Source organism: Pseudoxanthomonas suwonensis (genome assembly GCF_000972865.1).
GTDB classification, from domain to species: Bacteria; Pseudomonadota; Gammaproteobacteria; order Xanthomonadales; family Xanthomonadaceae; genus Pseudoxanthomonas; species Pseudoxanthomonas suwonensis_B.
The window spans coordinates 3,369,336-3,426,509 of sequence record NZ_CP011144.1 but is presented as its reverse complement, the minus strand read 5'-3'; the positions used below and the strand labels follow the sequence as shown (position 1 = coordinate 3,426,509).

Annotated in this window: 44 protein-coding genes, 2 tRNA genes and 2 pseudogenes (2 of these 48 running past the window's edge); 12 read left to right on the top strand and 36 right to left on the bottom strand. The window is 70.0% G+C overall.

Annotation, left to right across the window (positions count from 1 at the left end; translation table 11 throughout):
* The 27 genes and pseudogenes from truB to accD all read right to left on the bottom strand — a co-directional run.
* On the bottom strand, positions 1-911 hold the 5' portion of the coding sequence (truB, locus tag WQ53_RS14135; RefSeq protein ID WP_052633350.1) for a tRNA pseudouridine(55) synthase TruB. The gene continues 7 nt to the left of window position 1, outside the view; only the first 911 of its 918 coding nucleotides appear in the window; the start codon lies at positions 909-911; the stop codon falls past the left edge of the window.
* A 121-nt stretch (positions 912-1,032) separates the two neighbouring features.
* Positions 1,033-1,395 (bottom strand): 30S ribosome-binding factor RbfA, encoded by a 363-nt coding sequence (gene rbfA / locus WQ53_RS14130; protein WP_052633349.1) that lies wholly within the window; start codon positions 1,393-1,395, stop codon positions 1,033-1,035.
* A 210-nt stretch (positions 1,396-1,605) separates the two neighbouring features.
* Positions 1,606-3,660 (bottom strand): annotated as a pseudogene (infB, locus tag WQ53_RS14125) (translation initiation factor IF-2); the annotation flags it as partial.
* An 86-nt stretch (positions 3,661-3,746) separates the two neighbouring features.
* Positions 3,747-4,245: pseudogene (locus tag WQ53_RS17465) on the bottom strand (IF-2-associated domain-containing protein); the annotation flags it as partial.
* A gap of 130 nt (positions 4,246-4,375) precedes the next feature.
* A complete protein-coding gene (gene nusA / locus WQ53_RS14120) occupies positions 4,376-5,887 on the bottom strand; it encodes a transcription termination factor NusA (RefSeq protein ID WP_052633347.1) in 1,512 nt (503 codons plus the stop codon).
* A gap of 4 nt (positions 5,888-5,891) precedes the next feature.
* Entirely contained in the window at positions 5,892-6,488 is a 597-nt protein-coding gene (gene rimP, locus WQ53_RS14115; RefSeq protein WP_052633346.1) for a ribosome maturation factor RimP, read from the bottom strand.
* 233 nt (positions 6,489-6,721) lie between these two features.
* A tRNA-Met gene (locus tag WQ53_RS14110) sits at positions 6,722-6,798 on the bottom strand.
* 998 nt (positions 6,799-7,796) lie between these two features.
* Positions 7,797-9,245, bottom strand: coding sequence for an NADH-quinone oxidoreductase subunit NuoN (gene nuoN / locus WQ53_RS14105; RefSeq protein ID WP_052633345.1), 1,449 nt, complete (start codon positions 9,243-9,245; stop codon positions 7,797-7,799).
* A gap of 13 nt (positions 9,246-9,258) precedes the next feature.
* On the bottom strand, positions 9,259-10,770 hold the full coding sequence (locus tag WQ53_RS14100; protein ID WP_052633344.1) for an NADH-quinone oxidoreductase subunit M: 1,512 nt from the start codon (positions 10,768-10,770) through the stop codon (positions 9,259-9,261).
* Between the two features lie 19 nt (positions 10,771-10,789).
* A complete protein-coding gene (gene nuoL / locus WQ53_RS14095; protein WP_052633343.1) occupies positions 10,790-12,958 on the bottom strand; it encodes an NADH-quinone oxidoreductase subunit L in 2,169 nt (722 codons plus the stop codon).
* A gap of 253 nt (positions 12,959-13,211) precedes the next feature.
* Positions 13,212-13,523 carry an NADH-quinone oxidoreductase subunit NuoK gene (gene nuoK, locus WQ53_RS14090; RefSeq protein WP_052633342.1) on the bottom strand — a complete coding sequence of 104 codons (312 nt, stop codon included), beginning with the start codon at positions 13,521-13,523 and terminating at the stop codon, positions 13,212-13,214.
* A complete protein-coding gene (locus tag WQ53_RS14085) occupies positions 13,520-14,164 on the bottom strand; it encodes an NADH-quinone oxidoreductase subunit J (RefSeq protein ID WP_052633341.1) in 645 nt (214 codons plus the stop codon). Before WQ53_RS14085 ends, nuoK begins: the two co-directional genes overlap by 4 nt.
* 7 nt (positions 14,165-14,171) lie before the next feature.
* Positions 14,172-14,660 carry an NADH-quinone oxidoreductase subunit NuoI gene (gene nuoI / locus WQ53_RS14080; RefSeq protein ID WP_052633340.1) on the bottom strand — a complete coding sequence of 163 codons (489 nt, stop codon included), beginning with the start codon at positions 14,658-14,660 and terminating at the stop codon, positions 14,172-14,174.
* A gap of 3 nt (positions 14,661-14,663) precedes the next feature.
* The gene (gene nuoH / locus WQ53_RS14075; protein WP_052633339.1) at positions 14,664-15,755 is read right to left on the bottom strand and encodes an NADH-quinone oxidoreductase subunit NuoH; all 1,092 of its coding nucleotides are present in this window, start codon (positions 15,753-15,755) and stop codon (positions 14,664-14,666) included.
* On the bottom strand, positions 15,752-18,001 hold the full coding sequence (gene nuoG / locus WQ53_RS14070) for an NADH-quinone oxidoreductase subunit NuoG (RefSeq protein ID WP_052633338.1): 2,250 nt from the start codon (positions 17,999-18,001) through the stop codon (positions 15,752-15,754). The genes nuoH and nuoG overlap by 4 nt, the downstream gene beginning before the upstream one ends.
* Positions 17,998-19,371 carry an NADH-quinone oxidoreductase subunit NuoF gene (gene nuoF, locus WQ53_RS14065; protein ID WP_052633337.1) on the bottom strand — a complete coding sequence of 458 codons (1,374 nt, stop codon included), beginning with the start codon at positions 19,369-19,371 and terminating at the stop codon, positions 17,998-18,000. The genes nuoG and nuoF overlap by 4 nt, the downstream gene beginning before the upstream one ends.
* 11 nt (positions 19,372-19,382) lie before the next feature.
* The gene (gene nuoE, locus WQ53_RS14060; protein WP_052633336.1) at positions 19,383-19,910 is read right to left on the bottom strand and encodes an NADH-quinone oxidoreductase subunit NuoE; all 528 of its coding nucleotides are present in this window, start codon (positions 19,908-19,910) and stop codon (positions 19,383-19,385) included.
* Entirely contained in the window at positions 19,907-21,211 is a 1,305-nt protein-coding gene (locus tag WQ53_RS14055; RefSeq protein ID WP_052633335.1) for an NADH-quinone oxidoreductase subunit D, read from the bottom strand. Before WQ53_RS14055 ends, nuoE begins: the two co-directional genes overlap by 4 nt.
* An 8-nt stretch (positions 21,212-21,219) precedes the next feature.
* The gene (locus WQ53_RS14050; protein ID WP_052633334.1) at positions 21,220-21,972 is read right to left on the bottom strand and encodes an NADH-quinone oxidoreductase subunit C; all 753 of its coding nucleotides are present in this window, start codon (positions 21,970-21,972) and stop codon (positions 21,220-21,222) included.
* Between the two features lie 35 nt (positions 21,973-22,007).
* Positions 22,008-22,580 carry a NuoB/complex I 20 kDa subunit family protein gene (locus WQ53_RS14045; protein ID WP_052633333.1) on the bottom strand — a complete coding sequence of 191 codons (573 nt, stop codon included), beginning with the start codon at positions 22,578-22,580 and terminating at the stop codon, positions 22,008-22,010.
* Positions 22,571-22,927: an NADH-quinone oxidoreductase subunit A gene (locus tag WQ53_RS14040; RefSeq protein WP_052633332.1), complete on the bottom strand. Its 357-nt coding sequence runs from the start codon at positions 22,925-22,927 to the stop codon at positions 22,571-22,573. The genes WQ53_RS14045 and WQ53_RS14040 overlap by 10 nt, the downstream gene beginning before the upstream one ends.
* A 291-nt stretch (positions 22,928-23,218) precedes the next feature.
* Positions 23,219-23,303: transfer RNA gene (locus tag WQ53_RS14035), tRNA-Leu, on the bottom strand.
* Positions 23,304-23,347: 44 nt separating this feature from the next.
* A complete protein-coding gene (gene secG / locus WQ53_RS14030) occupies positions 23,348-23,791 on the bottom strand; it encodes a preprotein translocase subunit SecG (RefSeq protein ID WP_052633331.1) in 444 nt (147 codons plus the stop codon).
* A gap of 50 nt (positions 23,792-23,841) precedes the next feature.
* Positions 23,842-24,600, bottom strand: a complete 759-nt coding sequence (gene tpiA / locus WQ53_RS14025; RefSeq protein WP_052633330.1) for a triose-phosphate isomerase — start codon at positions 24,598-24,600, stop codon at positions 23,842-23,844.
* Between the two features lie 97 nt (positions 24,601-24,697).
* Positions 24,698-25,636 (bottom strand): isopenicillin N synthase family dioxygenase, encoded by a 939-nt coding sequence (locus WQ53_RS14020; RefSeq protein ID WP_052633329.1) that lies wholly within the window; start codon positions 25,634-25,636, stop codon positions 24,698-24,700.
* Between the two features lie 68 nt (positions 25,637-25,704).
* Entirely contained in the window at positions 25,705-27,063 is a 1,359-nt protein-coding gene (gene glmM, locus WQ53_RS14015; protein ID WP_052633328.1) for a phosphoglucosamine mutase, read from the bottom strand.
* Complete coding sequence (accD, locus tag WQ53_RS14010) at positions 27,060-27,953, bottom strand: acetyl-CoA carboxylase, carboxyltransferase subunit beta (RefSeq protein WP_052633327.1); 894 nt, start codon at positions 27,951-27,953, stop codon at positions 27,060-27,062. Before accD ends, glmM begins: the two co-directional genes overlap by 4 nt.
* 285 nt (positions 27,954-28,238) lie before the next feature.
* Here accD and WQ53_RS14005 point away from each other — a divergent pair, with 285 nt between their 5' ends.
* The gene (locus WQ53_RS14005; RefSeq protein ID WP_052633326.1) at positions 28,239-28,718 is read left to right on the top strand and encodes a DUF4442 domain-containing protein; all 480 of its coding nucleotides are present in this window, start codon (positions 28,239-28,241) and stop codon (positions 28,716-28,718) included.
* On the opposite strand, the gene WQ53_RS14000 is transcribed toward WQ53_RS14005, so the two are convergent.
* Positions 28,694-30,070: a hypothetical protein gene (locus tag WQ53_RS14000; RefSeq protein WP_052633325.1), complete on the bottom strand. Its 1,377-nt coding sequence runs from the start codon at positions 30,068-30,070 to the stop codon at positions 28,694-28,696. The two genes, WQ53_RS14005 and WQ53_RS14000, sit on opposite strands and share 25 nt — an antisense overlap.
* A 68-nt stretch (positions 30,071-30,138) precedes the next feature.
* On the opposite strand from WQ53_RS14000, the gene WQ53_RS13995 reads away from it, so the two are divergent.
* The 6 genes from WQ53_RS13995 (at position 30,139) to WQ53_RS13970 (ending at position 39,525) form a co-directional block, all read left to right on the top strand.
* Complete coding sequence (locus WQ53_RS13995; protein ID WP_052634105.1) at positions 30,139-30,825, top strand: DUF502 domain-containing protein; 687 nt, start codon at positions 30,139-30,141, stop codon at positions 30,823-30,825.
* Positions 30,822-31,601, top strand: coding sequence for a queuosine precursor transporter (locus tag WQ53_RS13990; protein WP_052633324.1), 780 nt, complete (start codon positions 30,822-30,824; stop codon positions 31,599-31,601). Before WQ53_RS13995 ends, WQ53_RS13990 begins: the two co-directional genes overlap by 4 nt.
* A 352-nt stretch (positions 31,602-31,953) precedes the next feature.
* Positions 31,954-33,804 carry a DUF885 domain-containing protein gene (locus WQ53_RS13985; protein WP_052633323.1) on the top strand — a complete coding sequence of 617 codons (1,851 nt, stop codon included), beginning with the start codon at positions 31,954-31,956 and terminating at the stop codon, positions 33,802-33,804.
* 29 nt (positions 33,805-33,833) lie between these two features.
* Positions 33,834-34,901: a serine hydrolase domain-containing protein gene (locus WQ53_RS13980; protein WP_052633322.1), complete on the top strand. Its 1,068-nt coding sequence runs from the start codon at positions 33,834-33,836 to the stop codon at positions 34,899-34,901.
* A 121-nt stretch (positions 34,902-35,022) separates the two neighbouring features.
* Positions 35,023-35,919, top strand: coding sequence for an ABC transporter ATP-binding protein (locus tag WQ53_RS13975; protein ID WP_052633321.1), 897 nt, complete (start codon positions 35,023-35,025; stop codon positions 35,917-35,919).
* 3 nt (positions 35,920-35,922) lie between these two features.
* Entirely contained in the window at positions 35,923-39,525 is a 3,603-nt protein-coding gene (locus WQ53_RS13970; RefSeq protein ID WP_052633320.1) for an ABC transporter permease/M1 family aminopeptidase, read from the top strand.
* Between the two features lie 822 nt (positions 39,526-40,347).
* Here WQ53_RS13970 and WQ53_RS13965 read toward each other — a convergent pair.
* Complete coding sequence (locus WQ53_RS13965; protein WP_052633319.1) at positions 40,348-41,961, bottom strand: phytoene desaturase family protein; 1,614 nt, start codon at positions 41,959-41,961, stop codon at positions 40,348-40,350.
* 147 nt (positions 41,962-42,108) lie between these two features.
* Here WQ53_RS13965 and WQ53_RS13960 point away from each other — a divergent pair, with 147 nt between their 5' ends.
* Entirely contained in the window at positions 42,109-43,596 is a 1,488-nt protein-coding gene (locus WQ53_RS13960) for a CHASE2 domain-containing protein (RefSeq protein ID WP_052633318.1), read from the top strand.
* A 21-nt stretch (positions 43,597-43,617) separates the two neighbouring features.
* On the opposite strand, the gene WQ53_RS13955 is transcribed toward WQ53_RS13960, so the two are convergent.
* On the bottom strand, positions 43,618-44,991 hold the full coding sequence (locus WQ53_RS13955) for an MBL fold metallo-hydrolase RNA specificity domain-containing protein (RefSeq protein ID WP_052633317.1): 1,374 nt from the start codon (positions 44,989-44,991) through the stop codon (positions 43,618-43,620).
* A gap of 227 nt (positions 44,992-45,218) precedes the next feature.
* On the opposite strand from WQ53_RS13955, the gene WQ53_RS13950 reads away from it, so the two are divergent.
* Complete coding sequence (locus WQ53_RS13950; protein ID WP_052634104.1) at positions 45,219-47,216, top strand: M13-type metalloendopeptidase; 1,998 nt, start codon at positions 45,219-45,221, stop codon at positions 47,214-47,216.
* Between the two features lie 961 nt (positions 47,217-48,177).
* Here WQ53_RS13950 and WQ53_RS13945 read toward each other — a convergent pair.
* Complete coding sequence (locus WQ53_RS13945; protein WP_052633316.1) at positions 48,178-48,852, bottom strand: rhomboid family intramembrane serine protease; 675 nt, start codon at positions 48,850-48,852, stop codon at positions 48,178-48,180.
* 275 nt (positions 48,853-49,127) lie between these two features.
* Entirely contained in the window at positions 49,128-49,478 is a 351-nt protein-coding gene (locus WQ53_RS13940; protein ID WP_052633315.1) for an MGMT family protein, read from the bottom strand.
* 39 nt (positions 49,479-49,517) lie between these two features.
* On the opposite strand from WQ53_RS13940, the gene WQ53_RS13935 reads away from it, so the two are divergent.
* Positions 49,518-49,928: a hypothetical protein gene (locus WQ53_RS13935; RefSeq protein ID WP_052633314.1), complete on the top strand. Its 411-nt coding sequence runs from the start codon at positions 49,518-49,520 to the stop codon at positions 49,926-49,928.
* Positions 49,929-50,113: 185 nt separating this feature from the next.
* On the opposite strand, the gene WQ53_RS13930 is transcribed toward WQ53_RS13935, so the two are convergent.
* Positions 50,114-51,235, bottom strand: a complete 1,122-nt coding sequence (locus WQ53_RS13930; protein ID WP_052633313.1) for an inorganic phosphate transporter — start codon at positions 51,233-51,235, stop codon at positions 50,114-50,116.
* Positions 51,236-51,422: 187 nt separating this feature from the next.
* Complete coding sequence (locus WQ53_RS13925) at positions 51,423-52,049, bottom strand: DUF47 domain-containing protein (protein ID WP_052633312.1); 627 nt, start codon at positions 52,047-52,049, stop codon at positions 51,423-51,425.
* A gap of 356 nt (positions 52,050-52,405) precedes the next feature.
* On the opposite strand from WQ53_RS13925, the gene WQ53_RS13920 reads away from it, so the two are divergent.
* Both WQ53_RS13920 and WQ53_RS13915 read left to right on the top strand, forming a co-directional pair.
* Positions 52,406-53,698, top strand: coding sequence for a hemolysin family protein (locus WQ53_RS13920; RefSeq protein WP_236685964.1), 1,293 nt, complete (start codon positions 52,406-52,408; stop codon positions 53,696-53,698).
* On the top strand, positions 53,682-54,332 hold the full coding sequence (locus WQ53_RS13915) for an exopolysaccharide biosynthesis protein (RefSeq protein WP_052633310.1): 651 nt from the start codon (positions 53,682-53,684) through the stop codon (positions 54,330-54,332). Before WQ53_RS13920 ends, WQ53_RS13915 begins: the two co-directional genes overlap by 17 nt.
* A gap of 289 nt (positions 54,333-54,621) precedes the next feature.
* On the opposite strand, the gene WQ53_RS13910 is transcribed toward WQ53_RS13915, so the two are convergent.
* Together WQ53_RS13910 and WQ53_RS13905 are read right to left on the bottom strand one after the other, a co-directional pair.
* Complete coding sequence (locus tag WQ53_RS13910; protein ID WP_052633309.1) at positions 54,622-56,751, bottom strand: putative bifunctional diguanylate cyclase/phosphodiesterase; 2,130 nt, start codon at positions 56,749-56,751, stop codon at positions 54,622-54,624.
* A protein-coding gene (locus tag WQ53_RS13905; RefSeq protein WP_052633308.1) for a phosphate/phosphite/phosphonate ABC transporter substrate-binding protein crosses the window boundary here: on the bottom strand, positions 56,748-57,174 show its final stretch. It continues 449 nt past the right edge of the window; 427 of the gene's 876 nt are visible here — the last part of the coding sequence; the start codon falls outside the window, past its right edge; it ends in the stop codon at positions 56,748-56,750. Before WQ53_RS13905 ends, WQ53_RS13910 begins: the two co-directional genes overlap by 4 nt.

Here is a 57,174-nt window from a genome sequence, read left to right as displayed (position 1 = left end):
ACGGCCCGGAACAGGCGCTGTGGCGACAGCCGCCCGTCGGCGTCGACCCGGGCCAGTCCCAGCGGCGCCCCGTCCAGGCCGAACACGCCGGCCGGATCGGCGGGCGGCCAGGGCCCCCGCAGGCGCTGCCCCTGGCCGAAGCGGACCGCCTCGGCCGGCGCCAGCTCGACCCGGGGAAAGTCGGCCAGTCCCGCCGCCAGCGGCAGCAGGCAGGCATCCAGCGCCGCTTCGCCACCGGTATGGGCCAGCGCCGCCAGCTCTTCCAGGGTACGCATCCGCGGCTGCCTGAACGGATCGACCCAGAGCCGGCGCAGGCTGGCGATGTGCGCCCCGCAGCCCAGCACCTCGCCCAGGTCGCGGGCCAGGCTGCGGATGTAGGTGCCGCTGCCGCAGGTCACCCGCAGGCGCAGGCGGTCCGGGCCGAAGTCGAGCAGTTCGATGGCCTGGACCACGACCTCGCGCACCGGCGCCTCGATCGCTTCCCCGCGCCGGGCACGGGCGTACAGCGGCTCGCCGCCCTGCTTGAGCGCCGAATAGACCGGGGCACGTTGCTGCAGGACGCCGGTGAACGGGGCCAGCGCGGCCTCAAGCACGGCGCGGTCAAGCGCCGGCATCGGCCGCTGGCGCAGGACCTGGCCGTCGGCGTCGTCGGTATCGGTGGTCGCGCCGAGCACGATCCCGGCCTCGTAGGCCTTGTCCGAGCCCAGCAGCAGGCCGGCCAGCTTGGTCGCCTCGCCGAAGCACAGCGGCAGCAGGCCGGTGGCCAGCGGATCCAGGCTGCCGGTATGGCCGCCCTTCTCGGCGCGGAACAGGCGCCGCGCCGCCTGCAGGGCGGCGTTGGAGCTCATCCCGGCCGGCTTGTCGAGCAGGAGGATGCCGTCGAGGGGGCGGAAGCGTCGTGGGGAATTCATGCCGGACCGGAGGGAGGCGCGGTTTTTTCTGTAGGAGCCGGGTTCAGCCGGCGACATGCCACGCCGGCACAAGCGACTCCCTCATGATTCCGACGCCCGTGTCGCCGGCTGAACCCGGCTCCTACGAATCGGAACCGGAGGGCGGGTTCTCCTTCAGCAGCGCTTCGATGCGCTCGCCGCGGTCGACCGAATCGTCGTAGTGGAAGTGCAGCTCGGGGACGTGGCGCAGCTTGACCCGGCGGGCCAGCTCGGTCCGCAGCACCTTGGCCAGCTCCTTCAGCGCCTTCACCGCCTCGGCCGAGCGTTCCGGCAGCAGCGCGGTGACGAACACCTTGGCGTGGGCCAGGTCGCGGCTGACCTCGACGTCGGAGACGCTGACCGACGGCAGTCCGTGTTCGCGCACGGCCTCGTGCACCAGCGTGCCCAGCTCTCGGCGCAGCTGCGCCGAGACCCGATCGGTGCGGTGGAAGGACTTGGTCGGCATGTCGGACTCCTCGCCGGGCGCGGCGGCCCGATCTCCTTGCCGGGCCGCCGCTGCGGCCCGTGGTGTTGCCCGCGGGCCGGCTGGCCGGTCCGACGGAGGGTGGCGCGCCCCGCTGCCGTGCAGGCACGTGGCGCTCCCCGGAAACGGCGGGACGGCCGCAGGGGCCGTCCCGTCATCGCGCAGGCGCCGGCGGCGCCGGCGGATGCACGGTTACAGCGTGCGCTGGACCTCGATGCGCTCGAAGCACTCGATCTGGTCGCCCGGCTTGACGTCGTTGTACTCCTTGACGCCGATGCCGCACTCGGTGCCGTTGCGGACCTCCTCCACGTTCTCCTTGAAGCGGCGCAGCGACTCCAGCTCGCCCTCGAAGACGACCGTGTTGTCGCGCAGCACGCGGATCGGCTTGTTGCGCTTGACCACGCCCTCGATGACCATGCAGCCGGCCACCGCGCCGAACTTGGAGCTGCGGAACACGTCGCGCACCTGGGCGATGCCGATGATCTCCTCGCGGATCTCCACGCCCAGCAGGCCCGATGCGACCTGCTTCACCTGGTCGATCACGTCGTAGATGATCGAGAAGTAGCGCAGGTCCACGCCGTTGGACTCGATGATCTTGCGCGCCGAGGCGTCGGCGCGCACGTTGAAGCCGATCACCGTGGCCTTGGTCGTGGCGGCGACGTTGGCGTCGGACTCGGTGATGCCGCCCACGCCCGAACTGATCACGTTGATCCGGATCTGGTCGTTGGACAGCGCGGTCAGCGACTGCTTGAGCGCCTCCACCGAACCCTGCACGTCGGCCTTGACCAGCAGGTTGAGGACCTGCTGGCCCTCGCCCTTGCCCATCTGCGCGAGGACGTCTTCCATGCGGTTGCCCGCGGCCTGGACCAGGCGCGACTCGCGGCGCTTGGCGTCGCGCTGCTGGGCCACGTCCTTGGCCAGGCGCTCGTCCTTGACCACGACGAAGTCGTCGCCGGCGTCCGGCACGCCCGACAGGCCGAGCACCTGGACCGGGATCGACGGGCCGGCCGAGGCCGGCTGGCCGCCGGTCTCGTCGAACAGCGCGCGGACGCGCCCGTACTGGATGCCGCAGACCAGGTAGTCGCCCTTCTTCAGCTGGCCCTGCTGGACCAGCACGGTGGCGACCGGGCCGCGACCCTTGTCCAGCGCCGACTCGATGACCACGCCGCTGGCGCGTCCGTCCGACACCGCCCTGAGCTCGAGCACTTCGGCCTGCAGCGAGATCGCGTCGAGCAGGTCGTCCACGCCGTCGCCGGTCTTGGCCGACAGCTCCACCATCTGGGTGTCGCCGCCGAAGTCCTCGGCCACGACCTGCTCGGCGAGCAGCTCGTTCTTGACCCGCATCGGGTCGGCGTCGGACTTGTCGATCTTGTTGATCGCCACGATCAGCGGCACGCCGGCCGCCTTGGCGTGCTGGATCGCTTCCTTGGTCTGCGGCATGACGCCGTCGTCGGCGGCCACCACCAGCACCACGATGTCGGTCAGCTTGGCGCCGCGCGCGCGCATCGAGGTGAAGGCCGCGTGGCCCGGGGTATCCAGGAAGCTGATGACGCCCTTGGGCGTTTCGACGTGGTAGGCGCCGATGTGCTGGGTGATGCCGCCGGCCTCGCCATGGGCGACCTTGGTGCGGCGGATGTAGTCCAGCAGCGAGGTCTTGCCGTGGTCGACGTGGCCCATGATGGTGACCACCGGCGGACGCGCGGCCAGATCGCCTTCGGCCTGCTCCACGTGCGCGAGCAGTTCGCTCTCGGCGTCGTCGCTGCCGGCACGGATCACCTTGTGGCCCAGCTCCTCGGTAACCAGTGCGGCGGTGTCGTGGTCGATGGTCTGGGTGATGGTGGCCATCACGCCCATCTTGAACATCGCCTTGACCACGTCGCCGCCCTTCAGCGCCAGTTTCTGCGCCAGGTCGGCCACGGTGATCGCGTCGCCGATCGCCACTTCGCGCACCACCGGCGCGGTCGGACGCTCGAAGCCGCCGGCGCCGCCGGCGGAGGACCCTCCACGCGTCTCCTGGCGACGCGGCTTGGGCTTGCTGCCCGGGCGCGTGCTGGTACGACGCGCGCGATCGGCGGCCGACAGGTGCAGCTGGCCGGCGAAACGGCTGGCCGCCGAATCGTCCTCGATGCCGGCGACCATGGCGTGCGAGCCACGGGTCTTGTGCTTGTGGCCGCGGCCGTCGTCGGCGCCACGGTCGGGCGCCGGACGGTGGGCGGCTGCCGGCGCGCGTGCCGGACGCGGGGCCGCGGCCTCGCCGTCGGCCGGGGGTCGCCCGGCGGGACCCTTCTGGCGCTCTTCCTCGGCCTGGCGCTGGGTGGCTTCGGCCTGGCGCTGCGCTTCCTCTTCCTGGCGCTTGCGCTCCAGTTCCTCGGCGCGGACACGGTCGACCTCGGCCAGGTGCTGCTGCTCGGCCAGGTTGCGCTGGCGCGACTCTTCCAGCTTGCGCAGGACCTCGGCGTGCTCGTCGCTGACCGGACCGGCAGGCCGGGCGGTAGCGGTGTCGGCGGCGTTCTCGCCGCCCTTCACGTAGGTGCGCTTCTGCCGCACCTCGACGTTGACCGTGGTCTTGCTGCGGCCGCCGCCGACGGTCAGCTCCTGGACCTTGCGCCGGGCCAGGGTGATCTTCTTCGGCGCGGCGATCTCCTCGGCCTGGCTGTCGCCCTTGCCGTGCGCGCGCTTGAGGAAACCGAGCAGCTTGAGCTTCTCGGCGCTGGTCACGACCTGGTCGGGGTCGCTGAAGGGCATGCCGGCTTCGGCCAGCTGCTCCAGCAGCTTCTCGACGGGGGTATTGACCAGCTCGGCGAGCTTGCGGATGGTGGTTTGCTGCGACATTCGGATCCTATGCTCTTGGTGGCGCCCCCTCGCCGAGAGCAAGGGAAGCGCGGATTCTAAGCCCTGGACGGTGCAGGGCGGTGTTCATCGCCGGATCATTCGCCGCGCTCCAGGCGGGCCCCTGTGGCGCTCATGCGCCACGCTCCAGACGGGCAATTTCCTCGGCGCGGGCGGCCAGGATCAACGCCGCTGCGCGGGCCTCGTCCAGGCCCTCGATGCCGAACTCGGCGACCTCGTCGGCGGCCAGGTCGGACAGGTCCTCGCTGGTGCGCACGCCGTGGCTGGCCAGGGCGAAGGCGGTCTCCTCGTCCATCCCCTCCAGGGCCAGCAGGTCCTCGGCCGGCTGGTGCTCGTCCAGCTCCTCCTCCACCGCCAGCGCCTCGTTGAGCAGGGCGTCGCGGGCGCGCGAGCGCAGTTCCTCGACGATGTCCTCGTCGAAGCCCTCCACCGCCAGCAGCTCGCCGACCGGCACGTAGGCGATCTCCTCGACCGTGCTGAAGCCCTCGGCCACCAGGATCCCGGCGATCTCCTCGTCGACCTCCAGCTTGTCCATGAACAGCTGGCGGGCCACGGCCTGCTCGGCTTCGGACTTGGCCGCGACCTGGTCCTGGGTCATGACGTTGAGCTGCCAGCCGGTCAGGCGGCTGGCCAGGCGCACGTTCTGGCCGCCCTTGCCGATCGCCTGGGCCAGGCGGTCCTCGGCCACGGCCAGGTCCATCGAATGCTTGTCCTCGTCGACGATGATCGACTGGACCTCGGCCGGGGCCATCGCGTTGATGACGAAGTTGGCCGGGTTGTCGTTCCACAGCACGATGTCCACGCGCTCGCCGTTGAGCTCGTTGGACACCGCCTGCACGCGCGAGCCGCGCATGCCGATGCAGGCGCCGATCGGATCGGTGCGGGTGTCGTGGGCGATCACCGCGATCTTGGCGCGGTCGCCCGGGTCGCGGGCGCAGGCCTTGATCTCGACCAGGCCCTGGCCGACTTCAGGCACCTCGAGCTTGAACAGCTCGATCATGAACTCCGGCGCGCCGCGGCTGATGAACAGCTGCGGGCCGCGGGGCTCGCTGCGGACCTCGTACAGGTAGCCGCGCACGCGGTCGCCGGTGCGTAGCACGTCGCGCGGGATGCCCTTGTCCTTGGGGATGAAGGCCTCGGCATTGCCGCCCAGGTCGACATAGATGTTGCCGCGCTCGGCGCGCTTGACCACGCCGGTGACCAGCTCGCCGACGCGGTCGGTCCACGCGTCCACGACCTGCTGGCGCTCGGCCTCGCGCACGCGCTGGACGATCACCTGCTTGGCAGCCTGGGCGGCGATGCGGCCGAACTCCGGGTTCTCGATCTGCTCCTCGATCCAGTCGCCGACCTCGACGCCGTCGGCCTCGTCGACCGCGTCCATCAGGCGGATCTGGCGATCGGGCGACTCCATAACCACGTCGTCGGCGACCACTTCCCAGCGGCGGAAGGTCTCGTAGCTGCCGTCCTTGCGGTCGATCGCCACGCGGGTGACCACGTCCTGGTCGACGTAGCGCTTCTTGGCCGCCGAGGCCAGCGCGGCCTCCAGCGCGTCGAAGATCACGTCGCGCGGCACGCCCTTCTCGTTGGCGACCGCATCCACTACCAGAAGAAGTTCCTTGCTCATCTATTTACTCCGCGTGCGGCTTGCCGGCCGCCGGCTTGTTGGAGGGTTGCTTGCCAATGCTCTTGCCCGTGCCGTGGCCGGGCTTGCCTTTCGAAGGCGAATGCTTGGTGGGCGCCAGGCCCAGCGCGGCCCAGTCGGGGACCAGCCGCGCCTTGTCGATGTTGTCGGCGGCCACCACGAACTCGGCGCTGTCCAGGCCGAACACGACCATGCCGTCCTCGACCCGCAGGATCGTGCCCTGCAGCCGGCGGCGGCCGTCCTGCGGCAGCTTCAGCCCGACCTTGGCCTGCTCGCCGAGGAAGCGGGCGAAATGCGCCGGGGTGAACAGCGGCCGGTCCAGGCCCGGCGAGGACACCTCGAGGGTGTAGTTGCCGGAGATCGGGTCGGCCACGTCCAGCTGCGCCGAAACCTCGCGGCTGACCGCCTCGCAGTCCTCGATGGTGACGGTGCGCGCATCGCCCTCGGCGGACGGCACGTCGATGTACAGGCGCAGGGTCGCGCCGCCGGGCGCCGGCAGGTACTCGATGCCGAGCAGTTCCAGGCCCAGCGACTCGACGGTCGGGCCCAGCAGCTGGGTGATTTCGCTGTGCTTGTCGCTCATTGCGGCGGCTACTCGAACGCAGGAACGGAACGGCGGGACATGCTTCGGGAAAAAACCGGACCCCGGAAACGACAAAGGGCCCGCTTGGGCCCCGTGTCCGACAGGAGGCCCGCCTGGGCTTCCCATCCGATGATGCTGGAATCGGCGCAACGGCGGGAACATGCGCCGTTGCAAGCCCAGGCTTTGCGGTTGCCGCCTGCCCACCAACACCGGGAAGACGGAACCGCGAAACGTGGTAGCGGGGGCAGGATTTGAACCTGCGACCTTCGGGTTATGAGCCCGACGAGCTGCCAGACTGCTCCACCCCGCAGCAGAGGCGGAATTATGGCGATCGGCGTGGCCTATTGCAAGCCTTAGGGGGCTCTTGGCCTGAATCGTACCGATCCGGCTGGGAACCCCTTGGCCCCTTTATACGGGGCGCCGTCCCGTTGGGGCTCGAAGCAAGCTAAAGCGGTGGCTTCGGACGGGGTAGTCGCGGCTTGCGGCTTGGAGCAAGGGCGCTGGCTTCGGAGGGGGTAGTCGCGGCTCACGGCTTGAAGCAAGGGCGCTGGCTTCGGAGGGGGTAGTCGCGGCTCACGGCTTGAAGCAAGGGCGCTGGCTTCAGAGGGGGTAGTCGCGGCTCACGGCTTGGAGCAAGGGCGCTGGCTTCGGAGGGGGCCATCGTGCCCAGAGGGGATGGCGCATCGCTCCGCTCCGGCGTCCTGCCTCCGAGTCGCGACCGCAGCACATCCATGTGCTGCTTGCGCCATCCCCTCTGGGCACGACGGCCTCGGGAGCTTTGAGGACGTGGCTTCGATTGGTGGAGCAACAGCAACCGCAAAAGCACCCCTCCCCGGCCCTCCCCTTCGCCTGCGGCGAAAGGGAGGGGGTAAACCCATGAAGGCGCCGCCTTCTGTAGGAGCGGGCATGACCGCGACACGGGCGTCGGAATCATGAGGGCGTCGCCTGGGCCGACGGCGTCGGGTCGCGGTCATGCCCGCTCCTACAGAAAGCCGTGCGCTGCTAATCGTCTGTGAACGGAGCCACGACCTGGAAGCTCCCGAAGACGTGGCGGGCCGGGAGTATTGCGGCAGCGGCCAGGGATGGCCGCGTCGGCGAGTCGGCACAGGGATGTGCCGTCGAGACGACCGCAATACTCCCGGCCTGCCACGGCTCAGCACGAAGCTGACCACACCCGGCGCTTTTGACCCTGCCGTTGCGGTTGCCGTAATGACGGTCGTGCAAAAGAAGAACCCCCGATGCTCTGGCACCGGGGGCTTCCCTGGATCGCCTGGATGTCTCGTGCCGACCCTGAGGCCGACACTGGAATCACATGAATGCGCGCTGGCACCACGCCAGGATCGGATTCAGGCCCAGCGGCAGCACCAGCAGCGCCAGCGAGTTCACGCCCAGGACGATGCCCAGCACGCGGTCGTTGTGCGCCGGCAGCGGCGCGCCGACCGGCTCGTCGAAGTACATCACCTTGATCACGCGCAGGTAGTAGAACGCGCCGACCACCGCGCAGGCCACGCCCAGCAGCGCCAGCCACAGCATCCCGCCCTGCACCGCCGCGCCGAGCACCGCCAGCTTGGTCCAGAAGCCCAGGAACGGCGGCACGCCGGCCAGCGAGGCCATGATGCAGAGGACCAGGCCCGCCATCCACGGGTTGCGCGCGTTCAGGCCCTTGAAGTCGTCGATGTTCTCGGCCTCGAAGCCCTGCCGCGACAGCGCGATGATCGCGCCGAAGGCCGCGGTCGACATCAGCGCGTAGGCGATCGCGTAGAACAGCGCCGCCGCGTAGCCGCGCTCGTCGCCGCCGGCCAGGCCCATCAGCAGGAAGCCGATGTGCGAAACGGTCGAGTACGCCAGCATGCGCTTGAGATTGGACTGGGCGATGGCCATCAGGTTGCCGACCACCAGCGAGATCGCGGCCAGGCCGGCCAGCAGCCACTTCCATTCGTCAGCCAGCGGGCCCACGCCCGTTTCCAGCAGGCGCCAGGCCATGCCGAAGGCGGCCAGCTTGGGCGCCGAACTGACGAACAGCGCGACCGGCGCGGTGGCGCCCTGGTACACGTCCGGCAGCCACATGTGGAACGGCGCGGCGCCGAGCTTGAACGCCACGCCGGCGACCATGAACACCGTGCCGGTCAGCAGCAAGGTGCGCTCGTCTGAGGTGGCGATGGCGGCGTTGATCGCGTCCAGGTGCAGGGTGCCGGTGGCGCCGTAGAGCAGCGACATGCCGTACAGCAGCAGGCCCGAAGCCAGCGAGCCGAGCACGATGTACTTCATCGCCGCCTCGGTGGCCTTGCCGTTGTCGCGGTCGGCGGCGACCAGCGCGTAGGAGCACAGCGCCAGCAGTTCCAGGCCCAGGTAGACCATGACCAGGCTGCCGGCCGAGACCAGCATCATCATGCCGGCGGTGGCGAACAGCACCAGCACCGGGATCTCGCCCTGGTACAGCTTGCGCTCGCGCAGGTAGCTCCAGCCATAGACCAGGGTTAGGCCGCTCATCAGCACGATCGCCAGCTTCATCACGTCGGCGGCGGTATCGCGCACGAACATGCCGTTGAACACCGTGCCCTGCCCGCCCGTGCCGGTGGCCAGCATCGCCAGCACCACCACCAGGATCAGCACCGACAGGAAGTGGGTCCAGACCTTGTGCCGGGCCTCGATGAACAGGTCGGCGATCAGCAGGGTGAAGGCGCCGCCGATCAGCACCAGCTCCGGCAGCAGCGGCAGCAGGTCGGCGGCGGTCGGCATGGCAGAGGGGATGGTCATCTTCGGGAAATCCTTACAGCTTGCTGGTGGCGATCTGGATCGCCAGTTGCGCGATCGACGGCTCCATCAGGTCGGTCAGCGGCTTGGGCCACACGCCCAGCAGCAGCACGCCGGCGGCGAACACGCCCAGGACCAGCGTCTCGCGGGTGTCGAGGTCCTTCATCTCGGCCACGTGCGCATTGCCGACCTCGCCGAAGAACACCCGCTTGTAGAGCCACAGGGTGTAGGCGGCGGTGATCACCAGGGTGGTAGCGGCCAGGAACGCGATGACCGGGTGCTTCTGGAAGCTGGCCAGGATCACCATGAACTCGCCGACGAAGCCGCTGGTACCCGGCAGGCCCGCGTTGGCCATGAAGAACAGCATGGCGAAGGCGGCGAACCACGGCATCACGTTGGCCACGCCGCCGTAGTCGGAGATGCGGCGGCTGTGCATGCGGTCATAGAGGACGCCGATGCAGGTGAACATCGCGCCGGAGACGAAGCCGTGCGAGACCATCTGCACCATCGCGCCCTGCAGGCCCAGCCGCGCCGCGTCGAGCGAGCCGAAGTCGCGGACCAGGGTGAAGACGATGAAGGTGCCCAGGGTGACGAAGCCCATGTGTGCGACCGATGAGTACGCGACCAGCTTCTTCATGTCGTCCTGGACCAGCGCGACCAGGCCGACGTAGACCACCGCGATCAGCGACAGCGCGATCACCAGCCAGGCCCACTCGTGGCCGGCGTCCGGGGTGATCGGCAGGTTGAAGCGCAGGAAGCCGTAGCCGCCGATCTTCAGCGCGATCGCCGCCAGGATCACCGAACCGGCGGTCGGCGCCTCCACGTGCGCGTCAGGCAACCAGGTGTGGACCGGGAACATCGGCACCTTGACCGCGAAGGCGATCATGAAGGCGAAGAAGATCCAGGTCTGTTCCCTGGCCGTGAGCGGCAGCGCGTACAGGTCGGCGAGCTGGAAGCTGCCGCCCTTGATGTACAGGTAGACCAGCGCCACCAGCATCAGCACCGAGCCGAGGAAGGTGTACAGGAAGAACTTCATCGCCGCGTAGATGCGGCGCGGCCCGCCCCAGACGCCGATGATCAGGAACATCGGGATCAGCATCGCCTCGAAGAACACGTAGAACAGGATCGCGTCGGTGGCGGCGAAGATGCCGACGGTCACGCCCTGCAGGATCAGGAACGAGGCCACGTACTGGTGCACGCGCTTGTTGACCACGCCCCAGGCGCCGATCAGCGCGAGCAGGCCGACCAGGGTGGTCAGCAGGATCAGCGCGATCGCAATGCCGTCCACGCCCAGGTTGTAGTGGATGCCCCAGGCCGGGATCCAGGCGTGCCGTTCGACGAACTGCATGCCCGGGTCGGCGTAGTCGAAGCCGGTCAGCAGCCGCAGGCTGGCCAGGAAGGTGACCAGGGCCACCGTCACGGAGGCCCAGCGGGCGGCCGACGCGCGCGCCTCGCCCAGGGCGAGGATCAGCGCGCCACCGATGACCGGCAGCCAGATCAGGACACTCAGCAGATGCGTGTTCGCCACGTCTCGTTCTTCCGTGCGGTCATTGCCAGAAACGCATGAGCACGGCCAGAAGTGCGATCAGGCCGATGATCATGGCGAAGGCGTAGTGGTAGAGGTAACCGGATTGGGTGCGGCGCAGCAGGGTCGCCGCCAGGTCGACCACGCGCGCGCTGCCGTTGACGAAGAAGCCGTCGATCACGGTGCTGTCGATCCAGCGCGAGATCCGGCCCAGCTTGACGCCACCGGCGGCGAAGCCGTCGATCCACAGCTTGTCGAAGCCGTACTTCTCCTCGAGGACCCGCACCACCGGCGCGAACGCGCGGCGCGCGCGGCCGGCCAGGTCCGGCTTCCACAGGTACAGCAGCGCCGCCAGCAGGAAGCCGGCCACGGTCAGCCAGAACGCCGGCATCAGCATGCCGTGCAGGGCGTAGGCGACCGGACCGTGCCAGTACTCCTCGCCGACCGCGGCGACGGTGTCGCGCGCAGGATCGATGAAGTCGATGGCACCGGTGAAGTAGGTCACCAGCTGACCCGGGATCGCCGCTTCATGGCGGGCACCCAGCCAGTCGGTGCCGAACAGCATCGGACCGGCGGTGAAGAAGCCGATCAGCACCGACGGAATCGCCAGCAGGATCAGCGGCACGGTCACCACCCAGGGCGATTCATGCGGTTCGTGCGAGCCATGGTGGCCATGGTCGTCGTGGCTGCCATGGCCGTGGTCACCGTCGTCGTGCGCGTGGACCTGCGCCTCGGCGTCGGTATGCGCCGAGGCGCCGTGCGACTGGACGTGCTCGACCTGCGGGTCGCGGAAGCGCTCCCGGCCGTGGAAGGTCAGGAACAGCAGGCGGAAGCTGTAGAAGCTGGTCACGATCACGCCGCCCAGCACCGCCCAGTAGGCATAGTTGGGGATGAACCATGCCCAGCCCGTCGCGCCGTCGACGGCGTGCGCGTGGTGCGCAGCGGCCTCGATGATCGTGTCCTTGGAGTAGAAGCCGGAGAAGAACGGCGTGCCGATCAAGGCCAGGGTGCCGAGCACGCTGGTCCAGTAGGTGATCGGCATGTACTTGCGCAGGCCACCCATCTTGCGCATGTCCTGCTCGTGGTGCATGCCGATGATCACCGAGCCGGCCGCCAGGAACAGCAGTGCCTTGAAGAAGGCGTGGGTCATCAGGTGGTACACCGCGCCGGAATACGCCGACACGCCCAGCGCCACGGTCATGTAGCCCAGCTGCGACAGGGTCGAATAGGCGACCACGCGCTTGATGTCGTTCTGGACGATGCCGATCAGACCCATGAAGAACGCGGTGGTCGCGCCGACGAACAGCACGAAGGCCAGCGCGGCGTCCGAAAGCTCGAACAGCGGCGACATGCGCGCGACCATGAAGATGCCCGCGGTCACCATCGTCGCGGCATGGATCAGCGCCGAGATCGGGGTCGGGCCTTCCATCGAGTCCGGCAGCCAGACGTGCAGCGGCACCTGCGCCGACTTGCCCATCGCGCCGATGAACAGGCATACGCAGATGATCGTGGCCACGCTCCAGGCGTGTCCCTCGAAGATCTGCACGTAGGCACCCCGCAGCTCCGGCGCCTTGGCGAACACGGTGGCGTAGTCCAGGGTGCCGAACCACAGCAGCACGCCGGCGATGCCCAGCAGGAAGCCGAAGTCGCCCACGCGGTTGACCAGGAACGCCTTCATGTTGGCGAACACCGCGCTCGGCCGCTTGAACCAGAAGCCGATCAGCAGGTACGAGACCAGGCCCACCGCTTCCCAGCCGAAGAACAGCTGCAGGAAGTTGTTGCTCATCACCAGCATCAGCATGCTGAAGGTGAACAGCGAGATGTAGCTGAAGAAGCGCTGGTAACCCGGGTCGTCGGCCATGTAGCCGATGGTGTAGATGTGGACCAGCAGCGAGACGAAGGTGACCACCACCATCATCATGGCGCTCAGGCGGTCGACCATGAAGCCGACATGGGCCGAGTAATTGCCCACCTCGAAGAAGGTGTAGACGTTCTGGTTGAACGGCGAGGCGCCGCCGGCCACCAGCTGGTACAGCACCCAGGACGACAGCGCACAGCTGACCGCCACGCCGAGGATCGTCGCGAACTGCGCGCCCTTGCGGCCGACCTGGCGTCCGAACAGACCCGCGATGATGCTGCCCAGCAACGGGGCCAGCACGATCAGCAGCAGGTGGGTTTTGGAGATGATCATGGTGTGCCGTCTGTTCCAGTACGTGCCTGTCGATGCTTCCGGCCGCGCGGACCGGGGTCCGCCGCGGGCGCATGCCGCAACTTCCAAACTTCTGCCGGCGCGCTGCCTTGCCGGGTGGCTGCTTCAAAGCCGAAGCGCCGTGCAATCGTTGGTTCCCCGCCATCCATGGCGGTACCGCGTGGGCTCCGGAGAACCCTGCCCGGCCATCCATGGCCGGGCGTTGAGCCCGATCGAACCAGTGGTTCGATCGGGCTCAGCCCTTGAGCGTATCCACCTCGCCGACGTTGATCGTGCCGCGGGTACGGAACAGCGCGACCAGGATCGCCAGGCCGATGGCCGCCTCCGCGGCGGCCACCGTCAGGATGAAGAACACGAAGATCTGCCCGGCCGCATCGCCCAGCTCGCGCGAGAACGCGATGAAGTTGATGTTGACCGCCAACAGCATCAGCTCGATCGACATCAGCAGGACGATGACGTTCTTCCGGTTGAGGAAGATGCCGGCCATGCTGATGCAGAACAGGACCGCGCCGAGCGCGAGCAGGTGTCCGAGAGTAATGCCGATCATGCCTGGCCCTCCCCTTCCGCCGGCGCGGCGGCCGGCGCCGGCTTCTCCGCCGGCATCGACACCATCCGCAGGCGGTCGCCGGCCTTGACCCGCGACTGCTCGGACGGGTTCTGGGTCTTGATCCCGGTGCGCTTGCGCAGGGTGATCATCACCGCCGCGATCACCGCCACGGTCAGGATCACCGCGGCGAACTCGAACGGCAGGATGAAGTCGGTGAACAGGTAACCGGCCAGCCACTTGGTGTTGGACAGGTCGGCGGCGGCCGAGGCGGCGTTGTCCGGGAACGGCGCGGCGGCGCGGGCCTTCACCCCGATCAGGGCCAGCATCTGCACCAGCATCACCACCGCGACCAGCAGCCCGACCGGCAGGAACTTCACCCAACCCTCGCGCAGGGCGGCCACGTCGATGTCCAGCATCATCACCACGAACAGGAACAGCACCATCACCGCGCCGACGTAGACCAGGATCAGGGCCACGCCGAGGAACTCGGCGCCGACCAGCAGCCACACGCAGGCCACCGAGAAGAAGGTGAGGATCAGGCACAGCACCGCGTTGACCGGGTTGCGCACGCTGATCACGGCGCCGGCGGATACGACCGCGGTGGCGGCGAAGGCGTAGAAGGCGATCTTGATCCAGTCCATCGTGGCCTCAGCGGTAGGCGGCGTCGGCGGCGCGGCGCTCGGCGATCTCCGCCTCCAGGCGGTCGCCGATCGCCAGCAGCTGCGGCTTGGTGACGATGTTCTCGCCGCGCTTCTCGAAGTGGTACTCCAGCACGTGCGTCTCCACGATCGAATCCACCGGGCAGCTTTCCTCGCAGAAGCCGCAGTAGATGCACTTGAACAGGTCGATGTCGTAGCGCGTGGTGCGGCGGGTGCCGTCCTCGCGCCGGGTCGAATCGATGGTGATGGCCAGCGCCGGGCACACCGCCTCGCACAGCTTGCAGGCGATGCAGCGCTCCTCGCCGTTCGGGTAGCGGCGCAGCGCGTGCAGGCCGCGGAAGCGCGGCGACTGCGGGAACTTCTCCATCGGGTACATCAGCGTGTACTTGGGACGGAACAGGTACCGGAAGGTCAGCCCCAGGCCCTGGAGCAGCTCCAGCAGCATCAGGCTCTTGAAGTAGTGGACGACTTTGTTCATCGGTCAGGCGCCCTTCTCGAACACGCCATAGAACACCAGCAGCGCGGTGACCGCGATCCAGGCGATCGTGATCGGTATGAAGACCTTCCAGCCCAGGCGCATGATCTGGTCGTAGCGGTAGCGCGGGAAGCTGGCGCGGAACCAGATGTAGGCGCTGGCGAAGAAGAACACCTTCAGCAGCGTCCACGGCCAGCCGCCCTTCCAGATCCAGTCGATCCACGGCGACACGTCGCCGGTGACCCAGCCCTGGATCGGGCTCAGCCAGCCGCCCATGAAGAAGATCGTGATCAGGAAGCTGACCAGGATCATGTTGGCGTACTCGGCCAGGAAGAACAGCGCGAACGCGGAGCCCGAATACTCGACCATGTGCCCGGCCACGATCTCCGACTCGCCCTCGACCACGTCGAACGGCGCGCGATTGGTCTCGGCCACGCCCGACACCCAGTAGACGACGAACAGCGGCAGCAGCGGCAGCCAGAACCACTCGAAGAAGCCGGCGTTGCCCGACTGCGCCAGCACGATCTCGCTCAGGTTCAGGCTGCCGGCGGCGATCATCACGCCGACCAGGGCGAAGCCCATCGCGATCTCGTAGCTGACCACCTGCGCGGCCGAGCGCATCGCGCCCAGGAACGCGTACTTCGAGTTCGAGGCCCAGCCGGCGATGATCACGCCGTACACGCCCAGCGAGGTCATCGCCAGCAGATACAGCAGGCCAGCATTGGCGTTGGACAGGACCAGCTGGTAGTCGAGCGGAACCACCGCCCAGGCCGCGAACGCCGGCGCCAGCACGATCAGCGGCGCCAGCAGGTACATGGTCTTGTGCGCGCTGGAAGGCTGGATGACTTCCTTGAACAGCAGCTTGAACACGTCGGCGAAGGCCTGGAAGATGCCCATGCCCACGTACATCGGCCCGTGGCGCACGTGCATCCAGCCGATCAGCTTGCGTTCCCAGACCACGTAGAACGCCACCGAGATGATCACCGGCATGGCGATCGCCAGGATCTTGAGCACGATCCAGATCGCCGGGCCGAGCTCGCCCAGCCCGAAGAACCATTCGCGCAGCGGGGCGACCGCGTTGATCAGCAGCTCGTTCATGCCTTCACCACCTCGACCCGGCCCGCGCCCAGCGGCGCGGTGGCGCCGTGGCCGCCCTCGATCCATGCCACGCCCGCCGCGACGCGGTCGTCCACTTCCACCGGCAGCGTCGCCGTGCCGCTGGCGCCCCTGACCTTGGCCACCGTGCCGCCGGCCAGGCCGGCGACGCCGGCATCGGCCGGGTTCAGCACGATGCGCGCCTCGACGTTGAGCGGATGCGCCTGCAAGGCAGGCGCGCGGCGGACCACCGCATCGGTGCGGTAGATCGCCGGGACCAGGGCCAGCTCGAGCCCGCCCGTGCCGGCGTTGCCGGCGCGGCCGGCGCTGACATCGACCCGGTGCCCGCCCTCCAGCAGCGCGCGCGCGCCGGCCAGGTCGGTGAACTCGAAGCCCGGCAGGCCCAGTTCGCCGCCCAGCGCGCGCAGCACGCGCCAGCCCTCGCGGGCCTGGCCCGGCAGCTTGCCGCCGGCGTGCGCGGCCTGCTCGATGCCGTCCAGGTTGGTCAGCGTCGCCTCGATTTCCGGCAGCGCGCCGACCGGCAGGATCACGTCGGCCACCGCGCGGGTGGACTCGCAGGCAAAGTGGCTGAAGGCCACCACCTGCGCCGCGTTCAGCGCCTTCAGCGCAGCAGCGGTGTCGGCGAAGTCCAGGCCAGGTTCGATGCCGTACAGCAGGTAGGCGGCGCGTGGCTCGGCGAACATCCCGACCACGTCGCGCGCGGCCGGCAGCACGCCCGCACGGGCCAGGCCCACGGCATTGGCGCCCTGCGGGATCCGGCACAGCGAGGCGCCGGTGGCGGTCACGAACTCGCGCGCGGCGGCGCGGATCGCGGCCGCCTGCGGATGGTTCTCGGCGATCGCGCCGACGATCACCACCGCGCGGGTCGCGTCCTTGGCCGCTTCGCGCAGCGCGGCGTCGCCCAGCGCTTCGGCGAAGCGCGACGGCGGCACGATGGCCTTGCCGGCCAGGTCGAAGGTGAAATCGAAGTCCACCGGGTTGACCGCGTGGATGCGCGCATTTCGCTTGACCTGGGCCTGGCGCAGGCGCGCGTGCAGCAGCGGCAGTTCATGGCGCAGGTTCGTGCCGACCAGCACGATCACGTCGGCCTGGCCGACCTCGGCCAGCGGCAATGCGAACGGCTCGGCCACAGCGGCGTCGGAGAAGTCGCGCGCGGCGATGCGGTGGTCGACATTGCCACTGCCCAGTTCCCGGGCCAGCAACGCCAGCAGGCCGCCCTCCTCGTTCGAGGTCGACGGATGGGCGAGCACGCCCAGCGCGTCGCCCGGGTTCGCGCGCAGGATCTCGGTCGCCGCGGCCAGGCCCTCGGCCCAGGAGACCTCGCGCCACTGCCCGTCCACCTTGCGCAGCGGCGCGGTGGCGCGGTCGGCGGCGGACAGGCCCTGGTGTGAGTAGCGGTCGCGGTCGGACAGCCAGCACTCGTTGACCGCCTCGTTGTCGCGCGGCACGGTGCGCAGCACTTCGCCGCGGCGCACGTGCAGGTGCAGGTTGGAACCCATCGCGTCGTGGTAGCCGAGCGATTCCTTCGCGGTCAGCTCCCAAGGGCGGGCGCGGAACTGGAACACCTTGTTGGTCAGCGCGCCCACCGGGCACACGTCGATGACGTTGCCGGACAGCTCGGTGGTCAGCGGCTTGCCGTCGTAGGTGCCGATCTGCAGGTTCTCGCCGCGGTACATGCCGCCCAGCTCGTAGGTGCCCGCGATCTCGCCGGTGAAGCGGATGCAACGGGTGCACTGGATGCAGCGGGTCATCTCGGTGGCGACCAGCGGGCCGATGTCCTCGTCCGGCACCACGCGCTTGCGCTCGACGTAGCGGCTGACCGAACGGCCGTAGCCGAGCGAGACGTCCTGCAGCTCGCACTCGCCGCCCTGGTCGCAGATCGGGCAGTCGAGCGGGTGATTGATCAGCAGGAACTCCATCACGTTCCGCTGCGCCTTCAGCGCCTTCTCGTTGCGGGTGAAGACCTTCAGGCCGTCCATCACCGGGGTGGCGCAGGCCGGCGACGGCTTCGGTGCCGAGCGCCCGCCGACCTCGGTGTCGACCAGGCACATGCGGCAATTGGCCGCCACGGCGAGCTTGTCGTGGTAGCAGAAGCGCGGGATCGGGATGCCGGCCTTGTCGGCGGCATGGATGATCATCGAGCCCTTGGGCGCGGCCAGCTCAACCCCGTCGATGAAGACGGTGACGTGGTCGGGCGGCAGGTTCGGATTGACGGGCTGCGCGCTCACGCGGCCACCTCCAGGCTGGAGCGCACCACGGTCCCGTCGCGCTCGTCGTCGACCAGGAAGCGGCCGTTGACGATCGCGTACTCGAACTCGTGCCAGTAGTGGCGCAGGAAGCCCTGCACCGGCCACGCCGCGGCCTCGCCGAAGGCGCAGATGGTGTGGCCCTCGATCTGGCCGGCGGCCGCGCGCAAGGTGTGCAGGTCTTCCAGGGTGGCCTTGTGCTCGGCTACCCGGGTCAGCATGCGGTACATCCAGCCGGTGCCCTCGCGGCACGGCGTGCACTGGCCGCAGCTTTCCTTGAAGTAGAAGCGGGCGATGCGCTGGCAGGCGCGGACCATGCAGGTGGTGTCGTCCATGACCACGACCGCGCCCGAACCCAGGCCGGAACCGGCCTTCTGGATCGCGTCGTAGTCCATGGTCAGGCCCATCATGGTCTCGCCCGGCAGCACCGGCATCGACGAGCCGCCCGGGATCACGCCCTTGATCTTCCTGCCCTCGCGCATGCCGCCACACAGCTCCAGCAACTCGGCGAACGGCGTGCCCAGGCGGATCTCGTGGTTGCCCGGGCGGGCGACGTGGCCGGAGACCGAGAAGATCTTGCAGCCGCCGTTGTTGGGCTTGCCCAGGTTCATGAACCACTCCGGGCCGTTGCGCACGATCGCCGGCACCGAGGCGTAGGTCTCGGTGTTGTTGATCGTGGTCGGCCGGCCGTACAGGCCGAAGTTGGCCGGGAACGGCGGCTTGAACCGAGGCTGGCCCTTCTTGCCTTCCAGCGACTCCATCAGCGCGGTCTCTTCGCCGCAGATGTAGGCGCCCGCACCCAGCGCGTTGTACAGGTCGATGTCCACGCCCGAGCCGAGGATGTCCTTGCCCAGCCAGCCGTTGGCGTAGGCCTCGGCGGTGGCCTCCTCCAGGTGCTCGAACGGCTCGTGGTGGAACTCGCCGCGCAGGTAGTTGTAGCCCACGGTCGAACCGGTGGCGTAGCAGGCGATGGCCATGCCCTCGATCACCGAGTGCGGGTTGTAGCGCAGGATGTCGCGGTCCTTGGCGGTGCCCGGCTCGGACTCGTCCGAATTGCAGAGGATGTACTTCTGCATGTCGCCCTTGGGCATGAAGCTCCACTTCAGGCCGGTCGGGAAGCCAGCGCCGCCGCGGCCGCGCAGGCCCGACGCCTTGACCATCTCGACCACGTCGGCCGGCGGGATCTTCTCGGTCAGGATCCTGCGCAGCGCCTGGTAGCCGCCGGTCTTGAGGTAGTTCTCGTACGACCACGGCTTGTCGAAGTGCAGCGTCGTGTAGACCGCCTGGTGCTCCTTCGGGGCCGGGCCGACCGGGCCGTAGCCCTCGGACACCTTGGGGGTGTGGTGCGCCATCTGGGGTGGCCTCACTTCAGTCCGTCGAGCAGCTCGTCCACCTTCTCGGCGGTGAGCTTCTCGTGGTAATGGCCGTTGATCACGACCACCGGGGCACCGCAGCAGGCGGCCACGCACTCTTCCTCGCGCTTGAGGTAGACGCGGCCGTCGGCGGTCGATTCGCCCAGCTTGCAGCCGAGCTTCTTCTCCGCGTGCGCGACCAGCTGCTCGGCGCCGTTGAGCCAGCAGCTGATGTTGGTGCAGAAGGCGACATTGTTGCGGCCGACCTGCTGGGTCTCGAACATCGAATAGAAGGTGGCGACCTCGTAGGCCCACACCGGCGGCAGCTCCAGGTACTTGGCCACGCCGGCGATCAACTCGTCGGTCAGCCAGCCGCCGTTCTGTTCCTGGGCCGCGTGCAGCCCTTGCAGCACCGCCGACCGCTTGCGGTCGGGCGGGAACTTGGTCAGCCAGTGGTCGATGTGCGCGCGGGTGTCGGCGCTCAGGACGACCATCGGGTCGACGTGGCGCGCGTTCTCGAAATTACCGGTGGCCTTCATCGATCCACCTCACCAAACACAAGGTCATAAGTACCGATCATTGCCACCACGTCGGCCAGCATGTGGCCGCGCACGATCTCGTCCATCGAGGACAGGTGCGCGAAGCCCGGGGCGCGCAGGTGCACGCGGAACGGCTTGTTGGCGCCGTCGGAGACCAGGTAGCAGCCGAACTCGCCCTTGGGCGCCTCGACCGCGGCGTAGGTCTCGCCGGCCGGCACGCAATAGCCTTCGGAGAACAGCTTGAAGTGGTGGATCAGCGCTTCCATGTCGTCCTTCATCTCCTCGCGCTTGGGAGGGGCGACCTTGAAGTTCTGGACCATGACCGGGCCGGGATTGGCCTTCAGCCACTGCACGCACTGGGCGATGATCCGGTTGGACTGGCGCATCTCGGCGATGCGGACCAGGTAGCGGTCGTAGCAGTCGCCTTCCTTGCCCACCGGGATGTCGAAGTCCACCGCGTCGTACTTGGCATAGGGCTGCTTCTTGCGCAGGTCCCACTCGATGCCCGAGCCGCGCAGCATCGCGCCGGTCATGCCCCAGGCGCGGGCCTGCTCCGGGGTGACCACGCCGATGCCGACGGTGCGCTGCTTCCAGATGCGGTTGTCGGTGAGCAGGGTCTCGTACTCGTCGACGCGCTTGGGGAAGTCGCGGGTGAAGTGCTCCAGGTAGTCGAGCAGCGAGCCCTCGCGCGCCTCGTTGAAGCGCTTGAGCTTGGCGCCCTTGTGCCAGGGCGACTCCTTGTACTTGGGCATCTGCCCGGGCAGGTCGCGGTAGACGCCGCCGGGGCGGTAGTAGGTCGCGTGCATGCGCGCGCCGCTGACCGCCTCGTAGCAGTCCATCAGCTCCTCGCGCTCGCGGAACGCGTACAGGAATACCGCCATCGCGCCCAGGTCCAGCGCGTTGGAGCCGAGCCACATCAGGTGGTTCAGGATCCGGGTGATCTCGTCGAACATGGTGCGGATGTACTGCGCCCGCTCCGGCGCCTCGATCCCGAGCAGGGTCTCGATCGCGCGCACGTAGGCGTGCTCGTTGCACATCATCGACACGTAGTCGAGCCGGTCCATGTAGCCGATCGACTGGTTGAAGGGCTTGGACTCGGCCAGCTTCTCGGTGCCCCGGTGCAGCAGGCCCACGTGCGGGTCGGCGCGGACGATGGTCTCGCCGTCCATCTCCAGGATCAGGCGCAACACGCCGTGCGCGGCCGGGTGCTGCGGGCCGAAGTTCATCGTGTAGTTGCGGATCTCCTGCCGGGGAACCTCGGCGGGAGCGGCGGCGGCGGGCCGCGGGGCGTCGTCGTGCATCTGGGCGCTCACTTGGCGGCCTCCCGCTGCGCGGTCTCGCCGGCCGCGGTCTGGTAGCGCGAGTCGTCGCGGATCACCCGCGGCACACCCACGCGCGGCTCGACCGAGGTGACCGGCTCGTACACCACGCGCTTGCGTTCCTCGTCGTAGCGCACTTCGACGTTTCCGATCAGCGGGAAGTCCTTGCGGAACGGGTGGCCGACGAAGCCGTAGTCGGTCAGGATCCGGCGCAGGTCCGGATGGCCCTCGAAGACGATGCCGTACAGGTCGAACGCTTCGCGCTCGAACCAGTTGGCGCCCGGCCACAGGCCGGTCACCGACGGCACCACCGGCAGCGCGTCGTCGGGCGCGAAGCAGCGCACGCGCAGGCGCTGGTTGTTGGCGTAGGACAGCAGGTGCAGGACTGCGGCGAAGCGGTGCTGCGGCGCGACCACCGGAGTGATCCGGCCGTCCTCCTCCTGGCTGGGCCGCTCGCCCCAGCCGAAGCGGCCGGTGCCCTTGCCTTCCACGCCGCGGCTGAAGCCGCCGGAGGACACGCCCTCGGTGTCCCACTCGTCGCTGCCGTAGCCCATGTAGTCGACGCCGCTGACCGCGACCAGCTGCTCGAAGCCGAACTCGTCGCGCAGCGCGCGGCAGGTGTCCAGCCAGTCCTGGGCGGCGGCCTCGAGGGTGGTCTCGCCACGGGGTTCGGCCACGGTCACCACCGCGGCCGGGAAACGGTCGCGCAGGCGTTGGGCGAAGGAGGCAGCTGGCTCGGCCATGGGGCTTGGCGTATCCGGAGGGTGCTTGGAGGGGGTCAGCGGTCGATCGTGTTCTTTTTCGCGACGGTCTGCGTGCGCCAGATCTTCTTCTGCAGCTGCAGGATGCCGTAGACCAGCGCCTCGGCCGTGGGCGGGCAGCCCGGCACGTAGATGTCCACCGGCACGATCCGGTCGCAGCCGCGCACCACCGAGTAGGAGTAGTGGTAGTAGCCGCCGCCGTTGGCGCAGCTGCCCATCGATATCACCCACTTCGGGTCGGGCATCTGGTCGTAGACCTTGCGCAGCGCCGGGGCCATCTTGTTGACCAGGGTGCCGGCCACGATCATCACGTCGGACTGGCGCGGCGACGGCCGGAACACGACACCGTAGCGGTCCAGGTCCAGGCGCGCGGCGCCGGCGTGCATCATCTCCACCGCGCAGCAGGCCAGGCCGAAGGTCATCGGCCACATCGAACCGGTACGGGCCCAGTTCATCAGCGCGTCGACGCTGGTGGTGACGTAGCCCTTCTCCAGCAGCGGATTGTCGCCCTCGGGGCGCAGGATGTCGTCAACCCGCCCTTCCGGGATCGGATTGGTCATCAGGCGATCGATGGTTTGGATCACTCCCATTCGAGCGCTCCCTTCTTCCAGACGTAGACGAAGCCGAGGAACAGCATCCCGACGAACAGGCCCATGGTGACCAGCGCGCGCGGCCCCAGTTCCTGGAACACGAGGGTCCACGGCACGATGAAGATGATTTCCAGGTCGAAGACGATGAACTGGATGGCGATCAGGTAGTAGCGCACGTCGAACTTCATGCGCGCGTCCTCGAAGGCCTCGAAGCCGCACTCGTAGGGTGACAGCTTCTCCAGGGTCGGACGGCGCGGGCCGAGCACGCGACCAACGATGATCAGCGCGATGCCGATCCCGGTGGCCACGATCAGGAACAACAGGGTCGGCAGGTATTGGGCCAGCACGTGCGGTTCTCTCTTGCCTCTGCCCGGCGCGCCGGGCTTGGGTCCGTTTCCGCGAAGGCCGCGGAGCGCCTGTTGCGTCCTCGCCGCCGGGGGTCCGGCGATGCCGCGGACGGGCGCATGTGCCGGTGTCCGCTGCGATTGTGCACAGCAGCGGAATTGTAGCGGGTGCCCCGTTCGGGAGTAAACGCTTGCAACCCTGCCGCAGCGCCGCAGAAAGCAAGAAAAAAGCCCGCTTCGCGCGGGCCTTGGCCTTGCCGCCTCCGGCACGCATGGCGCGCCGGCTTTCACATGTGGTGCCCAAGAGGGGACTCGAACCCCTACGACTCTCGTCGCTACCACCTCAAGGTAGTGCGTCTACCAATTCCGCCACCTGGGCAATGAAACCGTGCGCCGGCCGCGCGGCGCGGCGCATTGTACGCCTTACTGCGCGGGCGGCGCAGCCTCGGTCGGCTGCGGCGCCGGAACCGAGCTGTCGGCCGGCGCGGGCGCCGGAGCCGCCGGGGTGGCGGCCGGCACCTCGGCCGGAGCGGCCGGCAGCGCCGGCATCTCGCCCGGCGCCGGGGCGCCGCCCTGGACCGGCGCGGGCTGCTCGTTCATCAGGCTCGGCGCGGCCTGGACGGTCGGACGCGCGCTGTGGGTCGCGTACCAGGCCATGAACAGGCTGATGCCGAAGAACACCACGGCCAGCCACTTGGTGCTCTTGGACAGGAAGTTGGACGCGCCACGGGCGCCGAACACCGTGCCCGAGGCGCCCGCCCCGAAGCCGGACCCGGCCGCGGCGCCGGCGCCGCGCTGGAGCAGGATCAGCGCGATCATCGCGATCGCCACCAGCACGTACACCACATTGAGGATCGTCATCAGCATCGTCTGTTGCTCTTGTCTTCTCGGCCCGTACTATTGCCCTGAAGCGAAGCCTAGGGGGCCGGCGAGGCCGCCCGGGCGATGGCCAGGAAATCCGCGGCCACCAGCGAGGCGCCGCCAATCAGCCCGCCGTCCACGTCCGGCTGCGCACAGAGCGCGGCGGCGTTGTCGGGCTTCACGCTGCCGCCGTACAGGATCGGCAGGGAATCGGCGATTCTAGCATCGTGCGCGGCGATCTGGCGACGGATGAAGGCGTGCACGGCCTGGGCCTGGTCCGGGCTGGCGGTGCGGCCGGTGCCGATCGCCCAGACCGGCTCGTAGGCCACCACCGCGTCGGCGAAGGCCGCCACCCCCACCCGTTCCAGCACCGGCCGCAGCTGCCCGGCGACCACATCCTCGGTCAGCCCGGCCTCGCGCTGGGCCAGGCCCTCGCCCACGCACAGGATCGGCCGCAGCCCGGCCCGGACCGCGGCCTGGAACTTCAGCGCCACCAGTTCGCTGCTCTCGCCGTGGTACTGGCGCCGCTCCGAGTGGCCGACCAGGCCGTATTGGGCGCCGACGTCGACCAGCATCCGGGCCGAGACCTCGCCGGTGTAGGCGCCCTCCTCGTTGCTGCTCACGTCCTGGGCACCGAAGGCCAGCGGCGTGTCCTCGAAGTCCTCGATCAGGTCGCCCAGGTAGGGCAGCGGCGGCAGGACCACCAGTTCCACTCCCGGCACCGGCGCCCCGTCGGCGATCCCGCCGACCAGCGAGGTGGCGAAGGCCCGGGTGCCGTGCAGCTTCCAGTTGCCCGCGACGATCCTGCGACGCATGTCCGACTCCGATTGGCTGGTGGTGCGCGGAAGGATAGCGTGCCCGGCCGCCCGTCCCGCGCGCGTGGCGCGGGGCACGCGGCCGGACCACGGCGGATCACTTCAGCTTGATCTCGCGCAGCCGCTCCTCCAGGTAGCCCTGGGCGGTGATCGGCTCGGGATAGCGGCTGGGGTTGTCGGCGGTGACCGTGGACGGCAGCACGTCGATCAGGAAATCCGGGTTCGGGTGCAGGAAGAACGGCACCGAATAACGCGGCTTGCGCGCCTCCGCGGCCGGCGGATTGACCACGCGGTGGGTGGTCGACGGGTACACGTGGTTGGTCAGGCGCTGCAGCATGTCGCCGATGTTGACCACGATGGTGTCGGCGTCGGCGGTGAACGGCACCCACTCCCCCTTGCGCGACAGCACTTCCAGGCCCGAGGCACTGGCACCGACCAGCAGCGTGATCAGGTTGATGTCCTCGTGCGCGCCGGCGCGCACGTTGGGGATGTCGTCGGCGGTGATCGGCGGATAGTGGATCGGGCGCAGGATCGAGTTGCCGAAGTCGGTCTTGTCGGCGAACCAGTCCTCCGCCAGGCCGATGTGCAGTGCCAGCGCCGACAGCACCCGCGAGCCGAGCCGGTCCAGCGCCTGGTACAGGCCGTAGCCGTGCTCGCGGAAGCCGGGGACCTCCTCCGGCCACAGGTTCGGCGGCATCACCTCGCGGTACTTCGAGTCGTCCGGGATCTCGCGGCCGATGTGCCAGAACTCCTTGAGGTCGAAGTGCTGGGCGCCCTTGGCGGTCTCCACGCCGAACGGGGTGTAGCCGCGCGCGCCGCCGCCGCCGGGCACGTGGTACTTCTTCTTGGTCTCTTCCGGCAGGGCGAAGAAGCGCTTGAACACGTCGTAGGCCGCGTCGATCTCGGCCTGCGGGATGCCATGGTTGCGGATGCCGGCGAAGCCCCACTCGCGGTAGGCCGCGCCCAGCTCGGCGACGAACGCGTCGCGGTCGCTCTCAAAGCGGTTGATGTCGAGGGTGGGAATGCGTGCAGCCATCTTGCGTGCTCCGGGGAATCGTGGGCGGCGATTCGACCACGCCGCGCCTCAAGGGTTCTTGATCGTGATCAGGCCGCGGCGGCCTGGCGCACGGCGGCGGCCAGCCGGTCCAGGGTGTCCTGCATCAGCGCGGCGTCGTCGGCTTCGACCGTGACCCGCACCACCGGCTCGGTGCCGGACGGGCGCAGGAAAGCACGGCCCCTGCCCTGCACCGCGGCCTGGGCGTCATGCAGCGCCCCGCGCACGCCGTCGGCCTCCACGGTTGTCTTGGCCGAGGCGCCGTCCAGGCGCACGTTGATCGTCTTCTGCGGCACCATCGCCAGCCCGTCCAGCGCCTGGCGCAGGCTGCGGCCGGACCGGCGCAGCACGTCCAGCACCTGCAGCGCGCTGACGATGGCGTCGCCGGTGGTGGCGCGGTCCAGGCACAACAGGTGGCCGGAGGCCTCGCCGCCAAGCACGCCATCGCCCTCGACCAGCGCCTGGTGCACGTAGCGGTCACCCACTTTCGCCCGCTGGAACGGGATCCCGGCCTCGGCCAGCGCCTGCTCCAGCCCGTAGTTGGTCATCAGCGTGCCGACCACCGGCCCGCGCAGGCGGCCACTGGCCTGCCAGGCCCGGGCCAGCACGTACAGCAGGCCGTCGCCGTCGACCGGGTTGCCCTGGTCGTCGGCCATAAGCACCCGGTCGCCGTCGCCGTCGAAGGCGATTCCCAGGTCGGCGCCGGCCTCGCGGACCTTGGCGGCGAGGTTGTCGATGTGCATCGAGCCGACCCCGGCGTTGATGTTCAGGCCGTCGGGCGCGGCACCTATCGCCACCACGTCCGCGCCCAGTTCGCGGAACAGCAGCGGGGCGATGTGGTAGGTCGCGCCATGGGCGCAGTCCAGCACCACCTTGAGCCCGCGCAGGTCGAAGCCGCGTGGGACCGAGGACTTGCAGAACTCGATGTAGCGGCCGACCGCGTCACGCGCGCGCACCGCCTTGCCCAGCCTTTCGGAATCGACCGTGGCGAAATCGCCGTCCAGCGCCGCCTCGATCGCCAGCTCGGTGGCGTCGTCCAGCTTCTCGCCCTGCGCCGAGAAGAACTTGATGCCGTTGTCGTAGTGCGGGTTGTGCGAGGCGCTGATGACGATGCCTGCGTCCGCCCCCAGGGTGCGGGTGAGGAACGCCACCGCCGGGGTCGGCATCGGCCCGAGCAACTGCACGTCCACGCCGGCGGCGACCAGCCCGGCCTCCAGCGCCGACTCGAACATGTAGCCGGAGATGCGGGTGTCCTTGCCGATCACCACGGTGCGCCGGCCCGGCCGCCCGGCAGCCAGCACCCGGCCCAGGGCGTTGCCCAGGCGCAGCACGAAGTCGGCCGAGATGGCGCCCTCGCCGACCCGGCCGCGGATGCCGTCGGTACCGAAATAACGCCGGGCGCCGCTCATGCCGCGTCCAGGGTGTCGCTGTCTTCCGGCCGCGGCTGGCGGGTCATCATCGCCAGCAGCTCGGCCAGGCGGTCGCGCAGCTCGCGGCGGTCGCAGATCTGGTCGATCGCGCCGTGCTCGAGCAGGAACTCCGAGCGCTGGAAGCCCTCCGGCAGCTTCTCGCGCACGGTCTGCTCGATCACCCGCGGGCCGGCGAAGCCGATCAGCGCCTCGGGCTCGGCGATGTTCAGGTCGCCGAGCATGGCGAAGCTGGCCGACACGCCGCCGGTGGTCGGGTGGGTCAGCACCGAGACGTAGGGCAGCCCTGCCGCGCGCAGGCGGCCCAGCGCGGCGGAGGTCTTGGCCATCTGCATCAGCGAGAACAGGCTTTCCTGCATGCGCGCGCCGCCGCTGGCGGAGAAGTTGACGAACGGGGCGCCGATCTCCAGCGCCTTCTCGGCGGCCAGGGTGAACTTCTCGCCCACCACCGAGCCCATCGAGCCGCCCATGTAGGCGAAGTCGAACGAGCTGGCCACCAGCGGCCGGCCCTTGAGCAGACCGTGCATCGCGACCAGCGCGTCATACTCGCCGGTGGACTTCTGGGTGGCCTTGATCCGCTCGGCGTACTTCTTCTGGTCCTTGAACTTCAGGACGTCGGTCGGGGCCAGGGTGGCGGCGATCTCGCTGGTGCTGCCCGGGTCGAAGAGCGAGGCCAGCCGGGCGCGGGCGCGGATCGGCATGTGGAAATCGCACTTCGGGCAGACCTCCAGGTTCTCTTCGAGCTCGGGCCGGTACAGCACCGCGCCGCAGCGGTCGCACTTCTCCCACAGGCCCTCGGGGACGCTGCGCTTGCGGTTGGCGGCGTTGTCGGTGCGGATGCCGGAGGGCATCAGTTTGCTGAGCCAGCTCATGCGGAAAGGTCGGTTCCGTTCAGGGGCCGTCGCCGGCCGGAAAAGGGCGACAGTCTAGCTCAGGGACCCGTGGGCGGTGCTGGGGGGCGAAGACGCCTCGTCACGTCTGGCGAGGATCGTGTAGGAGCCGGGTTCAGCCGGCGACACGGGCGTCGGGAATATTAGGAGTCGCCTGTGCCGACGTGGCGTGTCGCCGGCTGAACCCGGCTCCTACACAAGAACCGCGCCCTGTCCGTACCGGGGCGTACGCTAGACTTCGATCCCTTCCCCCGCATCGTCCCGCCCATGAAAGCCTCCACACTGCGCCACGGCATGAACCTGTGGCCGCCGTTCCTGTTCACCGGCATCCACGTGGCGTACATCGCCCCGGACTGGCGCCACGCCCGGGTCGAACTGCGGATGCGGCCGTGGAACCGCAACTACGTAAGGACCCACTTCGGCGGCAGCCTGTTCGCGATGGCCGACCCGTTCTGGATGCTGCTGCTGATGCACCGGCTGGGCCGCGACTACTACGTCTGGGACCAGTCCGGCGCCATCGACTTCATCAAACCCGGGCGCGGCACCGTAGTCACCTCGTTCACGGTCGACGACGCCATCCTGGAGGAGATCCGCGCCGCCACCGCCGACGGCGGCAAGTACCTGCACTGGTTCGAGAACGAAGTGCTCGACGCGGACGGCGAAGTGGTCGCCCGGGTGCGCAAGCAGGTCTACGTGCGGCGCAAGCCGGACCGGCGTCCGGCTCAGGGCGGGGCACCGGCGGCCTGAAGACGGCTGGCCGGCAGTGGCACCGACCAGTTGCCGGCGTGCCCGCCCGGGCCCTCGCGCGGCCGCTCGTGGAGTGCGGTGACGAGCGTACCGGCGACGGCGTCCAGCCGCAGCGGCCGTGCCGGGCTGCGCATCGGCGCCGGCAGCTGCGCCAGCGCCGCTTCGTCGATCTCGCCGTCGCGGCCGCGCAGCCACAGCAGCGCGGCCATCGTGCGCAGGCGGGCATCGGCGTCCTGCAGGCGCAGGCCATAGTCGGCATAGGCCGGCGCGGCGATGTCGGCGAGGATGCAGCCGGCCGCGTTGGAGGCGCAGGCCAGCGACCAGCGCGACGGCGGCGGCGTCGGATCGCGCAACGGGCGGTCCCGTGCGATCAGTTCGCGGGCCTGTGCGCCGCAGTACCAGGCGAACTTCGGCGCGCCGCGCGCGACCGTGCGTTCGGGATCGAACAGCAGCCGCGCCCCCCACTTGGGCCAATCCCGGTCGGCCACCTCGGCCGCGACGGCCGTGGTGACGTGGCTCCGCAGCCCACCGGTGGCGAAGCGGCCTTCCGCCAGCATGGTCCGGCAGACACCGTCCTCCAGCGCGAGCGGCAGCGCGAAGGCAGCGTCGCACCGCGCCGGCAGTGCATGCCCGCGAGGCAGTTCGGCCAGCATCTCGGCCAGAAGGGTCGCGTTGCCCTGGACCAGGGTCGCGCCGATCATGCTGCCGATCAGGCTGTCGCCGGCCTCGACCATCCGGCGCCCCTGCAGCACCCCCGAACAGACGCCGGCCAACGCGGCATCGACGTCCCCGGCGGCGAAGCGCCAGGCGTCGCGCGTGGCCAGCCGGGTCATCGGCTGGTAGGCCGGCAGCGGCGTGTCGAACCGCACCGCGAACGGGTTGCGGAAATGGCCCCAGGCCGCCAGCGCCACCGCGCGGTCCAGCAGCGTGGCATTGCGCTCCAGCAGGGCGGCATAGGCCTGCGGCGCGGCGCGCACGCGCTCCAGGCAGCCTGGCTCGCGCAGCGTGCACCAGGCCGGGTCGTCCTCGCGCGTCGCCACCAGGTCGGGCCAGTCCTCCAGCGCGCTGCGCCATGGCGGCGGCGACCCATCCGGCGCCGGCGGCGTAGCGGCGAAGCGGCGGACGTCCTCGGCCAGCACCCCGGCCTGCTCCGCTTCCGGCACTTGGCGGGCGACGGTGTACAGCGCGGCGAAACCGTCCCGGCCTTCGTTCTCGGGCGGCGCGTCGATCAGCGCCAGCGCCTCGCGCTCGGCGGCGGAAGGCCCCATCGCCCGCGATACCAGCCAGACCGCGACCACGAACAACACCACCGCCAGCAGCGCCAGCGCCAGCCACTTCAGCAACCGCAGCATGTTCCCCCCGCCGTCCCTGCCCCCGGATGCGCCGCCAGCATAACCGCGGCCGGCGCTACAATCGCGCCATGTCCCCCGCCCCCCATGCCTCCCACGCGCCGCCGCGCGCTTCGCTGCAGCGCCTGTTCCTCACCGGCCTGCTGACCCTGCTGCCGATCTGGCTGACCTGGGTCGTGATCAAGTTCGTGTTCGTGCTGCTGTCGAGCATCAGCGCACCGTGGGTGGTGCCGCTGTCCGAAAGCATCGCGGACTCGTTCCCGAACTACATGGGCTGGGGCAAGGCGCTGTGGGTGCAGAACACCATCGCCATGGTCGCCACGCTGCTGGTGATCCTCGGCGTGGGCGTGCTGGCGCGGCGGGTGATCGGCCAGCGCCTGCTCGGCTGGTTCGAGGCGTTCATGGCCCGGGTGCCGCTGGCCAACCTGGTCTACACCAGCGTGCGCAAGCTGCTGGACATCCTGCAGACCAAGCCCGGCAGCACCCAGCGCGTGGTCCTGATCGACTTCCCGCACCGCGACATGAAGGCCATCGGCCTGGTCACCCGGGTGCTGAAGGAGGAAGGCAGCGGCCGCGAACTGGCCGCGGTGTACGTGCCGACCACGCCCAACCCGACCTCCGGCTACCTCGAGGTGGTCCCGGTCGAACTGCTCACGCCGACCGACTGGACCGTCGACCAGGCGATGGGCTTCATCATCTCCGGCGGCGCGGTGGCGCCGGAGACCATGCCGTTCACCCGGGCGGGCGAACGCAAGTGAGCCCGCCGGCCGCGCGCCTGCTCGACGACCGCGCGGTCCGCCTGTTCATCGCCCTGGCGGCGTTCTTCTGCGTCAACGCGACCCTGGCCGAGTTCATCGGGGTCAAGATCTTCGCCCTGGAGGACACCCTGGGCCTGGATCCGTTCGAGTGGAACCTGTTCGGCCAGACCGGCTCGCTGAACTTCACCGCCGGCACGTTGCTGTGGCCGCTGGTGTTCATCATGACCGACACCATCAACGAGTTCTTCGGCCGCCGCGGGGTGCGCTTCATCTCGTGGCTGGCGGCGGGGCTGATCGTGTACGGCTTCCTGTTCGCCTTCGCCGCGATCGAACTGGCGCCGGCGCCCTGGTGGCGCGGCGCCGCCCAGGCGCAGGGCGTGCCGGACTACCAGGCCGCGTTCGCGGTGGTGTTCGGCCAGGGCCTGTGGACGATCGCCGGCTCGCTGGTGGCGTTCCTGGTCGGGCAGATGATCGACGTGGTGGTGTTCCACCGCATCCGCCGCGCCACCGGCGAGCGCTGGGTGTGGCTGCGCGCCACCGGCTCGACCGCGGTGTCGCAGCTGGTGGACAGCTTCGTGGTGATCTGGATCGCGTTCGTGCTCGGCCCGCAGAAGTGGCCGACCTCGCTGTTCCTGGCGGTGAGCACGCTCAACTACGCCTGGAAGATGCTCGCGGCGATCGCGCTGATCCCGCTGTTGTACCTGATGCGGCGCTGGATCACCGGCTACCTCGGCGCCGACCGCGCCCGCCAGCTGCGCGAGCACGCCGCGTTGTAGGAGCCGGGCTACGGCCGGCGACACGGGCGTCGGATCGCGCCATGGTGCGGCATGAATCTCCGGGAGCGAGAAACGCATCGCCGCGTGCGGGAGATGAAAATCCGGATTTTCCGGAGCCGCCTGCGCCAGCGTGGCGTGTCGCCGGCTGAAGCCAGCTCCTACAAGAATCAACGGCGACGCCACCTTTTGCAGGAGCTGACTTCAGTCGGCGACACGGGCGTCGGAACCACGAGAAAGTCGCCTGTGCCGACTTGGCATGCAATGGCAAACCATGAATGTCATCGCGATGCGCGCTGGCCTGGACCGGCCGGATGCGGCACTCTCCGGGTCTTCGTTTTTTCCGGAGTCGCCCATGTCCCTGACCCGCCTGCGCTGGCTGGCCCTGCCCGTCGCCCTGCTGCTGGTTTCGCCGTCGCCCGTCGAGGCCGCGCGCAAGAAAGCACAGCAGCCGGCTGCCGCGGCGGCCAAGCCAAAGCCGGCGAAGAAGGCCCAGACCCCGGCCGAGCAACTGCAGCACCTGTACGCCGACTACTGGGAAGCGTCGCTGAAGCTCAACCCGTTGCAGGCCACGTTCCAGGGCGATCCGCGCTGGAACGACCAGCTGCCCAACTACCTATCGCCCGAGTTCCGCAGGCAGGCCCACGACTTCACCACCGAATGGCTGGCCAAGGTGGAAGCGGTCGGCGAGGACGGCCTGGAAGGCCAGGACCTGCTCAGCTACCGCATCTTCGTGCGCAACGCCCGCGACGCGCTGGAGGGCGAGCGCTTCCCCGGCTGGATGCAGCCGGTCAACCAGTTCAACAACCCCGCCACGCTGATGGCCATGCTCGGCTCCGGCGCCAGCGCGCAGCCGTTCCGCACGGTCAAGGACTACGAGAACTGGCTCAAGCGCGCCGCGCAGGTGCCGGCGCTGTTCGAGCAGGCCATCGCCAACATGGAGCAGGGCATGGCCGCCGGCGTGGTCCAGCCGCGGCCGCTGATGGAGAAGGTACTGCCGCAGCTGGACGCGCTGATCAAGCCGACCGCCGAGCAGACCCTGTTCTGGAACCCGATCCGGAACATGCCGGCCGACTTCTCCGAGGCCGACCGTGAACGGCTGACCGCCGACTACCGCTGGCTGATCGAGTACCGGCTGATGCCCTCCTACCGCCGGCTGCGCGGTTTCATCGCCACCCGCTACCTGCCGGCCACGCGCGCCAGCGCCGGCCTGGGCGCCCTGCCCGACGGCGCGGACTGGTACGCGTACAACGCGCGGCAGAGCACCACCACCGAGCTGACGCCCGAGCAGATCCACCGGATCGGCCTGGACGAGGTGGCGCGGATCCACGAGGAGATCCGCAAGGTGATGAAGGAGGTGAAGTTCCGCGGCAACATGCAGCGGTTCTTCCGCTTCATGCAGGAGGACAAGCGCTTCGAGTTCGCCGACGAGGCCGCGCTGCTGGCCTACTACCGCGGCCTGGAGTCGAAGGTGGCCAACAAGGTGCCGGAGCAGTTCTCGCTGCTGCCCAAGGCCGGCTTCGAGATCCGCCCGGTGGAGGCGTACCGCGCGCAGTCGGCCGCGGGCGGGTCCTACATGCGGCCCAGCGAGGACGGCAGCCGCCCGGGCGTGTTCTACGTCAACACCTACAACCTGCCCTCGCGCAAGACCTGGGACGCGGAGGACCTGTTCCTGCACGAGGCCATTCCCGGCCACCACTTCCAGCTGGCCCTGCAGCAGGAACTGACCGGCCTGCCGGCGTTCCGCCGCTTCGGCGGCGAGACCGCCTTCACCGAGGGCTGGGGCCTGTACGCCGAGTCGCTGGGCCGCGACCTGGGCCTGTACGAAGACCCGTACTCCTATTTCGGCTACCTGCAGAACGAGCTGTGGCGCGCGATCCGGCTGGTGGTGGATACCGGCCTGCACGCCAAGGGCTGGACCCGCGAGCAGGTGATCGACTACATGCTGAAGAACTCGGCGACGAGCCAGGTGGAGGCGGTCGCCGAGGCCGAACGCTACATGGCCATCCCCGGCCAGGCGCTGGCCTACAAGATCGGCGAGCTGAAGATCATGGAACTGCGGCGCAAGGCGCAGGCGGCGCTCGGGCCGCGCTTCGACATGCGCGAATTCCACGCCGAAGTACTCAAGGATGGCTCGGTGCCACTGGACGTGCTGGAAGCCAAGGTCGACGCCTGGATCGCGACACGCCAGGGCCAGCCGGGTTAACCTCGCTCCCGACGGCTGCAATCCCGGGGATGCGCGTGACCGGCCTGTTTCCACTGCTCGCACTGGCTGCGCTGTCCGCGGCAGCCACGGCGCCGCCCACCGATCCGTCGACGGCGGTCGACGCGCTGATGCGCGACTACGACGGCCACGTGCCCGGCGCGGCGGTGCTGGTGCTGCGCGACGGCCGGCCGCTGTTGCGGCGCGGCTACGGGCTGGCCGACCTGGAGGCCGGCACCGCCGCCGGGCCGGAGACCAACTACCGGCTCGCCTCCATCACCAAGCAGTTCACCGCCGCGGCGATCCTGCTGCTGGCCGAGGACGGCCGGCTGTCGCTGGACGACCCGGTGAAGCGCTGGCTGCCGTCGCTGCCAGCCGCCGCCGACGCGGTCACCCTGCGCCAGCTGCTCGCCCACACCTCCGGCCTGGTCGACTACGAGGACTACGTCGCGGACGACTTCCCGGGCCAACTGCGCGATGCCGACGTGCTGCGCATCCTCGAAGACCAGGACCGCACCTACTTCCCGCCGGGCAGCGCCTACCGCTACAGCAACAGCGGCTACGCGCTGCTGGCGCTGGTGGTGGGCGAGGCCTCCGGCCGCGACTTCGCCAGCTTCCTGCACGAGCGCATCTTCCGGCCGCTGGGCATGGACAACACCGTCGCCCACCAGGACGGCGTGGACACCGTGGCGCACCGCGCCTGGGGCTACAGCCTGGCCGACGGCCGCTGGACCCGCACCGACCAGAGCCGGACCAGCGCGGTGCTGGGCGATGGCGGCATCTATTCCTCGATCGACGACCTGGCCCGGTGGGACGCGGCGCTGTACGACGACCGCCTGCTGCAGCCGGAGTCGCTGGCGCGGATGTTCTCGCCGGCCACGCCGACGGACGAACCGGACGTACCGCACTACGGCTTCGGCTGGCGCCTGAACGGCGACAGCGCCTGGCACAGCGGCGAGAGCATCGGCTTCCGCAACGCGATCGTACGCTGGCCCGGCGAGCGGCTGACCGTGGTGGTGCTGAGCAACCGCAACGGACCCCGGCCCTACCCGCTGGCGCTGGAGATCGCGCGGCTGTTCCGCGACCCCGCCCCGCCCTGACCCGCCCGGGCCCATGCCCGACAGGCGCCGGGCCCGCCGCCCCCGTCCATGACTTCCAGCCGATAGCGCCACCGCGCCCGAGACCCCAGGATCGGGCCTTCATCAACGGAGGATGTGCCGCATGCTCGAGATCCGCTCGCTGTCCAAGACCTACGCCAACGGCGTGCAGGCACTCAAGGACGTCACCCTCGACATCCCGCGCGGCATGTTCGGCCTGCTCGGCCCCAACGGCGCCGGCAAGTCCACGCTGATGCGCACCATCGCCACCCTGCAGGACGCCGACAACGGCAGCGTCCACCTCGACGGGCTGGACGTGCTCAAGGACAAGACCGAGGCGCGGCGCCGGCTGGGCTACCTGCCGCAGGAGTTCGGCGTGTACCCGAAGGTCTCGGCCGAGGCCATGCTCGACCACTTCGCCGTACTCAAGGGCGTGACCGCGCGCGGCGAGCGCAAGGCGCTGGTCGAGGCGCTGCTGCGCCAGGTCAACCTGTGGAACGTGCGCAAGCGCAAGCTCGGCACCTTCTCCGGCGGCATGCGCCAGCGCTTCGGCATCGCCCAGGCGCTGATCGGCCAGCCCTCACTGATCATCGTCGACGAGCCCACCGCCGGCCTGGACCCGGAGGAGCGCAACCGCTTCCTCAACCTGCTGGCGGAGATCGGCGAGAACACGGTGGTGATCCTGTCCACCCACATCGTCGAGGACGTGACCGACCTGTGCCCGCGCATGGCCATCATCGCCGCCGGCCAGGTGCGCCTGGCCGGCGAACCGCGCGAGGCGATCCGCTCGCTTGAGGGCCGGATCTGGCGCAAGCGGGTGGACAAGGCCGAACTGGGCGAGGTGATCCAGCGGCACGCTGTGCTGTCCTCGCGCCTGGTCGCCGGGCAGCCGGTGGTGCACGTGCTGGCCGACGCCGACCCGGGCGAGGGTTTCGCCGCGGTGCCGGCCAACCTGGAGGACGTGTACTTCGGCGAGCTGCGCAAGGTCGCGCTGGCCGCCAACACTGCGCAGGCGGCCTGACCGATGCTGCGCCATCTCCTCTCCTTCGAGCGCCGCCTGCTCCTGCGCAACGGCGTGTTCTGGATCGTCATGCTGGTGTTCGCCCTTCTGGGCTTCGGCAGCATGGCCTCGGACAACGTCAGCTTCGGCGGCGGCGTCGGCAACATCATGCGCAACGCGCCGGCGGTAGTGATCGTCCTGCTCGGCAGCTTCAGCGTGCTGGCGGTGCTGCTGACCACGATCTTCGTCGCCGGCATCGCGCTGCGCGACTTCGAGCAGCGCACCGCCGAGCTGTTCTTCGCAACTCCACTGCGCAAGCGCGACTACCTGCTCGGGCGCTTCGGCGGCGGCTTTTTCGCCAGCCTGGCGATCATGCTGGCCACCGCGCTGGGCCTGTGGATCGGCAGCCTGATGCCATGGCTGGACCAGGCGCGGCTGGGACCGACGCCCTGGTCGGCCTACGCCTGGGCGTTCGCCGTGCTGGTGATCCCCAACCTGCTGTTCCTGTCGGCGCTGCTGTTCCTGCTGGCCACGCTGACCCGTTCGATGCTCTACAGCTACATCGGCGTGATCGCGTTCTTCGTGCTGTGGACGGTCTCCGGCTTCCTGACCCAGGACCTGGACTCGCGCTGGATCGGCGCGCTGCTCGACCCGTCCGGCACCACCGCCGTGGGCGAGCACATCCGCTACTGGTCCAGCGCGCAGTACAACCAGCAGCTGCCGGCGCTGACCGGGCTGCTGCTGGTCAACCGCGCGCTGTGGCTGGGCGTGGCGATCGTGCTGCTGCTGGCGGCCTTCCGCCTGTTCCGCGCCGACCGCGAGGGCATCGTCCTGCGCCGCCGGCGCAAAGCTGACGACGCACCGGCCGAGGCCGCGCCCCTGCCCGGCGTGGCCGCCGGCACCGCCACGCTGGCCCTGCCGGCGACCACCCTGCGCCAGGGCGCGGCGGCGCGCTGGACCCAGTACCGCCAGCTGGCCGCGTTCGACCTGCGCGGGGCGCTGACCAGCGCCCCGTTCCTGGTGATGCTGGTGCTGGGCCTGCTGATGATCTTCACCGTGCTCAAGTTCGGCGCGAGCATGTACGGCACCGAGCTGTACCCGGTCACCCGGCGCATGCTCTCGGCGATCGACGGCGGCATGGCCCTGTTCCTGGTCATCATCGTCACCTTCTACGCCGGCGAACTGGTCTGGCGCGAGCGCAGCCTGCGCGTGGCCGAGGCGACCGACGCCTATGCCCTGCCCGACTGGATCCCGCTGGCGTCCAAGATGACCGCGCTGGCCGGGCTGGCGGTCGTCCTGCTGCTGGCCGGGGCGCTGTTCACCACCGGCTGGCAGCTGGCCCACGGCTATACCGACCTCGAGCCGCTGCTCTACCTCAAGGGCATCGCCCTGTCGGTGGTGCCGTTCGTGCTGATGGCGGCGCTGGCGGTGTTCCTGCAGGCGGTCAGCGGCAACAAGTTCATCGGCTACCTGCTGATGATCGTGTACCTGGTCGCGCGCGCGACCATGGGCATGCTCGACCTGGACCACCTGCTGTACCGCTACGGCTCGGCCACGCCCACCCCGTATTCGGACATGAACCACTACGGCCACTTCGTCGGCCCGCACCTGCTGCTGCGCGCCTACTGGGCCGCGTTCGCGGCGGCGTTGCTGGTGGTGGCGCTGCTGTTCTGGCCGCGCGGCACCTCGCTGGCCCTGCGCGACCGCCTGCGCCAGGCGCGCGCGCGGCTGCGCGGCCCGGCGCTGGCCACGCTGGCGGCGTCGCTGCTGGTGTTCGCCGGGCTCGGCGGCTGGATCTTCTACAACACCAACGTGCTCAACGAGTACGTGCCCGGCGACCTGGCCAAGGAGCGGTCGGCGCAGTACGAGAAGGACTACCGCCAGTACAAGGACCTGCCGCAGCCGCGCATCGCCTCGATCCGCGCCGACGTGGACATCTTCCCGGAGCGCCGCAGCGTCGACATCCGCGGCCACTACCGCCTGGAGAACCGCACCGACGCCCCGATCTCCGAACTGCACGTCGTCATCAATCCCGATGCGGACGTGCGGCGCCTGGAGTTCGGCCCGCACACCGTGGTCAAGACCGACGAGGTCCACGGCTACACCATCTACCGGCTGGCCACGCCGCTGGCCCCGGGCGCGGCGATGGACTTCGAGTTCGAACTGTCCGGCCAGCCGCACGGCTTCCCGATGGGCGGCGGCAGCACCGCGGTGGTCTACAACGGCACGTTCTTCAACAACTACGCCGCCCTGCCCCAGTTCGGCTACGACGAGCGCCGCCAGCTGCAGGACCGCAACGACCGGCGCAAGCACGACCTGCCGCAGCTGCCGCGGATGAACCCGATCGGCGACGTGGCCGCGCGTGGTTCCAACTACCTGACCAGCACCGGCGACTGGGTCGATTTCGAGACCACCGTCTCCACCAGCGGCGGGCAGATCGCGCTGGCGCCGGGCTACCTGCAGCGCGAATGGGAGCAGGACGGCCGCCGCTACTACCACTACAAGTCCGAGGCCAGGCTGCTGCCGTTCTTCTCGTGGCTGTCGGCCGACTGGCAGGTGGCGCGCGACCGCTGGAACGACGTGGCGATCGAGGTCTACCACCATCCCACGCACGCCTGGAACGTGCCGCGGATGATCGACTCGACCAAGAAGTCGCTGGACTACTTCAGCCGCAACTTCTCGCCCTACCAGTTCCGCCAGTTCCGGATCCTGGAGTTCCCGGGCTACCAGCAGTTCGCCCAGGCCTTCGCCGGCACCATCCCGTACTCGGAGGCGATCGGCTTCATCGCCGACCTGCGCGACGAGGAGGACATCGACTACGTGTTCTACGTCACCGCGCACGAGGCCGCGCACCAGTGGTGGGCGCACCAGCTCATCGGCGCGAACGTGCAGGGCGCGACCATGCTTTCGGAGTCGCTGGCACAATACTCGGCGCTGATGGTGATGGAGGAGGAGTACGGGCCGCGGCAGATGCGCCGGTTCCTCAAGTACGAGCTGGACCGCTACCTGATGAGCCGTGCCACCGAGCGGGTCGAGGAGCAGCCGCTGGCGCTCAACGAGAACCAGCAGTACATCCACTACAACAAGGGTTCGGTGGTGTTCTACGCGCTGCGCGACGCCATCGGCGAGGACCGGCTGAACGCGGTCCTGTCCGAATTCGTGCAGGAATGGGGCTTCAAGGGCCCGCCCTACCCGACCACCCGTGATTTCCTCGACCTGCTCTACGCGCGCACCGATGCCGAGCACCATCCGTTCATCCGCGACCTGTTCGAGCGGATCGTGTTCTGGAACCACCGGGTCACCACGGCCGAGGTGCGCAAGCGCGACGACGGCAAGTACGCGGTGACGCTCAAGGTGCACGCCGAGAAGGTCTCCACCGACGGCAAGGGCAAGGAGACCGAGGAACCGATCGACGTCAGCGTGGACATCGGGGTGTTCGCACGTCCGCCGGGCGGCAAGGAGGCCGACGAGAAGGTGCTGTACCTGCGTAAGCACCGCATCACCGAGGCCGACACCACCCTGGAGCTGGTGGTCGACGAACTGCCCTACGAGGCCGGCATCGACCCCTACAACAAGCTGATCGACCGCGACTCCGGCGACAACCGCAAGAAGACCGTGCTCCTGTAGGAGCCGGTCTCGCCGGCGGCGCGCTCGGCGTTGATCGGTGACGTAGCAGCAACAGGGTTCAGTGGTGGCAAGGGAAAGCCGCGGGAACAACGGCCAGGGCAAAGGCAACAGCACCGGGCGTGGTCGGCTTCGGGCTGAGCCGCGGCGGGCCGGGAGTATTGCGGTCGTCTCGGCGGCACATCCCTGTGCCGACTCGCCGACGCGGCCATCCCTGGCCGCTGCCGCAATACTCCCGGCCCGCCACGTCTTCGGGAGCTTCCAGGTCGTGGCTCCGTTCACAAGCGAGAAGCAGTGCACAGCTCTTGTAGGAGCGGGCATGACCGCGACCCGACGCCGTCGGCCCAGGCGACGCCCTCGTGATTCCGACGCCCGTGTCGCGGTCATGCCCGCTCCTACAGAAGGCAGTGCCGTCGTGGGTTTACCCCCCCTCCCTTTCACCGCACGCGAAGGGGAGGGCCGGAGAGGGGTGCTTTTTGCGGTTGCCGTTGCTCCACCAATCGAAGCCACGCCCTCAAAGCTCCCGAGGCCGTCGTGCCCAGGGGGTCTGGCGCAAGCAGCACAGGGATGTGCTGCGGTCGCGACTCGGAGGCAGGACGCCGCAGCGGAGCGATGCGCCAGACCCCCTGGGCACGGCGGCCCCCTCCAAAGCTAGCGCTCTTGCCCCCAAGACGACACGACCCATCCGAAGGCGATGCACCACTTCAAAGCAGAAAGTCACTGGGCCCCCGCCTACGCGCGGACGACGGCAATGCAGGGATGATGGCAACGGCCCCTCCCGGACCCATCGCTCCTGCTTCCAGCCCCTGCCCTACTTCCACCGCATCAACGCAGATCCGCAATCACCACCCGCGCCGCGTTATGCCCCGGCGCACCGGTCACGCCACCGCCTGGATGCGTCCCCGACCCGCACAGGTACAGCCCCGGGATCGCCCCGCGATACCCCGCCTGCCCCAGCATCGGCCGCGCCGAGAACAACTGGTTCAGGCTCAGCGCGCCATGGAAGATGTCGCCGCCGACCAGGCCGAACACCCGCTCCAGGTCTAGCGGACTGAGCACCTGCCGCCCCAGCACCGAGCTGGCGAAACCCGGCGCATACCGATCGACCGTGGCGACCATCAGGTCGGCCACCTCCTCGCGGTGGTCGTCCCAGCTGCGCCCGCCCGGCAGTTCCGGCGCCACGTGCTGGCAGAACAGGCTGGCCACGTGCATGCCCGGCGGCGCCAGCGAATCGTCGAGCGTGGACGGGATCAGCATCTCCACGATCGGCTCGCGCGACCAGCCATGCTCGCGCGCGTCGCGCCAGGCGCGGTCCATGTAGTCCAGCGACGGCGCCAGGATGATGCCCGCGGTCAGATGATCGCCCTCCCCCGGCAATGCAGCGAAGTCCGGCAGCCGCGACAGCGCCACGTTCATGCGGAAAGTGCCCGAGCCGCAGCGCCAGTTCGCCATGCGCTCGCGCGTGGCCTCCGTCACCGCGGCGGCCGGCAGCAGCCGCTGGTACAGCAGCTTCGGGTTGACGTTGGCCACCACCGCGCGCGCGCGCAGTTGCTCGCCGGCCTCGGTGACCACGCCGGCCACGCGGCCGCGCTCGACCAGGACCTCGCGCACGCCGGCCCCGGTGCGGATCTCCGCACCGGCGGCCGCGGCCGCGCGCGCCATCGCCTGGGTGATCGCGCCCATGCCGCCGATCGCGTGGCCCCACGCACCCTTGACCCCGTTCACTTCACCGAACACGTGGTGCAGCAGCACGTAAGCTGTGCCCGGCGCGTACGGGCTGGCGTAGTTGCCGACCACGCCGTCGAAGCCGAACAGCGCCTTGATCGGATCGCTCTCGAACCAGCGGTCCAGGTATTCGGCCGCGGAGATCGAGAACAGGTCCAGCAGTTCCTGGCGCAGCGCCTCGTCCAGCGAATGCAGGCGCCGGCCCAGGCGCGCGGTGCGCAACAACTCCGGCAGCGCCCGCCACCAGCCGCCGTCGGTAACGTTCGGCGGCGGCTGCAGGGCCAGCGCGCGCAGCACGTCGGCGATCGCCTCCAGCCGCGCTTCGTAGGCCGGCAGTGCCTCGGCGTCGCGGCGGGAGAACTTCGCCACCTCCTCCGCGGTGCGGCCGGCGCCGGTGAGCAGGTAGCCGCCCCCGCCATCGGCAGGGGACAAGGGCAGGAAGTTGTTGCGCCTGCGCTGGACGATGCGCAGGCCGTGGCCGTGCAGGTCCAGGTCGGCGATCACCTGCGGCTGCAGCAGCGAGACCGTGTACGAGGCCACCGAGTTGCGGAAGCCGGGATGGAACTCCTCCGTCACCGCCGCGCCGCCGACCACCCCGCGGCGTTCGAGCACGGTGACCTTGAGGCCGGCACGGGCCAGGTAGGCGGCGCAGACCAGGCCGTTGTGGCCGCCGCCGACCAGCAGCACGTCGCGATCATTCCGGAAATCGTCCATCCGCACAGGTATACCACTGCGCCTATACTGGGCGCGCAGGGGGCCAGCGATGGGGATACGCATGGCCGCAAACCCGGATTCCCGGACGTCCGCCCGGCCGGCGGGCGCGTCGCGCCCGCACCCGGCATACGGGCGCCGCGACGGGCGATGAACGCCGCTTCCGCCATGCCCGGGAAGCGCCGCTGCGCACTGGCGCTGGCCGCCGGGGTGCTCGCCGCGCTGCTGGGTGGCCTGGGCCTTGCCGGTCCGCTGGACGACGTGCTGCATCGCTGGCTGGCTCCGAGCACTTCGCTGCCCGCGCCCGTGGCCGTGCTCGTGGTCGACGATGCCGATCCCTGGCCATGGCCCAACGGCCGCATCGCCGACCTGCTGGAGCGGCTGCGCGACGCCGGCGTGCGCGGCGTCGCCCTCGACCTGCCGCTCCAGTCCGGCGCAGCCACCGACCCCGAAGGTGACGCGCGCCTGGCGCGCACCCTGCTGGAAAACCGCGTCGCGCTCGGCGTCACGCTGGTACCCGGCGCGGACGGTCCGCCGGATGCGCAGATGCCACCGATCGAGTTCGCCGGCGCGGCGCGGCTCGGCCACGTGCTGCTGCCGCGCGACCGCGATGGCCGGGTCCGCCAGCACCTGCCGCACGTGGTCGCGGCCGACGGCGTCCGCTGGCCCTCGCTGCCGCTGGCGCTGGCCCAACCCGGCAACCCGGGTGGCAGCGGCCGCTGGGAGACCGCCGAGCGCTGGCGGATCGGCTACGACGACCGCACCGCGCCGCCGACGCTGCGCGCGGTGGACCTGTTGGCCGGCCGGCTCGGCGCTTCCCGGCTGCATGGCCACTGGGTGCTGGTCGGCCTGGCCGACGCGTCGTCGCAGCCGCCGCTGCCCGGCCCATCCGGCACCGCACCGCTGTTCGCGGTCGAACACGAGGCACGCGCCCTGGTGGCGATGCTGCGGGGTTCCACGCCACGGCCACTGCCGGCCGCGGCGCAGGCGCTGCTGGCGCTGCTGCTGGCAGGCATTCCGGTGCTGCTCGGCCTGGGCCGCGGCGGGCGCGGCTGGCACGCGCCGGCGGCGCTGCTGGGTGGATTCGCCGCCGCGCTCGCGCTGTCGGGCTGGCTGCTCGGACGGCAGCTGTGGTTCGCGCCGGGCGGCACGGTCGCGGTGCTCCTGGCGGCGCTGGCCGGATGGGGCGTGCTCGCGCTGCGCCGGCAGCTGCGCCGGCGCCAGCGGATGCCCGGCCTGGCCTCGCGCCGGCGCCTGGATGCGGCCTTGTACGCCGCGCGCGCCGCCGGCACGCCGCATTCGCTGTTGCTGGTCGAAGTCGGCGCCAGCCCGGCGGGCGACCACGAACAGGTCAGGGCCGACGTCTCCCGGCTCGCCCAGCTGATGCGCGCGCGCGCGCGCCGCCCCGGCGACGTGGCCGCGCACCTGGGCGCCGGACGCTTCGCGCTGCTGTTGCCGGACACCCCGGCGGCGGCGGCCGAGCACATCCTCGAGGACATCCGCCAGCAGGCGGCCGAGCGTGACGTGTCGCTGCCGCTGCAGGGCCGCGTGCACGGCTGCAGCGGCCAGGCCTGCGACTGCGCCGGCGAGCTGCGGCCGCTCGCCGCCGCGCCGGGCGGCGCGCAGCCACCGCGCTAGCACCGCGACCGGCGCGCGTCCTCACACCGTGCAGCGCATCCCCGGCCGGGCCAGCATCACGTGCGCGCCGGTGCGCTGGCCGATCTCGCCGGCCAGCGCTTCGCGCGCGCGGTCCTCGCCGTGCACCAGCACCAGCGGCGGGGTCCCGCGGAAGTGCCCGTACCACTCCATCAGCCCCTGCTGGTCGGTGTGCGCCGACAGTCCGCCGACGGTGTGGACCTGCGCGTTGACCCGGTAGTCGTGGCCGTGGATGCGAACCCACGGCACGCGCTCGACCAGGCGCCGGCCGATCGTGCCCTCGGCCTGGTAGCCGACGAACACCACGTGGGTATCGCGCCGCCCCAGCCGGTGCCGCAGGTGGTGCAGGATGCGGCCGCCGTTGGCCATGCCCGAGCCGGCGATCACGATCGCGCCGCTGTCGATCGAGTTGATCGCCATCGACTCCTGCGTGCTCTCGGTGAAATGCAGGTTCGGCAACCGGAACGGCGAGGGCCGCTGCCGCCACACCGCGCGCGCCTGCTCGTCGAACAGTTCGTGGTGGCGGTCGTAGATGCGCACCACCTTGCCGGCCATCGGGCTGTCGAGAAACACCCGCCAGCGCCCCAGGTTCCATTCGTCCCAGTAGCGGGCGAACCAGTACAGCAGTTCCTGGCTGCGGCCGACCGCGAACGCCGGGATCAGCACGTTGCCGCGCTCGCGCCAGGCGTGCTCGAACACCTCGCCCAGTTCGTGCACGGTCGCGATCCGGTCGCGGTGGTCGCGGTCGCCGTAGGTGGACTCCATCAGCACCAGGTCGGCCTCTTCGATCGCGCACGGATCGCACAGGATCGGCGTGCCCTTCGGCCCCAGGTCGCCGGAGAACACCAGCTTGCGGCCGTCGCCCCACAGCTCGACGATGCTCGAGCCGAGGATGTGGCCGGCGTCGCGCAGCGCGATCTCCACGCCGGGCGCGATCGCGGTCCTGGCGTCGTAGTCCAGCGGCCGCAGCAGGGGCAGCACCCGGGCCACGTCGTGGCGGGTGAGCAGCGGCGGCTGCGGCGGCTGTTCCGGGTCGCGGTGGCGGTTGCCGCGCTCGGCATCCGACTCGGCCAGCGAGGCGGCGTCCTCCAGCATCACCGGCAGCAGGTCGGCGGTGGCGCGCTGCAGGAACACCGGCCCGCGGAAGCCCTGCGCGACCAGCCGCGGCACCCGGCCGATGTGGTCGATGTGCGCATGGCTGAGAACGAGCGCATCAAGGGCGGCCGGGTCGAACGGGAATGGCGCGAAGTTGCGCGCCTCCAGTTCGCGTCGGCCTTGCAGCATCCCGCAGTCGAGCAGCACGCGCCGGCCCGCCACCTCGACCAGGTGCATCGAACCGGTGACTTCGCCGGCCGCGCCGTGGAATTCGACCTGCATGGCCTGCCCTCCCTGGAGTCAGGGCCCCATTGTGCCCAGCATGGGCTCCGGCAGTCCCGGTCGGATGGCCGGCCGGACGCCCGCGATGGCCCCGCTGCCGGACTCGGCCCACCGGTTCCCCTGACCCGGTCACGTTTCCGCCACCGCGCGTCCGCGCGGCGGGGCGGGAGCCGCCGGCCGCCTTGCTACACTCCCGCGACCTGTCCCCCGAGGCCTCCATTCCGATGATGCCCACGCCCCGCCCGCTCGTCCTCGCCCTCGGCCTTGGCCTGGCCGCCGCGTTCTCCGCCGCCGACGCCGACGCCCAGCGCAGGAGGGCCGCCCCGGCGGTCAGCCCGCAGTGCACCGATTTCTACGCCCAGGCCAACGCCGACTGGCTCAAGGCCAACCCGGTGCCGTCCGAGGGCGCGGTCAGCGCGCTGGGCCAGCTTTCCGACCAGGCCCTGCAGCAACAGCGCGAACTGCTCGACGCGGCGATGCGCTCGCCGCAGACCGAAGTGCAGACCCGGCTCGGCGACTTCTGGGCCAGCGGCCTGGACGAAGCCGCGGTCGAGGCCGACGGCTCGCGGCCGATCGCCCCGCTGCTGTCGCGCATCGACGCGATCAAGCGCGCCAGGGACGTGCCGGCGGCGATCGCCGCGCTGCACCAGGTCGGCATCCCGGTCGCCTTCAACTTCGCCCCGGACGTGGACCTGGAGGCGCTGGACCGCCACATCGGCTACTTCATGCAGGGCGGCATGGGCCTGCCCGACCCGGCCTTCTACACCCGCGGCGACGCCGACACCCAGACCCTGATGGGCCGCTACCGTGACTACGTCAAGCAGATCCTGGCGCTGACCGGCACGCCGCAGGCGCGCCTGGACGCCGACGCCCAGGCGGTGCTCGACATCGAGACGGCGATCGCACGCAAGTCGCAGTCGCTGGCCGACATCAACAGCCCGTTCACCAACTACGCGCCGCTGCCGGTCGCCGAGGCGACCAAGCGCTACCGCAACCTGCAGCTGGGCCAGTTCCTGGACGCGCAGGGGGTGAAGGACGACCTGGTCTCGCTGTCCAACCCGGCGCTGTTCGCCGAGCTGGACGCGATGGTCGGCCGGGTCAAGCCGGAGCAGTGGCGGGCCTACCTGCGCTGGCGCGTGGGCGACGCGATGGCGCCGTACCTGTCACGCAGCTTCCGCGACGCCAGCCACGGCTTCCGCGGCCAGGTGCTGGCCGGGCACGCCGCGCCGGCGCCGCGCTGGCAGCACGTGCTGGAGGCGATCAACACCGCCGCCGGCCCGATGCTCGGCCACGAGTACGCCAACCGCCACCTGACAGCCGAGGAGCGCCGCCGCGCGGCGGCGGTCGCCGACGAGGTGCGCGACGCGCTGCTGGCTGCGCTCGAGCGCAACACCTGGCTCAGCGCCGAGGCCAAGGCCGAGGCCGAAGCCAAGCTGCGGGCGCTGAAGATCGAGATCGGCACCCCGCGCCGCGACCTGGACTACACCGTGCAGCCGATGGGCCGCGGCAGCTTCGGCGGCAACATGCTGATCGCCTCCACCTGGCGCCACCGCGAGGAGATGAAGCGGATCGGCAAGGGCAACGCGGACCGCCGCTGGGACGTGCTGCCGCAGCAGCCGGCGCTGGCCTACGACATCGCCCAGAACCGCCTGATCGTCACCGCTGCGGTACTGCAGCCGCCGGTGTTCGACGTCCAGGACACGGCCACCGTGTACGGCGGCTACGGCTCGCTGGTCGGCACCCAGCTCAGCCGCGCGATCGACGCCCAGGGCGCTCAGGTCGACGCCAAGGGCAACCTGCGCAACTGGTGGACACCGGCCGACAACGCCGCCTGGACCACGCTGGGCGATCGCGTGGCCGCGCAGTACTCGGCCCAGCCCTACCCCGGGCTGCAGGGCGCGAAGGTCAACGGCGCCCTGGTGCGCGGCGTGGCGCTGTCCGACCAGGCCGGCCTGGAACTGGCGTGGGACGCCCATGCCAAGGCCCAGCCCGCGGCCAAGCCGGCCGACCAGCAGGCGTTCTTCGGCGCCTGGTCGAAGCTGTGGGGGCAGCAGGTGTCGGAGAACACCGCCACCGAGCGCCTGAGCGCGGAAATCCACGCACCGGGCGCGCTGCGCAGCAACGTGCCGCTGGGCAACCTGCCGGCGTTCGGCACCGCCTACGGCTGCAAGGCCGGCCAGCCGATGCAGCGCGCCGAGGCCGAGCAGGTGCGGATCTGGCGCTGAGCCGCGCACGGGCCGCGCCCGATCCAGTGGCGACGACGAAGGCGCGGAGTACCGCGCCTTCGTCGTTTCGGTCGGGCCTTGGACGCAGCCTTCTCCCGATTGACCGGACAGGGCGTTGGCATGTTCCCTCGCCGTCGTCCCGGCGCGCTTTTCACAGACGAATGTCTGGTCACCCGGGACCCAGCGGCTTTGCGCTTCTGAAGTGAAGCGTCCGCTCCGGGAAAGGCCGCCTTAGTCTTTGCGGACTGGAGCAAGAGCGTCGGCTCCGGGAGGGGCCGTCGTGCCCAGGGGGTCTGGCGCATCGCTCCGCTGCGGCGTCCTGCCTCCGAGTCGCGAACGCAGCACATCCCTGCGCTGCTTGCGCCAGACCCCCTGGGCACGACGGCCTCGGGAGCTTTGAGGGCGTGGCTTCGATCGGACGAGCAACGGCAAAGGCCCCTCCCCAGCCCTCCTCTTCGCCTGCGACGAATGGGAGGGGTAAGCACACGACGGCACTGCTTTCTGTAGGAGCGGGCATGACCGCGACCCGACGCCGTCGGCACAGGCGACGCCCTCCTGATTCCGACGCCCATGTCGCGGTCATGCCCGCTCCTACAAAAACCGTGTGCTGCTCATCGCCTGTGAACGGAGCCACGACTTGGAAGCTCCCGGAGACGTGGCGGGCCGGCGGTATTGCGGCAGTGGCCAGGGATGGCCACGTCGGCGAGTCGGCACATGGATGTGCCGCCGAGACGACCGCAATACCGCGCCCCACGAACCTCACCCGTTGCGAGAAGGTCCGGGCCGTCGCCACGGCCACGCCAAAACAGGAGGCTGGCGGCCTTGGCTTTGCCCGCCGCGGCTCAGACCGAAGCCGACGCACGCCCGGCGCTTTTGACTTTGCGGTTGCGGTTGCGGTTGCCGTTGCAGTTAGAGTGCGGCGGCATCTCGGCGCAGGCGTCGGCGCTGCGCCCGGTCCGGGCTACTTCACCCGGCGCAGGTGCGACGGACCGCCACCGCCAGGAGGCCGCCGCCGCCCGAACGGTGGCTGCCCGCGCCAGTAGCGGATCACCAGCCAGCCGAACAGCATGCCGCCCAGGTGGGCGAAGTGGGCCACGCCCGGCTGCCAGCCGGTGAAGCCCAGCAGCAGCGAGATCGCGCCGAACACGATCGCGAAGGTGCGCGCCTTCATCGGGATCGGCGGGAACAGCAGCATCACCCGCTGGTTCGGGAACAGCATGCCGTAGGCCAGCAGCAGGCCGAACACGCCGCCCGACGCGCCCAGGGTCGGATAGGCCGGGCCGCCGGCGCTGGTCACCCACCAGCCCACCGCCAGCTGGCACAGGCCGGCGCCGGCCACGCAGATCAGGTAGTAGGCCAGGAACCGGCGAGGGCCCCAGGTCAGTTCCAGCGGTGCGCCGAACATGTACACCGCCAGCATGTTGAACAACAGGTGGCCGAAGTCGGCGTGCAGGAAGCCGTAGGTCAGCAGCTGCCAGAGCTGGAAGTTCTGCCCCGGCGAGAACGGGTCGAAGCCGGCCAGCGGCCACAGCATGAACGGATCGAAGGTGCGGTGGCCCAGCAGCAGCTGCAGCAGGAACAGGACGCCGTTGGCGATCAGCAGGGCCTGGGTGACGGGAGGCAGTCGCGAGAGCATGCGTCGCGGCTCGGGAAAGGACGGAGGGCCATCATAACGGGCCACGCCCGTGTGGCGGTCTGTGAGGTGCCTGGCGTCCGCCCCCCCGTCTGCAGGAGTAGACGTTGCCGGCCACACCGATCGTCAACGCGAGGAACGCACCATCGCGCGCGACGGGAGGCGAACGAACCCGCCTTGGCTTGTTGTAGGAGCCGGGTTCAGCCGGCGACACGCCACGTCGGCACAGGCGACACCCTCATGATTCCGACGCTCGTGTCGCCGGCTGAACCCGGCTCCTACAACGACTCCGGGCCCCAGACCGCGGCATCCAGGTCCTGCGGACCGCGCTCGCGCCTGACCCGGCCGCCTTCCACCCGCACGCCCTCGGCGCGCAGGCGCCGGCACTGCTCGCGCCAGCCGGCCGAGCCCTCGGGGAAGGCGATGCGTCCGTCCGCGCGCAGCACGCGATGCCACGGCAGCGACGGGTCCTCGTTGCCGGCCAGTACCCGCGCCGCCAGCCGCGCCCGGCCCGGCAGGCCGGCGCGGCGCGCGACCTCGCCGTAGCCGGCGACCTGGCCGTGCGGGATCGCGCGCACCGCCGCCAGGATGCGGCGGGCGGGATCGTCGCTGGGAGACGTGGCAGCCATCAACCGCTAGCATACCCGCGGGGGATCGCGAGGACCGCCATGCGCAATTTCGAACAGATCCGCAGCCACCTGCTGACCGCCGGCTTCCGGCTGACCATGCAGGACCCCTACGTCGCCTGCGTGGAACTGTCGCTGGAGGGCGGCAGCCGCCACCAGTCGATCTTCCTGTCGGAGCTGGACGGCGACGACAAGCGTCCGCTGCTGCGGGTCAGCACGGTGATCGCGCCGACCACCGGGATCGATGCGCGCCGCGCGCTGGTGTTCAACTGGCAGAGCAGCGTCGGCTACCTGGCCATCGGCGAACTGGACGGCGTGCCCTACCTGCAGCTGTGCGAGAACCGGCCCTACGACGGCCTGAACCCGGCCGAGGTCGAGCGCCTGGTGCTGGAGATCGGCGGCCTGGGCGACCGCATGGAGCGCGCGCTGTCGGCCGAGGGCGATCTGCTGTAGCGGGGCCGGCGGACCGGTGCCGCTTGCCGGTCCCAAGACCGGATGCTCTCTTTTTTGTAGGAGCTGGCTTCAGCCGGCGACACGGGCGTCGGAACCATGAGGAAGTCGCCTGCGCCAACGTGGCGTGTCGCCGGCTGAAGCCAGCTCCTACAAGAAACTCGGGAAGCGGACCTGCGCCCGGGTGCTCAGGTCCAGCCCAGTGCTTCCATGCCCCTGAAGATCAGGTAGGCGACGCCACCGGCGGCTGGAATGGTCAGGATCCACGCCCAGAGGATCCGCTCGACCACGCCGAGCTTGAGCGCGCGCGGGTTCTTGGCAAAGCCCACGCCCATGATCGCGGTGGAGATGCTGTGGGTGGTCGACACCGGCATGCCGAAGTGCGCGGCCAGGGTCAGCACCGTGGCCGAGCTGGTCTCGGCGGCGAAGCCATGGATCGGGTGCAGCTTGACCATCTTGTGGCCGAGGGTCTTGATGATCCTCCAGCCGCCCGAGGCGGTGCCCAGCGCCATCACGATCGCGCAGGTGATCACGATCCACAGCGCGATCTCGGCGCCGCCGGCCTCGCCCGGATGCAGGAAGGCCAGCCAGCCCGGCAGGTTGTCCAGGGTGCCGGCCGCCTCGGCGCCGATCAGGGTCAGGGCGATGATGCCCATGGTCTTCTGCGCGTCGTTGTGGCCGTGGGCGAAGCCCATGTACGCGGCCGACAGGATCTGCGCCTTGCCGAAGAACGCATTGACCCAGCGCGGCCGCGCCAGCCGCCCCAGCACGCCGCCGACACGGACCATGCCGGCGATCAGCGCCCACAGCATCAGCATCATGGTCACGCCCAGCAGGAAGCCGGCCACAGGCGAGGTCACCATCGGCAGGAACACTTTCCACAGCAGGCCCTTGTTCTTGGCCCAGTTGCCGACCGGTTCGGACCAGATCAGTGCGGCCCAGTCGTTGTGCGCGGCCGCCAGCGCCGCGCCGCACAGGCCGCCGATCAGCGCATGCGAGGACGAGGACGGCAGGCCGAACCACCAGGTAACCAGGTTCCAGATGATGCCGCCCAGCAGCGCGCACAGGATCACCTGCGAGGACGCCTCGACCACCTCGGTGTTGACGATGCCGGTGGCGATGGTCGCGGCCACCGCGGTGCCCATCAGCGCGCCGATCAGGTTCATCACCGCCGCCAGCGACACCGCCGCGCCCGGCGACAGCACCTTGGTCGCCACCACCGTGGCGATGGAGTTGGCGGTGTCGTGGAAGCCGTTGATGAACTCGAAGACCAGCGCGGTCAGGATGACCACCAGGACCAGGGTCAGCATGGCGCCATTCCCCCGCAACGATATGCCGGCGCGGCCGGCCGACCTACGCTCAGCCCCCTTGAGTCAAGGGGGCGACCTCGCCGCGCAGCGGCGAGGTGGAGGTTGTGGAAGCAAACCTCGCAGACATCGGCGCAGCCGATGCCTGCCATGCCGAAGCCGGCCATCGCAACGATGCGCAGCGCGTCCATCAACTATTCTTCAACACGATCTGGTAGGCGACCACGCCGGCCTCGCGGCAACGGTCGATGGCCTTCTCCAGGATTTCGAAGAACTCCTTGAGCAGGAACATCTGCAGGTGGTCGAGGCGGCCGGAGTAGATGTCGCGGTACAACTCGAGCATCAGCCGGTCGGCCTCGTTCTCGATCGCGCGCAGCTTCTCGTTGAGCGCGGTCATCCGGTCGATGTTGAGGCTGCGCAGCTCGCGCACCATCTCCACCACCACCGCCGCGGCCTGCTCCAGCATCGCCGCGCGCGGGGCGAAGTCGATGTGGGCCAGGTGCTGGGTGGCCAGCGAGTAGCGGTCGGCGAACTTCTCGATCTGCTTGGGGATCTTGTACAGGGCCGAACCCAGCGCCTCGATGTCCTCGCGCTCGAGCGGGGTGATGAAGCTGTCCACCAGCGCCTTGCCGATCTTCTCCGAGGCGGTGCGCTCGCGCTGGCGGGCCAGCTTGAAGGCGTCCAGCGCCGGCTGCCGGTCCGAGGCCTTCATCATCTGGTACAGGGCCTTGGCGCTGTCGTGGGCGGCCTCGGCCGCCTCGTCCAGCAGGAGGAAGAATTGCTTGCCGGAACCGAAGATCGTCTGCAGGGAAAACATGGGTCGGGGGTCCGCCGCCTCGGGAGGGGCGGCCAAATGCTGCGGAATTATGACAGCCTGAGACGGGCCCGGGTACCCGCCCCGGCGGGCCGTGACGCGGCCTGCACGGGGAGGCTCTGCTAAGATGCCCGCGGTGCCGCCGGCACATCCTATGGACGACGACCCTCCTCCCATCTTCGGCCGCCGTTCCCGCCCCGCGCGCTCCGGCCTCCTGATTCCGTCGCCACTGCGGGCCCCGTTGTCGGGCGCCCGGGGTAGTCGCACGCCCCCCTCGCTGCCATCCGCCGGGGGCGCCCGCCGTGCTTGAGCTGATCCTGCTGGTTTTCGCCCTGGTCCTGCTCAACGGGTTCTTCGCCATGTCCGAGATGTCGGTCATGACCTCGCGCAAGAGCCGGCTCAAGCAGATGGCCGCCTCTTCCAAGCGCTCGGCCAAGGCGCTGGACCTGTCGGAGAAGCCGGAAAACTTCCTGTCCACGGTGCAGATCGGCATCACCGTGATCGGCATCCTGACCGGCCTGCTCGGCGGCGAGGCCATCGGCCTGGCCATCGGCGCCCGGCTGCAGAGCCTGTTCCCGGCGCTGTCGGCCACCTTCAGCCTGGTCGGCCAGCCCCAGCCGTACTCGGAAATGATCGGCAAGGCGCTGGCCGTCGCCCTGATCACCTTCGTGACCCTGATCTTCGGCGAGCTGGTCCCCAAGCGCATCGCGATCACCGCGCCCGAACCCATCGCCTCGTTCGTCGCCCTGCCCATGGGCTGGCTGGCGCGGATCGCCTTTCCCTTCGTCTGGCTGCTCTCGCACAGCACCCGGCTGGTGCTGCGCCTGATCGGCCTGGGCAAGGACGGGGCCAGCACGATCAGCGAGGAAGAGATCCGCATGCTGGTGGCCGAGAGCCACGAGCAGGGCGTGATCGACACCCACGAGCGCGACATGGTCAACCGGGTCATGCGCCTGGGTGACCGCACCGCGGCCAGCCTGATGACGCCGCGCAACCGCATCGCCTGGCTCGACGCGCGCGCGCCGCTGGAGGAAAACCTGGAGACGATGCGCGAGCACCAGTTCTCGCGCTACCCGGTCTACCGCGACAGCGACCAGGACGTGGCCGGTGTGCTTGAGGTCAAGTCGCTGCTGCACGACCCGGGCGCGCTGCAGGAAGACGGCCTGTTCCGCGGGCTGCGCGCGGCGCTGTTCGTCTCCGAATCCACCCACGCGATGAAGCTGCTGGAGATCTTCCGCGAGGAGCAGCAGTCGCTGGCGCTGGTGGTGGACGAGTACGGCGAGATCCAGGGCGTGGTCACAGTCAGCGACCTGATGGGCGCGATCGTCGGCCGCCTGCAGTCGGTGGAGAACACCGACGAGGACGCGCTGGTGGTCTCCCGCGAGGACGGCTCGCTGCTGGTCGGCGGCACCCTGCCGACCGAGGACGTGCGCGAACTGATGGACGGCGCCGCCCTGCCCGACGCCGAGGAAGGCGACTACCACACCCTGGCCGGCATGTGCATCGCGCACTTCGGCCGCATCCCGAACGTGGGCGAATACTTCGACTGGGCCGGCTGGCGGATCGAGATCGTGGACCTGGACGGGGCCCGCATCGACAAGCTGCTGCTGCGCCGGCTGCGGCCGCACGACGGCGATGACAGCGACGCCTGAACCCGCGCAGGCCGATCCGTCCGGTTCGCCCGGCAATGGCATCGTGCGGCTGCTGCAGTCGTTTTCCTACGGCGACCCGGAGCAGGTGCTGACCATGGAGGGGCTGCTGCAGGGCCTGGGCCACACCGCCTTCGGCATGTTCCTGTTCGTGTCGATCCTGCCCGGCTTCATCCCCATTCCCGGCGCCGGCGGCATGGTCAGCGGACCGCTGGTGGTACTGATCGGCCTGCAACTGCTGGTCGGCCTGCGCAAACCCTGGGTGCCGGGCTTCGTCGGCGGCCGCGGCCCGCGGCGCAGGACCATGGTGCGCTTCTGCAACCGGATCACGCCGTGGATCGCCCGGCTCGAGCACCTGGTCCGCCCGCGCCTGCAGGTGCTGACCGGCAACCGCGTGGCCAACGCCTTCACCGGCGTGCTGCTGGTGGCGCTGGGCATCCTGCTGGCGCTGCCGCTGCCGATGACCAATTACCTGTTCGCCGGCGTGCTGCTGCTGTTCGCGCTGGCGCTGATGGAGCGCGACGGCGCGCTGCTGCTGGCGCTGTGGCTGGCGTCCGCCGCCGGGCTGGTGGCGATGGGGGTGCTGTCGGAACAGTTGGCGGAAATGGTGGGCCAGTGGCTGGGGAAGCTCTCGTAGCTGCGCGGCCATCCACGTACGCGAACGCGGGAACCCAAGAGGCCAATCGGAATCTGCCCTGTTTGAGGACGGCTCTTCCTTCTCCCTCCGGGAGAAGGTGCCCGAAGGGCGGATGAGGGTACGGCGAAGCGAGGAGTGCTGGACCGCTCGCCGCTTCGCCGTACCCTCACCCCAACCCCCGCTCCGCGCCCCGGCCCTCGCGCTGACGCGAGGGCGCTCAGCGATCCGCGAACCCGTGGTTCGCAAGCGGATCGCCTCGCCCCGAGGGGAGAGGGGCTTTAAAGCACAGTCAGCGGCCGCGCCGCGCCAGCAGGTGCGCGAACTCGGTGGCGCTGATCGGGTGGCTGAGCCAGTAGCCCTGGACCAGGTCGCAGCCGCGTTCGGCCAGCAGGTTGTACTGCGCTTCCTTCTCCACGCCCTCGGCCACCACCGTGATCCCCAGCGAGTGGGCCATGGCGATGATCGCGGTGGTCAGGGCCAGGTCGTCCGGATCGCGCTGCAGGTCCGCGACGAAGCTGCGGTCGATCTTGACCCCGTCCACCGGCACCCGGCGCAGGTGGCTCAGCCCCGAGAAGCCGGTGCCGAAGTCGTCCAGCCACACCTTCACCCCGGTGCTGTGCAGGCGCGCCAGCATCGCCGCGGCCTGCAGCTCGTCGCTGATCACCGCCGTCTCGGTCAGTTCCAGGTGCAGGGACGAGGCCGGCAGGCCGGTCTCGCGCAGGCACTCCGCGACGATGTCGGGCAGGTCGCCCTTGCGCAGCTGGCGCGGCGACACGTTCACCGACACGAACAGGCGCTCGCCACCCTCGCCCATGTTCGCCCAGCGCATCGCCTCGTTGCAGGCCGTGCGCAGCACGCGCGGGCCGATGCCCTCGATCAGTCCGCTCTGCTCGGCCACGTCGATGAACACCGACGGCGCGATCATGCCCAGCATCGGGTGCTGCCAGCGCAGCAGCGCCTCGGCGCCGACCACGCGGCCGTCGCTGGTCCGGCACACCGGCTGGTAGACCACGCTCAGCTCGCCGCGCTCCCACGCCCCGCGCAGCTCCTGCTCCATGTGCACGCGGCGCTCGACCGCGTGGTCCATGGCCCGGCTGTAGAAGCGGAAGCCGTTCTTGCCGGCGACCTTGGCCTGGTACATGGCGATGTCGCCGTTCTTCATCAGCGCACTGGCGCTGGAGGCGTCCTCCGGGAACAGAGTGATGCCGATCGAGGTGCCGAGGAACACCTGCCGGTCCTGGATGTCCAGCGGCCGGCGCAGCTCGGCCACCAGCACCTCGGCCAGGCGGGTGGCGGCGGCGCGCACGTCGCCCTCCTGGATCAGGATCACGAACTCGTCACCGCCGAAGCGCGCCAGCAGCGCATCATCGCCGCCGTACTTGTCCACCGCCTCGCGAATGCGGTTGGAGAACTGCAGCAGCGCCTCGTCGCCGGCCTCGTGGCCGAGGGTGTCGTTGACCCGCTTGAAGTCGTCGATGTCGGCGAACAGCAGCGCCAGCTGGCGGCCGCCGCCGCGCAGCAGCATCAGCCGGTGGTCCAGGCTCTCGCGGAAGGCCAGGCGGTTGGTCAGGCCGGTGAGCGCATCGGTGTAGGCCATGCGCCGCACTTCCCGGTCGTGCCGGGCCACGGACTCGCTCATCCGGCCGAAGGTACGGACCAGATCGCCCATCTCGTCGCTGCGCGCGCTGTCCACCCGCTCGACCGTGTAGTCGCCGTCCTCGATCCGCCGCGCCGAGGCGGCCAGCCAGCGGATCGGCCGCACCAGGGTGCGCTGCACGTACCAGGCGGCCAGGATCGAGGCCAGCGCCAGCAGGCCCAGCGGCAGCGCCAGCCAGACGATGTGGCGCCGGGCCAGATCGTCCATCCGCTCGCGCAACTCCCTCAGGTTGGCCTGCTCGTAGCGCTCGGCCACCTGCAGGTCCAGGCCCACGCGCACGCCGCCGACCCGCTCGCTGCCGACCATGATCGGCGCCGAGGCGTCGAGCACCGTCGGCGAGACCTGCACGTGCATGCCGTCGGCGGCGATCGCCTCGGCCGCCAGCGCGTCGTCCATCGTCCGCCCGTAACCGGCGATCTCGATGGAGCCGTCGTGGATCAGCCGACCCTCCAGGTCGTAGACCCGGATGTAGTCGACCAGGTTGTCGCGCGCATTGTCGCGCACCACCGCGCCGATCACCTCCAGATCGCGGTAGTACATCGGGTTGGCCAGGTTCTCGGCCAGCTGCCGCGCCATGGAAGCGCCATGGTCGCGCAGGTAGGTGTCGACCAGGCTGTGGATGGTGTCGCGGCTGAGCGCCTCGGTCTCCTCGCGCATCTGCTGCTGGCGGTGCAGCAGTACCAGCAGCACCAGCAGGACGACGGCCAGCATCAGCAGCATCGCCACCAGGAAGCGGGCCTGCAGGCCGAACCGCAACTTCATTCGACCTCCGAACGCACGCGCTGCACGCCCTTGCGCAGCGCGGCCAGCGAGCGCTGCGAAGCCGGGTCGAGCGGCAGGAAGCGGGAGGTGTTGAAGAACAACCGCAGCGCGTCGCGCGCGGCCGGGTCGCCGGCGGCCTCCAGCAGGACCTCGCGCAGGCGCGCCTGCACCCGCGGGTCCATGCCGTCGCGCACCAGCTCCAGCGCGCGCGGATACGGGTCGCTCTCGTGGATCACGCGGAAATCGGCCTTGAACGCCTCCGGGACCCGTTCCGGGTGGTTCCAGTCCAGGCTGCTGACCGCGCCGGCGTCGACCATGCTTTTGTGCACCCAGGAGGCGATGTTGAGCTCGGAGCGGGCGAAGACGTAGCCGACCCGGTCGGGCGCGGGTTCGTCGGAGGGCGCCAGCAGGATCTCGGGCGAC

Excerpts from the sequence above, each read along its gene's own strand:
- nuoL (WP_052633343.1), bottom strand. The coding sequence starts at position 12,958 with ATGATCATCTCCAAAACCCACCTGCTGCTGATCGTGCTGGCCCCGTTG.
- WQ53_RS14020 (WP_052633329.1), bottom strand. The coding sequence starts at position 25,636 with ATGGCTGCACGCATTCCCACCCTCGACATCAACCGCTTTGAGAGCGAC.
- WQ53_RS13915 (WP_052633310.1), top strand. The coding sequence starts at position 53,682 with ATGACAGCGACGCCTGAACCCGCGCAGGCCGATCCGTCCGGTTCGCCC.
- WQ53_RS13960 (WP_052633318.1), top strand. The coding sequence starts at position 42,109 with ATGAACGCCGCTTCCGCCATGCCCGGGAAGCGCCGCTGCGCACTGGCG.
- WQ53_RS14000 (WP_052633325.1), bottom strand. The coding sequence starts at position 30,070 with ATGCTGCGGTTGCTGAAGTGGCTGGCGCTGGCGCTGCTGGCGGTGGTG.
- rimP (WP_052633346.1), bottom strand. The coding sequence starts at position 6,488 with ATGAGCGACAAGCACAGCGAAATCACCCAGCTGCTGGGCCCGACCGTC.
- WQ53_RS13950 (WP_052634104.1), top strand. The coding sequence starts at position 45,219 with ATGCCCACGCCCCGCCCGCTCGTCCTCGCCCTCGGCCTTGGCCTGGCC.
- WQ53_RS13945 (WP_052633316.1), bottom strand. The coding sequence starts at position 48,852 with ATGCTCTCGCGACTGCCTCCCGTCACCCAGGCCCTGCTGATCGCCAAC.
- WQ53_RS13980 (WP_052633322.1), top strand. The coding sequence starts at position 33,834 with ATGCGCGTGACCGGCCTGTTTCCACTGCTCGCACTGGCTGCGCTGTCC.
- tpiA (WP_052633330.1), bottom strand. The coding sequence starts at position 24,600 with ATGCGTCGCAGGATCGTCGCGGGCAACTGGAAGCTGCACGGCACCCGG.
- nuoI (WP_052633340.1), bottom strand. The coding sequence starts at position 14,660 with ATGAACAAAGTCGTCCACTACTTCAAGAGCCTGATGCTGCTGGAGCTG.
- WQ53_RS13910 (WP_052633309.1), bottom strand. The coding sequence starts at position 56,751 with ATGAAGTTGCGGTTCGGCCTGCAGGCCCGCTTCCTGGTGGCGATGCTG.
- WQ53_RS14050 (WP_052633334.1), bottom strand. The coding sequence starts at position 21,972 with ATGGCCGAGCCAGCTGCCTCCTTCGCCCAACGCCTGCGCGACCGTTTC.
- WQ53_RS13935 (WP_052633314.1), top strand. The coding sequence starts at position 49,518 with ATGCGCAATTTCGAACAGATCCGCAGCCACCTGCTGACCGCCGGCTTC.
- glmM (WP_052633328.1), bottom strand. The coding sequence starts at position 27,063 with ATGAGCGGCGCCCGGCGTTATTTCGGTACCGACGGCATCCGCGGCCGG.
- nusA (WP_052633347.1), bottom strand. The coding sequence starts at position 5,887 with ATGAGCAAGGAACTTCTTCTGGTAGTGGATGCGGTCGCCAACGAGAAG.
- nuoN (WP_052633345.1), bottom strand. The coding sequence starts at position 9,245 with ATGACCATCCCCTCTGCCATGCCGACCGCCGCCGACCTGCTGCCGCTG.
- WQ53_RS13995 (WP_052634105.1), top strand. The coding sequence starts at position 30,139 with ATGTCCCCCGCCCCCCATGCCTCCCACGCGCCGCCGCGCGCTTCGCTG.
- WQ53_RS13955 (WP_052633317.1), bottom strand. The coding sequence starts at position 44,991 with ATGCAGGTCGAATTCCACGGCGCGGCCGGCGAAGTCACCGGTTCGATG.
- nuoF (WP_052633337.1), bottom strand. The coding sequence starts at position 19,371 with ATGGCGCACCACACCCCCAAGGTGTCCGAGGGCTACGGCCCGGTCGGC.
- WQ53_RS13965 (WP_052633319.1), bottom strand. The coding sequence starts at position 41,961 with ATGGACGATTTCCGGAATGATCGCGACGTGCTGCTGGTCGGCGGCGGC.
- accD (WP_052633327.1), bottom strand. The coding sequence starts at position 27,953 with ATGAGCTGGCTCAGCAAACTGATGCCCTCCGGCATCCGCACCGACAAC.
- secG (WP_052633331.1), bottom strand. The coding sequence starts at position 23,791 with ATGCTGATGACGATCCTCAATGTGGTGTACGTGCTGGTGGCGATCGCG.
- WQ53_RS13940 (WP_052633315.1), bottom strand. The coding sequence starts at position 49,478 with ATGGCTGCCACGTCTCCCAGCGACGATCCCGCCCGCCGCATCCTGGCG.
- WQ53_RS13930 (WP_052633313.1), bottom strand. The coding sequence starts at position 51,235 with ATGCTGACCCTGGTCCTGGTGGTCATCCTGACCGCGCTGGTCTTCGAG.
- WQ53_RS14085 (WP_052633341.1), bottom strand. The coding sequence starts at position 14,164 with ATGGACTGGATCAAGATCGCCTTCTACGCCTTCGCCGCCACCGCGGTC.
- rbfA (WP_052633349.1), bottom strand. The coding sequence starts at position 1,395 with ATGCCGACCAAGTCCTTCCACCGCACCGATCGGGTCTCGGCGCAGCTG.
- WQ53_RS13975 (WP_052633321.1), top strand. The coding sequence starts at position 35,023 with ATGCTCGAGATCCGCTCGCTGTCCAAGACCTACGCCAACGGCGTGCAG.
- WQ53_RS13985 (WP_052633323.1), top strand. The coding sequence starts at position 31,954 with ATGTCCCTGACCCGCCTGCGCTGGCTGGCCCTGCCCGTCGCCCTGCTG.
- WQ53_RS14005 (WP_052633326.1), top strand. The coding sequence starts at position 28,239 with ATGAAAGCCTCCACACTGCGCCACGGCATGAACCTGTGGCCGCCGTTC.
- WQ53_RS13920 (WP_236685964.1), top strand. The coding sequence starts at position 52,406 with ATGTCCGAGATGTCGGTCATGACCTCGCGCAAGAGCCGGCTCAAGCAG.
- WQ53_RS13970 (WP_052633320.1), top strand. The coding sequence starts at position 35,923 with ATGCTGCGCCATCTCCTCTCCTTCGAGCGCCGCCTGCTCCTGCGCAAC.
- WQ53_RS14055 (WP_052633335.1), bottom strand. The coding sequence starts at position 21,211 with ATGCACGACGACGCCCCGCGGCCCGCCGCCGCCGCTCCCGCCGAGGTT.
- nuoK (WP_052633342.1), bottom strand. The coding sequence starts at position 13,523 with ATGATCGGCATTACTCTCGGACACCTGCTCGCGCTCGGCGCGGTCCTG.
- WQ53_RS14045 (WP_052633333.1), bottom strand. The coding sequence starts at position 22,580 with ATGGGAGTGATCCAAACCATCGATCGCCTGATGACCAATCCGATCCCG.
- WQ53_RS13925 (WP_052633312.1), bottom strand. The coding sequence starts at position 52,049 with ATGTTTTCCCTGCAGACGATCTTCGGTTCCGGCAAGCAATTCTTCCTC.
- nuoH (WP_052633339.1), bottom strand. The coding sequence starts at position 15,755 with ATGAACGAGCTGCTGATCAACGCGGTCGCCCCGCTGCGCGAATGGTTC.
- nuoE (WP_052633336.1), bottom strand. The coding sequence starts at position 19,910 with ATGAAGGCCACCGGTAATTTCGAGAACGCGCGCCACGTCGACCCGATG.